The sequence below is a fragment of the Krasilnikoviella flava genome (assembly GCF_900167525.1).
In the GTDB taxonomy this organism is placed as follows: Bacteria; Actinomycetota; Actinomycetes; order Actinomycetales; family Cellulomonadaceae; genus Isoptericola; species Isoptericola flavus.
The window spans coordinates 57,438-114,396 of record NZ_FUZQ01000005.1 but is presented as its reverse complement, the minus strand read 5'-3'; the positions used below and the strand labels follow the sequence as shown (position 1 = coordinate 114,396).

Annotated in this window: 51 protein-coding genes, 1 tRNA gene and 1 riboswitch (2 of these 53 only partly in view); of the genes, 9 read left to right on the top strand and 43 right to left on the bottom strand. The window is 72.4% G+C overall.

From position 1 onward, the window contains the following. The 17 genes from arfB to B5Y66_RS13955 form a co-directional block, all read right to left on the bottom strand. Positions 1 to 181, bottom strand: the 5' end (the start) of a protein-coding gene (gene arfB, locus B5Y66_RS14035) for an alternative ribosome rescue aminoacyl-tRNA hydrolase ArfB (RefSeq protein ID WP_079575135.1). The gene continues 257 nt to the left of window position 1, outside the view; 181 of the gene's 438 nt are visible here — the first part of the coding sequence; the start codon lies at positions 179 to 181; its stop codon lies beyond the left edge, outside the window. A gap of 7 nt (positions 182 to 188) precedes the next feature. Next, the gene (locus B5Y66_RS14030) at positions 189 to 1,751 is read right to left on the bottom strand and encodes an AMP-binding protein (protein ID WP_079575134.1); all 1,563 of its coding nucleotides are present in this window, start codon (positions 1,749 to 1,751) and stop codon (positions 189 to 191) included. Continuing rightward, on the bottom strand, positions 1,748 to 2,527 hold the full coding sequence (locus B5Y66_RS14025) for an enoyl-CoA hydratase/isomerase family protein (RefSeq protein ID WP_079575133.1): 780 nt from the start codon (positions 2,525 to 2,527) through the stop codon (positions 1,748 to 1,750). Before B5Y66_RS14025 ends, B5Y66_RS14030 begins: the two co-directional genes overlap by 4 nt. 87 nt (positions 2,528 to 2,614) lie before the next feature. Beyond that, on the bottom strand, positions 2,615 to 4,075 hold the full coding sequence (locus B5Y66_RS14020) for a sodium/proline symporter (RefSeq protein WP_176168873.1): 1,461 nt from the start codon (positions 4,073 to 4,075) through the stop codon (positions 2,615 to 2,617). A 249-nt stretch (positions 4,076 to 4,324) separates the two neighbouring features. Then, the gene (locus B5Y66_RS14015) at positions 4,325 to 5,239 is read right to left on the bottom strand and encodes a LysR family transcriptional regulator (protein ID WP_079575131.1); all 915 of its coding nucleotides are present in this window, start codon (positions 5,237 to 5,239) and stop codon (positions 4,325 to 4,327) included. 203 nt (positions 5,240 to 5,442) lie between these two features. After that, positions 5,443 to 6,171 (bottom strand): group I intron-associated PD-(D/E)XK endonuclease, encoded by a 729-nt coding sequence (locus B5Y66_RS14010; protein ID WP_079575130.1) that lies wholly within the window; start codon positions 6,169 to 6,171, stop codon positions 5,443 to 5,445. Between the two features lie 106 nt (positions 6,172 to 6,277). Then, positions 6,278 to 6,351, bottom strand: a tRNA-Pro gene (locus tag B5Y66_RS14005). A 51-nt stretch (positions 6,352 to 6,402) separates the two neighbouring features. Then, positions 6,403 to 6,930 carry a 6,7-dimethyl-8-ribityllumazine synthase gene (gene ribH, locus B5Y66_RS14000; protein ID WP_079575129.1) on the bottom strand — a complete coding sequence of 176 codons (528 nt, stop codon included), beginning with the start codon at positions 6,928 to 6,930 and terminating at the stop codon, positions 6,403 to 6,405. Continuing rightward, positions 6,927 to 8,282 carry a bifunctional 3,4-dihydroxy-2-butanone-4-phosphate synthase/GTP cyclohydrolase II gene (locus tag B5Y66_RS13995; RefSeq protein WP_079575128.1) on the bottom strand — a complete coding sequence of 452 codons (1,356 nt, stop codon included), beginning with the start codon at positions 8,280 to 8,282 and terminating at the stop codon, positions 6,927 to 6,929. Before B5Y66_RS13995 ends, ribH begins: the two co-directional genes overlap by 4 nt. Continuing rightward, positions 8,279 to 8,905 carry a riboflavin synthase gene (locus tag B5Y66_RS13990; RefSeq protein WP_079575127.1) on the bottom strand — a complete coding sequence of 209 codons (627 nt, stop codon included), beginning with the start codon at positions 8,903 to 8,905 and terminating at the stop codon, positions 8,279 to 8,281. The genes B5Y66_RS13995 and B5Y66_RS13990 overlap by 4 nt, the downstream gene beginning before the upstream one ends. A 3-nt stretch (positions 8,906 to 8,908) precedes the next feature. Further along, positions 8,909 to 9,976 carry a bifunctional diaminohydroxyphosphoribosylaminopyrimidine deaminase/5-amino-6-(5-phosphoribosylamino)uracil reductase RibD gene (gene ribD / locus B5Y66_RS13985; RefSeq protein WP_079575126.1) on the bottom strand — a complete coding sequence of 356 codons (1,068 nt, stop codon included), beginning with the start codon at positions 9,974 to 9,976 and terminating at the stop codon, positions 8,909 to 8,911. 143 nt (positions 9,977 to 10,119) lie between these two features. Then, positions 10,120 to 10,249: riboswitch (FMN riboswitch) on the bottom strand. A 91-nt stretch (positions 10,250 to 10,340) separates the two neighbouring features. After that, entirely contained in the window at positions 10,341 to 10,781 is a 441-nt protein-coding gene (locus B5Y66_RS22555) for a hypothetical protein (protein ID WP_079575125.1), read from the bottom strand. 42 nt (positions 10,782 to 10,823) lie between these two features. Next, positions 10,824 to 11,867 (bottom strand): hypothetical protein, encoded by a 1,044-nt coding sequence (locus tag B5Y66_RS13975; RefSeq protein ID WP_079575124.1) that lies wholly within the window; start codon positions 11,865 to 11,867, stop codon positions 10,824 to 10,826. Between the two features lie 26 nt (positions 11,868 to 11,893). Then, positions 11,894 to 13,462: a ribosome biogenesis GTPase Der gene (der, locus tag B5Y66_RS13970; RefSeq protein ID WP_079575488.1), complete on the bottom strand. Its 1,569-nt coding sequence runs from the start codon at positions 13,460 to 13,462 to the stop codon at positions 11,894 to 11,896. Between the two features lie 149 nt (positions 13,463 to 13,611). Continuing rightward, positions 13,612 to 14,316, bottom strand: a complete 705-nt coding sequence (cmk, locus tag B5Y66_RS13965; protein ID WP_245807116.1) for a (d)CMP kinase — start codon at positions 14,314 to 14,316, stop codon at positions 13,612 to 13,614. A gap of 73 nt (positions 14,317 to 14,389) precedes the next feature. Further along, positions 14,390 to 15,271 carry a pseudouridine synthase gene (locus B5Y66_RS13960; protein WP_079575122.1) on the bottom strand — a complete coding sequence of 294 codons (882 nt, stop codon included), beginning with the start codon at positions 15,269 to 15,271 and terminating at the stop codon, positions 14,390 to 14,392. A gap of 48 nt (positions 15,272 to 15,319) precedes the next feature. Continuing rightward, complete coding sequence (locus tag B5Y66_RS13955) at positions 15,320 to 15,946, bottom strand: TetR/AcrR family transcriptional regulator (RefSeq protein ID WP_079575121.1); 627 nt, start codon at positions 15,944 to 15,946, stop codon at positions 15,320 to 15,322. Positions 15,947 to 16,052: 106 nt separating this feature from the next. On the opposite strand from B5Y66_RS13955, the gene B5Y66_RS13950 reads away from it, so the two are divergent. Continuing rightward, positions 16,053 to 16,475, top strand: a complete 423-nt coding sequence (locus B5Y66_RS13950; RefSeq protein ID WP_079575120.1) for an organic hydroperoxide resistance protein — start codon at positions 16,053 to 16,055, stop codon at positions 16,473 to 16,475. Between the two features lie 16 nt (positions 16,476 to 16,491). On the opposite strand, the gene scpB is transcribed toward B5Y66_RS13950, so the two are convergent. The 5 genes from scpB to B5Y66_RS13925 form a co-directional block, all read right to left on the bottom strand. Beyond that, positions 16,492 to 17,190 (bottom strand): SMC-Scp complex subunit ScpB, encoded by a 699-nt coding sequence (scpB, locus tag B5Y66_RS13945; protein WP_079575119.1) that lies wholly within the window; start codon positions 17,188 to 17,190, stop codon positions 16,492 to 16,494. Further along, on the bottom strand, positions 17,187 to 18,140 hold the full coding sequence (locus B5Y66_RS13940) for a segregation and condensation protein A (protein WP_079575118.1): 954 nt from the start codon (positions 18,138 to 18,140) through the stop codon (positions 17,187 to 17,189). The genes scpB and B5Y66_RS13940 overlap by 4 nt, the downstream gene beginning before the upstream one ends. Further along, positions 18,124 to 19,092 (bottom strand): ParA family protein, encoded by a 969-nt coding sequence (locus B5Y66_RS13935; RefSeq protein WP_407656391.1) that lies wholly within the window; start codon positions 19,090 to 19,092, stop codon positions 18,124 to 18,126. The genes B5Y66_RS13940 and B5Y66_RS13935 overlap by 17 nt, the downstream gene beginning before the upstream one ends. A 78-nt stretch (positions 19,093 to 19,170) precedes the next feature. Then, positions 19,171 to 20,157, bottom strand: coding sequence for a site-specific tyrosine recombinase XerD (gene xerD, locus B5Y66_RS13930; RefSeq protein WP_079575117.1), 987 nt, complete (start codon positions 20,155 to 20,157; stop codon positions 19,171 to 19,173). 66 nt (positions 20,158 to 20,223) lie between these two features. Further along, positions 20,224 to 21,246 carry a heme o synthase gene (locus tag B5Y66_RS13925; protein ID WP_079575116.1) on the bottom strand — a complete coding sequence of 341 codons (1,023 nt, stop codon included), beginning with the start codon at positions 21,244 to 21,246 and terminating at the stop codon, positions 20,224 to 20,226. Between the two features lie 409 nt (positions 21,247 to 21,655). Here B5Y66_RS13925 and tkt point away from each other — a divergent pair, with 409 nt between their 5' ends. The 5 genes from tkt to pgl all read left to right on the top strand — a co-directional run bounded on the left by tkt (position 21,656) and on the right by pgl (position 28,448). Further along, positions 21,656 to 23,791, top strand: coding sequence for a transketolase (gene tkt / locus B5Y66_RS13920; protein ID WP_079575115.1), 2,136 nt, complete (start codon positions 21,656 to 21,658; stop codon positions 23,789 to 23,791). A 99-nt stretch (positions 23,792 to 23,890) separates the two neighbouring features. After that, positions 23,891 to 25,009: a transaldolase gene (gene tal / locus B5Y66_RS13915; RefSeq protein ID WP_079575114.1), complete on the top strand. Its 1,119-nt coding sequence runs from the start codon at positions 23,891 to 23,893 to the stop codon at positions 25,007 to 25,009. A 76-nt stretch (positions 25,010 to 25,085) separates the two neighbouring features. After that, complete coding sequence (gene zwf / locus B5Y66_RS13910; RefSeq protein ID WP_079575113.1) at positions 25,086 to 26,627, top strand: glucose-6-phosphate dehydrogenase; 1,542 nt, start codon at positions 25,086 to 25,088, stop codon at positions 26,625 to 26,627. An 82-nt stretch (positions 26,628 to 26,709) separates the two neighbouring features. Further along, the gene (locus B5Y66_RS13905) at positions 26,710 to 27,648 is read left to right on the top strand and encodes a glucose-6-phosphate dehydrogenase assembly protein OpcA (protein ID WP_079575112.1); all 939 of its coding nucleotides are present in this window, start codon (positions 26,710 to 26,712) and stop codon (positions 27,646 to 27,648) included. Continuing rightward, complete coding sequence (gene pgl / locus B5Y66_RS13900) at positions 27,645 to 28,448, top strand: 6-phosphogluconolactonase (protein ID WP_079575111.1); 804 nt, start codon at positions 27,645 to 27,647, stop codon at positions 28,446 to 28,448. The genes B5Y66_RS13905 and pgl overlap by 4 nt, the downstream gene beginning before the upstream one ends. A 151-nt stretch (positions 28,449 to 28,599) precedes the next feature. Here pgl and B5Y66_RS13895 read toward each other — a convergent pair whose 3' ends face one another. The 15 genes from B5Y66_RS13895 to uvrA all read right to left on the bottom strand — a co-directional run bounded on the left by B5Y66_RS13895 (position 28,600) and on the right by uvrA (position 46,463). Then, positions 28,600 to 29,496 carry a phenylalanine 4-monooxygenase gene (locus B5Y66_RS13895; RefSeq protein ID WP_079575110.1) on the bottom strand — a complete coding sequence of 299 codons (897 nt, stop codon included), beginning with the start codon at positions 29,494 to 29,496 and terminating at the stop codon, positions 28,600 to 28,602. Between the two features lie 74 nt (positions 29,497 to 29,570). Next, the gene (locus tag B5Y66_RS13890) at positions 29,571 to 29,936 is read right to left on the bottom strand and encodes an RNA polymerase-binding protein RbpA (RefSeq protein ID WP_079575109.1); all 366 of its coding nucleotides are present in this window, start codon (positions 29,934 to 29,936) and stop codon (positions 29,571 to 29,573) included. Between the two features lie 135 nt (positions 29,937 to 30,071). Continuing rightward, entirely contained in the window at positions 30,072 to 30,314 is a 243-nt protein-coding gene (gene secG / locus B5Y66_RS13885; protein WP_079575486.1) for a preprotein translocase subunit SecG, read from the bottom strand. A gap of 194 nt (positions 30,315 to 30,508) precedes the next feature. Next, a complete protein-coding gene (gene tpiA / locus B5Y66_RS13880) occupies positions 30,509 to 31,276 on the bottom strand; it encodes a triose-phosphate isomerase (protein ID WP_217700822.1) in 768 nt (255 codons plus the stop codon). Between the two features lie 90 nt (positions 31,277 to 31,366). Next, positions 31,367 to 32,566, bottom strand: a complete 1,200-nt coding sequence (locus B5Y66_RS13875) for a phosphoglycerate kinase (RefSeq protein WP_079575107.1) — start codon at positions 32,564 to 32,566, stop codon at positions 31,367 to 31,369. 162 nt (positions 32,567 to 32,728) lie between these two features. Then, positions 32,729 to 33,733: a type I glyceraldehyde-3-phosphate dehydrogenase gene (gene gap / locus B5Y66_RS13870; protein ID WP_079575106.1), complete on the bottom strand. Its 1,005-nt coding sequence runs from the start codon at positions 33,731 to 33,733 to the stop codon at positions 32,729 to 32,731. Between the two features lie 295 nt (positions 33,734 to 34,028). After that, on the bottom strand, positions 34,029 to 35,009 hold the full coding sequence (gene whiA, locus B5Y66_RS13865; protein ID WP_079575105.1) for a DNA-binding protein WhiA: 981 nt from the start codon (positions 35,007 to 35,009) through the stop codon (positions 34,029 to 34,031). Positions 35,010 to 35,086: 77 nt separating this feature from the next. Beyond that, positions 35,087 to 36,019, bottom strand: a complete 933-nt coding sequence (locus tag B5Y66_RS13860; protein WP_322788702.1) for a gluconeogenesis factor YvcK family protein — start codon at positions 36,017 to 36,019, stop codon at positions 35,087 to 35,089. 32 nt (positions 36,020 to 36,051) lie between these two features. Further along, positions 36,052 to 36,987 (bottom strand): RNase adapter RapZ, encoded by a 936-nt coding sequence (gene rapZ, locus B5Y66_RS13855; RefSeq protein ID WP_079575103.1) that lies wholly within the window; start codon positions 36,985 to 36,987, stop codon positions 36,052 to 36,054. Continuing rightward, on the bottom strand, positions 36,984 to 39,131 hold the full coding sequence (uvrC, locus tag B5Y66_RS13850) for an excinuclease ABC subunit UvrC (protein WP_079575102.1): 2,148 nt from the start codon (positions 39,129 to 39,131) through the stop codon (positions 36,984 to 36,986). Before uvrC ends, rapZ begins: the two co-directional genes overlap by 4 nt. A gap of 59 nt (positions 39,132 to 39,190) precedes the next feature. Continuing rightward, positions 39,191 to 39,994, bottom strand: coding sequence for a carbohydrate ABC transporter permease (locus tag B5Y66_RS13845; protein WP_245807114.1), 804 nt, complete (start codon positions 39,992 to 39,994; stop codon positions 39,191 to 39,193). 89 nt (positions 39,995 to 40,083) lie between these two features. Continuing rightward, positions 40,084 to 41,100, bottom strand: a complete 1,017-nt coding sequence (locus tag B5Y66_RS13840) for a carbohydrate ABC transporter permease (protein WP_079575100.1) — start codon at positions 41,098 to 41,100, stop codon at positions 40,084 to 40,086. Beyond that, positions 41,097 to 42,545, bottom strand: coding sequence for an N-acetylglucosamine/diacetylchitobiose ABC transporter substrate-binding protein (gene ngcE / locus B5Y66_RS13835; protein ID WP_407656390.1), 1,449 nt, complete (start codon positions 42,543 to 42,545; stop codon positions 41,097 to 41,099). The genes B5Y66_RS13840 and ngcE overlap by 4 nt, the downstream gene beginning before the upstream one ends. 274 nt (positions 42,546 to 42,819) lie before the next feature. Beyond that, on the bottom strand, positions 42,820 to 43,350 hold the full coding sequence (locus B5Y66_RS13830) for an OsmC family protein (RefSeq protein ID WP_079575099.1): 531 nt from the start codon (positions 43,348 to 43,350) through the stop codon (positions 42,820 to 42,822). Positions 43,351 to 43,367: 17 nt separating this feature from the next. Continuing rightward, positions 43,368 to 46,463 (bottom strand): excinuclease ABC subunit UvrA, encoded by a 3,096-nt coding sequence (gene uvrA / locus B5Y66_RS13825; RefSeq protein WP_079575098.1) that lies wholly within the window; start codon positions 46,461 to 46,463, stop codon positions 43,368 to 43,370. A gap of 153 nt (positions 46,464 to 46,616) precedes the next feature. Here uvrA and B5Y66_RS13820 point away from each other — a divergent pair, with 153 nt between their 5' ends. Then, positions 46,617 to 46,928, top strand: a complete 312-nt coding sequence (locus B5Y66_RS13820; RefSeq protein WP_079575097.1) for a YciI family protein — start codon at positions 46,617 to 46,619, stop codon at positions 46,926 to 46,928. A 97-nt stretch (positions 46,929 to 47,025) separates the two neighbouring features. On the opposite strand, the gene B5Y66_RS13815 is transcribed toward B5Y66_RS13820, so the two are convergent. The 4 genes from B5Y66_RS13815 to coaE all read right to left on the bottom strand — a co-directional run bounded on the left by B5Y66_RS13815 (position 47,026) and on the right by coaE (position 52,171). Then, a complete protein-coding gene (locus B5Y66_RS13815) occupies positions 47,026 to 48,138 on the bottom strand; it encodes a TerC family protein (RefSeq protein WP_079575096.1) in 1,113 nt (370 codons plus the stop codon). Further along, positions 48,135 to 49,148: a TerC family protein gene (locus B5Y66_RS13810; protein WP_079575095.1), complete on the bottom strand. Its 1,014-nt coding sequence runs from the start codon at positions 49,146 to 49,148 to the stop codon at positions 48,135 to 48,137. The genes B5Y66_RS13815 and B5Y66_RS13810 overlap by 4 nt, the downstream gene beginning before the upstream one ends. A 226-nt stretch (positions 49,149 to 49,374) precedes the next feature. Continuing rightward, a complete protein-coding gene (uvrB, locus tag B5Y66_RS13805) occupies positions 49,375 to 51,489 on the bottom strand; it encodes an excinuclease ABC subunit UvrB (protein ID WP_079575094.1) in 2,115 nt (704 codons plus the stop codon). A 46-nt stretch (positions 51,490 to 51,535) separates the two neighbouring features. Next, positions 51,536 to 52,171 carry a dephospho-CoA kinase gene (coaE, locus tag B5Y66_RS13800; protein ID WP_079575093.1) on the bottom strand — a complete coding sequence of 212 codons (636 nt, stop codon included), beginning with the start codon at positions 52,169 to 52,171 and terminating at the stop codon, positions 51,536 to 51,538. A 78-nt stretch (positions 52,172 to 52,249) separates the two neighbouring features. Between coaE and B5Y66_RS13795 the strand changes: the two genes are divergently transcribed. Next, positions 52,250 to 54,133, top strand: a complete 1,884-nt coding sequence (locus tag B5Y66_RS13795; RefSeq protein WP_079575092.1) for an ABC transporter ATP-binding protein — start codon at positions 52,250 to 52,252, stop codon at positions 54,131 to 54,133. Positions 54,134 to 54,263: 130 nt separating this feature from the next. Here the strand turns inward: B5Y66_RS13795 and rpsA are convergent, their stop codons facing one another. Next, positions 54,264 to 55,772: a 30S ribosomal protein S1 gene (rpsA, locus tag B5Y66_RS13790; RefSeq protein WP_079575091.1), complete on the bottom strand. Its 1,509-nt coding sequence runs from the start codon at positions 55,770 to 55,772 to the stop codon at positions 54,264 to 54,266. Positions 55,773 to 56,003: 231 nt separating this feature from the next. Between rpsA and B5Y66_RS13785 the strand changes: the two genes are divergently transcribed. Further along, on the top strand, positions 56,004 to 56,825 hold the full coding sequence (locus tag B5Y66_RS13785) for a class I SAM-dependent methyltransferase (protein WP_139820892.1): 822 nt from the start codon (positions 56,004 to 56,006) through the stop codon (positions 56,823 to 56,825). 19 nt (positions 56,826 to 56,844) lie between these two features. Here the strand turns inward: B5Y66_RS13785 and B5Y66_RS13780 are convergent, their stop codons facing one another. Then, positions 56,845 to 56,959, bottom strand: partial view of a hypothetical protein gene (locus B5Y66_RS13780; protein ID WP_079575089.1) — the 3' portion only. It continues 71 nt past the right edge of the window; the window shows 115 of its 186 coding nt (coding positions 72-186); its start codon lies beyond the right edge, outside the window — the gene reads right to left on this strand; it ends in the stop codon at positions 56,845 to 56,847.

The window sequence follows — 56,959 nt, the reverse complement described above, 5'->3', positions numbered from 1 at the left end:
GCTGACCGTCGGTCAGGACGGCGGAAGCGGCGACGTCCCAGGAGAGCTCGACCCGTGAGTCCGCGGTGTTGACGCCCTGGCCGCCGGGCCCCGAGGCGCGGGAGAACCGCCAGGACAGCTCCGGCTCCGGGACGACGAGGGCCGCCGTCACGCGCAGGCCGCTCCGGGCGTCGTCGGGCACGCGACCATCATGCCCGACGCGACGCAGAAGCCCTCGACGCTCCGGCCACGGCGCAGTCCAGCGCGCCGTCGAGGCCTCGGGGCAGCTGGTGCTTCGCCACCCGTTGGCTCGGTGTCAGGGGCATCTCGTCGAGCGTCCGCACGTATCGCGGGACCTGGAACGGCGCCAGGTGGTCGGCGCCCCAGGCCACGACGGACCGCGCGTCGTGCTCCGCCCCGGCGCGGAGGGTGAGCAGAAGGACCATCTCCTGCTCACCCACGTCGGCGGCCGCCCCCACGACGGCGCACCGGTCGACGTCGGGGTGTCGGCCGTAGACGTCCTCGACCTGCCACGCCGAGACGTTCTCGCCGCGGACCCGGATGCTGTCGCTGGCCCGACCGTGGAAGTGGAGGTTCCCGGCGGCATCCAGGGTGCCGTGGTCACCCGTGCGGAACCACTCGCCGGTTCGTGCGGCGGCGGAGGCCTCGGGGTTGCCCAGGTATCCGGGCGTCAGCAGACCGGGGTGCAGGGGGCGGACAAGGATCTCCCCCGGCCCGCCGTTCCCCTCACCCGCACGGACCTCGAACCAGGGCAGCGGCCTCCCGACGCCCTGGTCCGGCCCCTCGGTGTTGACGGTGACGATGCTGGACGTCTCGGTCATGCCGTAGCACTCGTGGACGGCGAACCCGAACCGGCGCCGGCACTCCTCCCAGATCGCAGGGGTCGCGCCTGCGCCCCAGGCCACGCGGACCCGGTGACCACGCTCGAGCGCGGTCACCGGTCGCTGGAGCAGGATCTGCAGGATGCCGCCGAGGTAGTGGACGTGCGTCGCACCCGTGCGGACGACGTCGCCCCAGAACCCGGAGGCGCTGAACCGGCGTGCCAACGCGAGCGAGACGTCCGCGTAGAGCGGCATCAGCAGGGTCTGCGCGCCGCCGACGTGAAAGATCGGCTCCCACACGTACAGCACGTCGCCGGCTCGCGCGTCGGTGACCGCGAGCGCGCCGACCGCGGCCGCGCGCAGCATGGACTGGCTCACCCGGACGCCCTTGGGCGGTCCCGTGGTCCCCGACGTGTACAGGAGCAGGCTCGTGCCCGGCACGACGCCGCCGGGAGCGTCGCCGAGGCGCCACAGCTGCGTCGCGGTGCCGGCCTCGTCGGCGACCGTGATGCCCGCGCCGAGACCTTCCTCGTGCCCCGGGCGGCTCGCCGCGACGGCGGCCACCACGTCGTCACCCCGCTCCGCGACGAGATGCGTCGCTCCGGAGTCGTGGAGCAGGTGCGCGAGCGGAGCCCCCTTCAGCCTCGGGTTCAGCGGCACCCAGAGCACGCCCGCACGCACCAGGGCGAAGACGACCACGACGTGCTCGACGGTGTTGGGCAGCGCGACCGCGACCCGCGCGCCCCGTCCGATCCCGGCGTCGGCGAGGACCTCTCGGACCCGGTCGACCGCGGCGTCGAGCTCCCCCACGGTCACGCGCCGTTCCCCGGCGACCGCGTAGAGGCGGCCCGGCCGGTCGGCCACGAGCGCGGCGAGCTCCGCGGCGATGTCGCGCCCGTCGATGACCTGGGTCGGCGTCGTCGCGCTCATGACGCGGGCGCGGTCGCCGCGTCGCGCCCGCGGGACAGGAACTTCTGGGCCGTGCCCTGCGGCTCGCCCTCGGCGTACGCGGCCCTGTCGATCTCGAGGGCGGCGGCGAACGCCGCCCGGAGACCGGGTCGCAGCGTCTCGAAGAGGTGCTGCTTGGTGAGCTTGAAGGCGTGGGTCGGCTGGGCCGCGAGCTCGGCCGCGCGCTCCCTGGCACGGTCCAGCACCTGCCGTGCGGGGACGATCTCCGTGATGAGGCCCAGGGTGTGCGCCTCCTGGGCGTCCAGGAGCCGTCCCGTCAGCATCAGCTCGGCCGTCTTGGCATGCCCGAGGGACTGCCACGTCAGGTACATCCCCGTGATGCTGGGGATGCCCGACTTCACCTCGGGCTGCCCCATCCGCACCCCGTCGTGGGCGACGCGCAGGTCGCACAGCAGGGAGAGCTGGTAGCCGGATCCTGCCGCCACCCCGTTCAGTGCGGCCACGACCGGCTTCGGGCAGGACAGGATCGTCTCGTAGACGTCGGCGAAGGTGTCGAGCCAGGTCTCGACGTCGTCGACGCCGAACCCGGCCAGCTCCTTGAGATCCTGCCCCGAGCAGAAGGCGCGGTCGCCTGCCCCGGTCAGCACGATCGAGCGGACGGCCGGGTCCTCGGCGAACGTGGCCACCGCCCTCCCGACGGCGCGCTGCATGTCCTGGCTCCAGGCGTTGAGCGCCTGGGGGTTGTCGAGCGTGACGACGCCGCAGCCGTCGACCACGTCGGTACGTACCTGTCCCATGGATCCTCCTGTGCGTGTGCTGCTGCGTGTGCCGCTGCGTGTGCTGGGCGGCGGGTGCCGGCCCTGCGGTGACGTCTTCGCCGGCGCTCAGGCGGCGGGGACGCGCTCGGTGTCCGTGGCGGGAACCCGGACGGCGTCGTACTGCTCGCGCACCTGCGCCGAGGGCCCCGGCCCGAGGCGGTTGCCGGCCCAGACGCCGAGCAGCCCCGCGGCGAAGCCGGGCACGAGCTCGTACAGGCCGATCGTGTCGACGAGCGGGTAGACGACGACGGTGAGCCCCCCGGCGAGCATCCCCACCAGGGCTCCGCGCCAGGTGGTGCGCCGCGAGTAGAGCGCCGCCAGGACCACCGGACCGAAGACGGCGCCGAACCCGGCCCACGCGTAGGACACGAGCCCGAGGACGGTTCCTCCGCGCAGGGCGATGGCGACGGCGACGACCGACACCAGGATCACCGTGACCCGGCTGATCCGGACGAGGGTCCTGTCGGTCGCCGCGCGGTTGACGAACGCGCGGTAGAAGTCCTCCGAGAGCGTGGTGGCGGCGACCACGAGCTGCGAGTCGGCGGTGCTCATGATGGCGGCGAGGATGCCCGCGAGGAAGATGCCGACCATCCACGACGGCAGCAGCGCGTCCACGAGCGCCGCGTAGGCGTTCTCCGGGTTGGCGAGGTCGGGCCCGAAGTACGCGATGGCGAGCATGCCGATGACGCCCGCGAACCCGAGCAGCGTGACGGACAGGAACACCCCGAGGCGCCGGGCGCCCTTGGTCGACTCCGCGGTCCGCAGCCCCATGAACCGCGCCAGGATGTGCGGCTGCCCGAAGTAGCCGAGGCCCCAGGCCAGTGCGGAGACGATCGCGACGACGGCGACGGGGCTGCCCGAGACCCACTCGCCGCCGTCGAGCGCGACCTCGACGAACGGCGACGCCAGGTCGGGGTTCTCCCCCGCGATGTCCTGTGCCAGGGCCACCGGCCCGCCCACGCTGACGAGCGCCACGACCGTCACGACGGCCAGGCTCACGAACATCAGGATCCCCTGCACGACGTCCGTGTAGCTGGAGGCGAGGAATCCCCCGAGGCACGAGTAGAGCATCACGACACCCGCACCGATGAGGATCCCCGTCGTGTTCGAGACGCCGAAGACCTGGCTGAACATCAGGCCTGTCGCGACGAGCCCGGAGCCGAGGTAGACGACGTAGAACAGCATGATGAAGACCGCGGACACGAGCCGCAGGGAGTCGCTGTGGAACCGGTTGGCGAGGTAGGCAGGCAGGGTCACGGACTCCGAGCGCTGCCCGCTGCGCCAGTCGAACCCGAGCTCCGAGTGCTCGCGCAACCTGCCGGCGACGACACGCCAGCTCACGTAGAACCCGACGGTCAGGCCGACGATCATCCACACGTTCTGCATCCCGCTGACGTAGAAGGCGCCGGGCAGCCCGAGGAAGACCCAGGAGCTCGAGTCCGTCGCCTTCGCGCTGAGCGTCGCCGTGAAGGTGCCGAGGCGGCGGCCGCCGATGGCGAAGTCGGCGACGCTGTCGTTCTGCCTCATGAACCACACACCGATGACCAGCATCGCGACCAGATAGAGAACGAACGCGACGACCGAAGCTGTAGTGCTGCTGTCCATCCGAGCATCCCCGTCCTGCAGCACCTCGGCTGCTCGTACCGCATCGCCATTGACGTCATCGAGTCTGCTGACCTGCAGCGGGCGACGACAGGGGCCTTCACCCAGACCTCGGCGCCCTCGACACCAGCGCCGCTTACGGATGGGGCGGCGCGACCGGCCCGGCCGGCGTCGTCACAGGTCGCGGACCGGCAGGCCCGCCGTGACGTGGCGGACGGCCGCCAGGAACGCGCTCGTCAGCGGGTTGTCGTGCACCCGTCGGGTGGCCGCGACGATCTGGCGACGCGGGAGCTGCCGCGAGACCGGGAGCGTGACGATCTCGTCGTCCGGCTCGTGCGCCAGCCCGGGGATCAGGGCGACGCCGAGCCCCGCGGACACGAACCCGCGAACCGTCCCGAAGCTGTTGCTGCGGAACGCGATGCGGGGGCTGAAACCCTCCTGCTCGGCCAGGGCGACGAGGCAGCGGCTCGCGGCGGTGTCCTCGCGGTTCGCGATCCAGCGCTCCGCCGCCAGGTCGCCGACGTCGACGGCGTCCGCGTGGGCCAACCGATGGCGGCGCGGCGCGATGACGTACAGGTCCTCGACCATGAGCTCGGTGAGCACGACCTCCTGGGGCCACCGGGTCGGCACGAGGTCGTAGCGGAAGCCGAGAGCGACGTCGAGGTCGCCCTCGAGCACCCGGGGGAAGAGCTCGTGCGGTTCGCCCTCGTCGAGCGAGATCTCGACGTCGCGCCGACGGACCAGGAAGCGTGCGATCACCTGTGCCACGATCGGCCCTCCCGCCGACGCGAAGCTTCCGATCCGCAACCGGCCGGCCTGCCCGGCGGCCAGGCGCGCCACATCGGCCTCGAGCTGGTCGACCAGCCCCAACAGCTCCGCGGACCGTTCGAACAGGTACTGCGCGGCCTCGGTCGGGGCCACGCTCCGGGCGTGGCGCTCGAACAGCTGCAGGCCCAGCGACCGCTCCAGGCCGGCCATCTGCTGGGACACCGCCGAGGCCGTGTACCCGAGCTCCCGTCCGGCGGCCGCGAACGAGCCGAGCCGGATCGCGGCACCCAGGGTGCGCAGCGTGGTGGGTTCAAGCGCCATCCGAGGAGGATAGGACCCCGGCCGGCCGAGCGGGCCGGGCCGCACGCTCACCCAGCGCGTCCGGGTACTCCTGTCTGTCCCGTCTCGGGTTCAGCAGAGGCTCTGGGTCTGACGCGCCGACCGTGGTCATGAGCGCGGGTACCGGCGGTGACGGGCTCAGCCGCCTTGCTCTGAAACGGATGGAGGCTCTACCCCTCCCCGCTTCACCAGGCCTGCTGGAGGCGGTACCGGGCATAGGCGCTGAGGTGCAGAGCGTGGAGCCCACCGACAGCGGCTATCGGGATCAGGTAGTAGGTGAGATCACCGTCGATGACGAAGAAGTCATCGATCTCCGCCAGGTCATAGGTGCGCCGCGCCTTCCCTGTCGTCGAGAGGTAAACCTTCCAGCTTTCACTTGCACGGACTGTGGTCGTCTTGACCTGGACCCGGCGGATCCCGCCTTCGCCCCCGACCAACAAGTCGTAGCGGCTAGGTTCGAGCGGCCACGAAACATCCTGACCGCACAAGGTGAACCAGGCCGCCGCGAGAAGCGGACCGGCTCGACCGAGGCGCTTGATGTCGGGTGCGACCTCGGACCTGTCCGCAGGGGGCTGGACCTGCGGACTCAGGTGGCCGGTATCAAGCGCCAGGCGTGCCGCATGCCCCTTCAACGCGGCAATGCTCGAACTTCCGTCGACGCCGAGCCTCCGGGCGAGCTCCTGCCAGCTGCCCGAGCCCGCCACGGCGTCGCGCAACTGTTCGTCTGTCCAGCGGCGTTGCCCGCGGAAATGGCTGTAACTGATCCCAAGGCGGTCAGCCCGCGCGCGCACCGACCGCATCGCCCCGGCTGACGTGGCCAGCAGCCCCAGCGCGCGCAACGCTTCGCGCCAGGAGTACGAACTACTGATCGCGACATCAAGCTGCTCGTCGGTGTACGACCGTTCACGCGCCATGCGTCAGACCGTAGAGCTCGGCACCGACGACAACGTCAGCGACGAAAAGACCCGGACCTACCGCCGTAGGCCCGGGTCTCCCCATTGTCTTGAACGATCACATCTGTCGGGCTGACAGGATTTGAACCTGCGACCCCCTGACCCCCAGTCAGGTGCGCTACCAAGCTGCGCCACAGCCCGTCGGCCCCACACGTGATGCCGGAGCACCACCCCGCAGGGCCGACCGAAATACTACCCCAGGTCGGACGCTGCTCCTGCATCGACGCGAGGGTCGGCCGGCCGCGTCTCGCGGACCTCGCCGAGGACGCGCGCGGTGGCGAGCGCTGCGGCCGCGGCCTCGTAGCCCTTGTCCTCGCGCGAGCCGTCCAGCCCGGCACGGTCGAGGGCCTGCTGCTCGTCGTCGCACGTCAGCAGCCCGAAGCCCACCGGCACGGTGTGGTCGAGCGCCACCCGGTTCAGGCCGTCGGCGGCGGCGGCGCACACGTAGTCGAAGTGCGGCGTGCCGCCGCGGATCACGACGCCCAGCGCGACGACCGCGTCGTAGCCGGCCGCCGCGAGCGCCTGCGCGGCGACGGGCAGCTCGAACGACCCGGGCACGCGCACGACACGCGGGGAGACGACACCGTGGTCGGTGCAGGCCCGCAGCGCGCCGTCGAGCAGGCCGTCCATCACGGTCTCGTGCCAGCTCGCGGCGACGACGGCGACCTTCAGGTCGGAACAGTCGACGGGGGCGGCGACGGGGGCGCCGGCGCCGCTCATCGGGTGGCTCCGGCGGAGATCGAGGCGGTGGTCAGCGGGTCGGGCATCGTCGTTCCTCCGGTGTCGGGATCGGTCGGGCGGTCGCCCCGCGACATGGCGTCGCTCAGGTGCGGCAGGTCGTGGCCCATGCGGTCGCGCTTGGTACGCAGGTAGCCGAGCGTGCGCGGGTGGGTCGGCAGCACGAGCGGCAGCCGCTCGACGATGTCCGCTCCCCCGGCGGTCAGGCCGTCCACCTTGGCGGGGTTGTTGGTGAGGAGCCGCACGCCGGGGACGCCGAGGTCGCGCAGCACGTGCGCGGCGGCGGTGTAGTCGCGGGCGTCGGCGGGCAGCCCCTGGTCGAGGTTGGCGTCGACGGTGTCGCGGCCGTCGTCCTGCAGCGCGTACGCGGCGAGCTTGGCGGCCAGGCCGACGCCCCGGCCCTCGTGCCCGCGCAGGTAGACGACGACCCCTCGGCCTTCCTCGACGACCCGGCGCAGCGACTCGTCGAGCTGGGGCCCGCAGTCGCACCGCAGGCTGCCGAACGCGTCGCCGGTGAGGCACTCGGAGTGCACTCGCGTCAGGACGGGGCCGCGCCCTGGGTCAGCCAGGGCGTCGAGGCCCCCGGCCACCAGGGCGACGTGCTCGTCGCCGGTGCGGATGTCCCGGTAGGCGACGGCGGTGAGCTCGCCCTGCCGGGTGGGCAGGGTCGTGACCGCCACCCGCTCGACGAGCACCTCGGTGGTGCGCCGGTAGGCGGCGAGGTCGGCCACGCTGATCAGCGTGAGGCCGTGCTCGGCGGCGAACTCCCGCAGCGCGGGCAGCCGCATCATGGTGCCGTCGTCGTGCACGAGCTCGGCGAGGACGCCGGCCGCGCCGCGGCCGGCGAGGCGGGCCAGGTCGACGGCGGCCTCCGTGTGACCCCGGCGCTCCAGCACGCCGCCGGGGCGGGCGCGCAGCGGCAGCACGTGCCCGGGCCGGGTGAGATCGCCGGGCGCGGTCGCCGGGGCGGCGAGCAGCCGCGCGGTGCGCGCCCGGTCCGCGCCGGAGATGCCGGTCGTCACGCCGGCGGCGGCGTCGACCGTCACGGTGTACGCGGTGCGGTAGGCGTCCTGGTTGGCCTCGACCATGAGCGGCAGGCCGAGCCGGTCCAGCTGGTCGCCCGCCACCCCCACGCACACCAGGCCGCTCGTGTGCCGCACCAGGAAGCCCATGAGCTCGGGCGTCGCGGCGTCGGCGGCGAGGATGAGGTCCCCCTCGTTCTCCCGGTCGGCGTCGTCCGCGACGACGACGGGTCGCCCTGCCGCGACGTCGGCGATCGCCCGGGCGACACGCTCCGGCGCCCCCCGCGTCGCCGCGCCCGCGGCCGCGCTCATCGTGCGCCCTCCGCGCCGACCGGCCCGTGGGCGAGGTGACGCTCCACGTACTTGCTCAGCACGTCGACCTCGAGGTTGACGTGCTGACCCACGGCGCGGGCGCCGAGCGTCGTGCGGGCGCGCGTCTCCGGGATGAGGCTCACGGTGAACGACTCCTCGCCGGCGCTCACCACGGTGAGGCTCACGCCGTCGACGGCGATCGAGCCCTGCGCCACGACGTACCGCGCGAGCTCCGCCGGCAGCGCGACCTCGACGACCTCCCACTGCGTGCCCGGCGTGCGGGCGAGCACCGTGCCGACCCCGTCGACGTGCCCCTGCACGACGTGCCCGCCGAACCGCCCGTCCGCCGCGAGCGCCCGCTCGAGGTTGACCGGGTCGCCGGGCCGCCGGGCGCCGAGGCCGGTGCGTGCCAGGGTCTCGGCCATGAGGTCGGCGGTCCAGGTCGGCCGGCCGTCGTGCTCGCCGGTCTCCGCGACGGTGAGGCAGCAGCCGTCGACGGCGATCGAGTCGCCGAGCCGGACGCCGTCCAGCACGGTCTCGGCCGCGACGGTGAGGCGCGCGCCGTCGGCGTGCTCGCGCACCGCGACGACGGTGCCGAGCTCCTCCACGATTCCGGTGAACATGGCTCAGCGCTCCTTCCGCGGCCGCAGGGTGAGCCGCACGGTGGGGGTGTCGGTGGGGTCCTCCGGGTCGCGCGGCAGGACGGCGACGTCGAGCAGGTCGAGCCGGGCGGCGTCGGCGATCGTGCCGATGCCGAGGTCCGCGACGGCGGACGCGCCGTTCCCGAGCAGCACGGGCGCGACGTACGCGACGACGTCGTCGACCAGGCCCGCACGCCAGAAGGCGGCCGCGAGCGCCGGGCCGCCCTCCAGCAGCACGTGGCGATGCTCGCGGTACCAGAGCAGGTCCAGCACCTCGTGCGGGTCGTGGGTGCGCAGCTGCATCACGGCCTCGCCCGCGGCCGCAGCCCGCGCGAGACGGGAGGAGGCGGGCAGGTCGCGCAGCCCCACGACGACCCGTTCGGGCTGCTGCCCGGTGAGGGGCGCGTGCCGCACGGTGAGGTCGGGGTCGTCGGCGAGGACGGTGCCCGTGCCGACCACGACGGCGTCCACCCCGGCGCGCAGGCGGTGGACGCCGTGCCGGGCCGCGCGCCCCGTGATCCAGCGCGACGTGCCGTCCGCGGCGGCGGCCCGGCCGTCGAGCGTGCTCGCGACCTTCCAGGTGACGACAGGGCGGCCCAGCTCCAGCGCGCGCGACCACGTCGCGTTCAGGGCGCGCGCCTCGTCGGCCAGCACGCTGCCGAGGACATCCACGCCCGCGGCGCGCAGCCGGGCGGCGCCGCCCGACGCGGCGGGGTTCGGGTCCTGCTGGGCGTGCACGACGCGCGCGACACCGGCCCCGAGGAGGGCGTCGACGCACGGCCCGGTGCGGCCGTGATGGTTGCAGGGTTCGAGGGTGACGACGGCGGTCGCGCCGCGGGCGGCACCCGGGCCGCGGGACTCGGACGCGCGCCGTAGCGCCTCGACCTCGGCGTGGGGCGTGCCCGCACCCCGGTGGAAGCCCTCCGAGATCGTCGAGTCGTCCGCGTCGAGGAGCACGCACCCGACACGAGGGTTCGGGCCGCGTGCCGGCACCTGTGCGGCCAGCTCGAGCGCACGCCGCATCGCTGCGCGCTCTGCCGTGGTGGCACCCATCCGTCCTGCCCCTGTCGTCCGGTCGCGGACCCCGGGGTGCAGGAAAGGCAGGGTCGGACGTGCTCGCACCGGCCGGCCGCGACCACCACCACGACGGGTGGGCCGGCCCACGAGGGGCCGGGAACGGACCGGACGGGGAGCCGCCGCGTGCGCTTCCCATCCGGACTTTGACCGTCGGTCCAGGAGTTCCACCTGGTCAACCGGTCACAGGATGTGACCGGGTCGCGGACTATCACCGCCGGCTCGGATTTTCACCGACCCCAGAGCACGCGAGCTTTTCGCTCGTCACCGCCGACCGTGCCACGCCGGGAGCGGCACTGGCAAGCCCGAGTGGCGTACGTCTCACCGCGAGCCGGGCGCCGCGTCAGTCCCAGACGAGGGAGAGCACCCGGTACCCCTCGGGCACCTCGGGGATCTCGCTGAACCAGTCCTCGGGGTAGACGTACCCCTCGACCACGCCGTCGGCCTGCAGCTCGTCCGCGCCGACCAGGTCCTCGACCTCCTCGGGCACGAGCGTCGTGCACACGGCGACCGCCTCCGCGGCGATCCAGCCGGCGTCGTCCTCGACGGACTCCTCGTGCAGCTCGACCCGCACCCAGGCGACGCCGTCGCGCGCGGCGAGGTGCTCCAGGCGCTGCCGGACGTCCGCGAGCGGCGGACGCCCGTCGCCCCACTGGTTCGGGGCGAGCGACTCTTCGTCGTCGTTGCCGTCGAAGAACTCCGCCAGGGTGAGCAGCGGAAGGGTCCGTTCGTCGCCTCCGTCAGCGGCACCCGAACGGCGGTCCAGCTCCTCGCGGGTGATCACGCCATCGACCCTAGGCCCGCAGACCGGCGGGCGCGACGCCGGTCAGCGGCCCCGCGGCCGCGTGGTGCGGCGCTCGTCGTCGCGCCCGAGCGCTACCCCGAGCGCGACGAGCACCAGCAGGTCCACGACCAGCCCGGCGACCGCGACCCACTGCACGGCCCGGAACGCGAGGAGCTGCGTCACGAGCAGGCTGACCAGCACCCCGCGCCGCACCCAGACGGCCCCGGCCCGGTGATCACCCCGCCCGACGACCAGCGCTCGCACCACGCAACCGACCGTCGTGGCTACGGCCGCGAGGATGCCCGCACCGACCCACGTCGGCACGTCCACTTCCCCGGTCAGCACGCGCAGCCCGACCACGAGCGACCCGGCCGCGGTACCCAGCACGGCGACCGTCACCACGGCGGCCGCCCACCGGTGCTCCATGGCGTCCGCGAACCACGCCGAGGCACGACGCACGAGCGCGCGCACCGGGTCGGGCACGGTCACGTCGTCCCGCGGGACCGCCTCGACCAGCGCGGCCACCTCCGCGGCACCGGGCTCGCCCTGCCCGCGCTCCACGAGCGCGCGCGCCTCGGCGCGGTCCGCGTCGGTGAAGCCGCCCGCGACGCCCGCGACGGCCCGGTCTGTCGCCACCGCGAGATACTCCGCCGGGTGGTGCGCCCGCCGTCCGTGCAGGGCCTCGACGAGCAGCACGAGCACCACCACGACGGCGTAGATGAGCGCCGCGGTCGGCGCATAGAAGTAGTCGTTGTCGGACGTGACGAACTTGCCGATCTCGTCGACGAACAGCCCGAACCCGATCCCGCCGAGCACCGCACCCAACGACCGCGGCGCCGGGCCGACCCACGACAGCAGCACCACCACCGCGAGCGCCATGCCGAGGCCGCCCCACAGGACGTGCGCCACGTGCAGCCCGCCGCCGCCCACCTGCGGGTACCCGGAGGCGGCGAGCAGGAAGCGCGTCACCAGCACCGTCGCCACGGACACCACGAGGAACGTCACGAGGTGGCGCACGGCAGAGGTGTCGCGCGCCGCGCCCAGGCGCAGCAGGCGACCCCTGCGGCCCAGCGGGGCGGTGCTCATCGGCAGCTCATCGCGAGCTCATCGGGTCACCGGCGGCGCTTCTCCCGCACGCGGACGCTGATCTCGATGGGCGAGCCCTCGAAGCCGAAGGTCTCGCGCAGGCGGCGCTCGATGAAGCGGCGGTAGCCGGCCTCGAGGAACCCCGTGGCGAAGATGACGAACCGGGGCGGCCGCGTCGCGGCCTGCGTGCCGAACAGGATGCGCGGCTGCTTCCCGCCGCGCAGCGGGTGCGGGTGCGCGGCGACGAGCTCGCCGAGGAACGCGTTGAGACGGCCGGTGGGGATGCGGGTGTCCCAGGACTCCAGGGAGGTCTCGAGCGCGCGCGTCAGCTTGTCGGTGTGCCAGCCGGTGCGCGCGGAGACGTTGACGCGCGGCGCCCACTGCACCTGCACCAGGTCCTTCTCGATCTCGCGCTCGAGGTACGGGCGACGGTCGTCGTCCATGAGGTCCCACTTGTTGTACGCGATGACGAGCGCGCGCCCCGCGTCCACAGCCTGCGAGATGACGCGCGTGTCCTGCTCCGTCATCGGCTGCGAGGCGTCGACGAGGACCACCGCCACCTCGGCCTTCTCGATGGCGGCCTGCGTGCGCAGGGACGCGTAGAAGTCCGCGCCGCGCGTCTGGTGCACGCGGCGGCGGATGCCCGCGGTGTCGACGAACCAGTAGGGCACGCCCTTGATCAGGACGAGCTCGTCGACCGGGTCCCGCGTGGTGCCCGCGACCTCGTCGACGACGACACGCTGAGCGCCGGCGATCTTGTTCAGCAGCGACGACTTGCCGACGTTCGGGCGCCCGACGAGCGCGACGCGGCGCGGGCCGGCGGGCCGCAGCTCCCCGTGCTCGGAGACCGCGGGCAGCACCTTCATGGCCGCGTCGAGCAGGTCGCCCGTGCCACGCCCGTGCAGCGCGGAGACGGGGTGGGGCTCGCCCAGGCCGAGCGCCCACAGGTAGGCCGCGTCGGCCTCGCCGGACGGGCCGTCCACCTTGTTGGCGCACAGCACGACGGGCTTGCCCGAACGGCGCAGCAGCTCCACCACGCGCTCGTCGGTCGACGTCGCGCCCACGGTGGCGTCGACGACGAAGATCACGGCGTCGGCCAGCTCGACGGCGACCTCCGCCTGCTCCGCGACCTTGGACTCGATGCCCGCGACGTCGACCTCCCAACCGCCCGTGTCCACGAGGGTGAACTCGCGGCCGGCCCACTCGCCGGGGTAGCTCACCCGGTCGCGGGTGACACCCGGGGTGTCCTCGGTGACGGCCTCGCGGCGTCCGAGGATGCGGTTGACGAGGGTCGACTTGCCGACGTTGGGGCGTCCCACGACGGCGAGCACGGGCAGCGGTGCCTCGCCCGGTCCGAAGCCCTCCTCGTCCCACTCGGCGTCCAGCAGGGCGCGGTCGGCCTCATCGAGCTCGAAGTCCTCCAGCCCGGCGCGCAGGGCGCGCTCGCGCGCCTCGTCGTCGTCGGACTCGAGGACCTCCGCCACGGCGTCGCGGCCCGGCTCCTGACCGGGAGCCTCGGCCGGGGGCGCGAGCTCGGCGGTGGGGTCGTCGGTGGGCTCGGCAGCAGGCACGGAGCCGTCGGCGGGAGTGGTCATGCGCACCATTCTCCCAGGCCGAGCGGCCTGTCACGAACGAGACCCCCGTCACCGAGCCCTCGGGCCCCGCGACGAAGCGTGGGCGACCCGTGGAGCCAGGGCCGGGCGGCGGGGGCATGTCGGGTCGGGCGAACGCCGGACCCGTCGGGTCAGGCCGTGACCTGGGCGACCACCGCGAGGACGGCGTCGACCGTCTGATCGAAGTCCAGGTCGGAGGAGTCGACGGTGGCGACGCCGTCGGCCGCGACCTGGAACTGGCTCACGGTCGAGTCGTCGCGGTCGCGGCGCAGCACCTGGTCGCGCGTGGCCTCGACGGCCGACGCGTCCGCGGCACCGTGCACCTCGAGGGAACGTCGGCGCAGCCGGGCCTCCTCGCTCGCGGTGAGCAGCACGCGGGCATCGGCGTCCGGGGCGACGACGGTGGTGATGTCGCGCCCCTCGGCGACGATGCCCTGCCCCCCGGAGAAGCCGCCCGGAGCGTTCTCGGCCTCGATGACGGCGCGCTGGCGACGGCGCAGCTCCGCGCGGACCTCGAGGTTGGTGGCGACCTGCGAGACCGCGGTGGACACCTCGGTGGCGCGGATGGCCGCGGCGACGTCGCGGCCGCCCAGGTGCACGGTCGGCGCGGCCGGGTCGACGCCCATCTCCAGAGGCATGCCACGCACCGCGTACGCCACGGCGGCCTGGTCGGCGAGGTCCGTCCCCCCGTCGACGCACCACAGCGTCGCGGCCCGGTACATGGCGCCCGTGTCGAGGTAGGCGAGCCCCAGCCGGGCCGCCACCGCCTTCGAGACGCTGGACTTGCCGGACCCGGAGGGACCGTCGACGGCGATGACGACCACGTGTGTGCTCACCTTCTGTTGTCGCGCGGGGCTGCCGCGCGGGACTTCTGGGGACTGCGAGGGACGGGTACGGAAGGGCGCCGCGTCACATGTCGACGTCGCGCATGAGCGTGCCGAGCTCGGTGCGCCCGAGCACCCGCGAGCGCCCGACGCGCAGGTCACCGAGGGCGATGGGGCCGATCCGCGTACGCACCAGGCGTGTCACGGGGAACCCGACGGCGTCGAGCATGCGGCGCACGATGCGGTTGCGCCCCTCGTGCAGCACCACCTCGAGCATCGTGGCACCGGGGACCGCGTCGACCACGCGCACCTTGTCGGCGCGGGCGAGGCCGTCCTCGAGCTCGACACCGTCGGTCAGCTGCTTGCCGTGGCGGGGGTAGAACTCGCCGCCCGCGACCGTCACCAGGTAGGTCTTGCGGATCTCGTACCGGGGGTGCGCGAGCCGGTTCGCCAGCTCGCCGTCGTTGGTGAGCAGCAGCAGGCCCTCGCTGTCGACGTCGAGCCGACCGACGTGGAACAGCCGCTCCGACCGGTCCTTGACGAGGTCGGCGAGCGTCGGGCGGCCCTCCGGGTCGCTCATCGTGGACACCACGCCGAGAGGCTTGTTGAGCGCGATCGTGATCTTCGATGCGTCGAGCTGCACGCGCATCCCGTCCACGTGGACGACGGCCTTCGCCGGGTCCACGCGCACGCCGAGCTCCGTCACGAGGACGCCGTCCACCTCCACGTGCCCCGCCGCGATGAGCTCCTCGCACTTGCGGCGCGAGCCGAGGCCGGCCTGGGCGAGCACCTTCTGCAGCCGCACGCCGTCGGCGACGTGGACGTCGTGCTCCGGCTCGGATCCGCGCGAAGGGGCGGGACGACGGGTGGCGGCGGCGCCGCGCGGGCGCTGCGGCCGCTGCTGGCGCTGTGCGGGGCCCTGGGGGCGGTTGGTGCGGCGGCTCCCGCCGCGGCGTTCGGTGCTCATGGTGACCGATTCTCTCAGGTCGGCCGGGGCGCGCTCGACGACGGGCGGTCAGGCCCGGGACGTGGCCCGACGGTGCGCGGCGAGCACGGCCCCGAACGCCGAGGAGAGCCGCGGCTCCACGGCGTCCGCGTCGTCGACGTCCCCGCACACCATCGCGCCGTCGCGCAGCATCATCAGCTCGGCGGCCGCGGCGCGGGGGTCGTCGGCGCCTGCGTCCCGCGCGACGTCGGTGAAGAAACCCGCGTACCAGGCACGATGGGCGGCCACCGCGCGGCGCACGGGGTGCGACGGGTCGGCGAACTCGGCCCCGGCGTTGACGAACGCGCAGCCGCGGAACCGTTCGCCCCGCGCCACGTCGCCGAGGGCCGCGGCGAGCGCCCCCAGCGTGGCCGGGGCGTCTCCGACGTGCTCGGCGCGGAGCCGCTCGAGCTGCTCTCGCTCCGCGGCCGCGAGCTCCTGCAGGTACGCCACGACCAGGTCGTCCTTGCTCGGGAAGTGCCGGTAGAACGTGACCTTCGACACGCCGGCCGCCGCGATCACCCGGTCCGCGCTCACGGCACGGATGCCCTCGGCATAGAGGAGCCGGCTCCCCGCCTCGAGGATCCGCCCGCGCACCTGCCCGCGCACCGCCGGGGCGCGCCCGGACCCCGCACCCGCTGCCGCACTCGTTCCCATCGGCCCAACCTCTCACGTCCGCCCGGCGCCGCGGATCGGCTGCTTGCGGCGACGGTCTCCGCATGGTCTAGTAGACGAACTAGTAACTCTACCGAGAGGGAGCATCATGAGCGCGATCTACACGGCAGTCGCGACCGCCACCGGCGAGGGTCGGGACGGCCGCTCGCGGACCGACGACGGCCTGCTCGACGTCGACCTCGCGATCCCCAAGGAGATGGGCGGTGCCGGCGGGGCCACCAACCCCGAGCAGCTCTTCGCCGCTGGGTACGCCGCCTGCTTCCACTCCGCGCTCAAGCTCGTCGCCCGCCGTCAGAAGGCGCCGCTGACCGACTCCGCGGTCGTCGCGGAGGTGTCTCTCCTGCCCACGGACGAGGGCGGCTTCCGGCTCGCCGTGGCGCTGCACGCCGAGCTGGGCGGCGTCGACCAGGCCACGGCCGACGCCCTCGTGGCCGCCGCGCACCAGGTGTGCCCGTACTCGAACGCCACGCGTGGCAACGTCGACGTCAGCGTCGACGCCACCGTCGCCTGACGGTCCGCGCGCGCCGTCAGGCCTCGGGCCCGTCCTCCGCCAGCACCCGTCGGAGGGCCGAGGACGGGTCCAGGCCGATCGCCTCCCCCACGTCGGGCAGGTGCGGAGCCAGCGGCGGCAACGCGTCCAAGGACGTCCAGCCCATGCGGTCGAGGAACTCCCCCGTGGTGCCGAACAGCACCGCGCCGGTCATGGGGTCCTGCCCGGTCTCGGCGATCAGCCCTCGGGCGAGCAGCGTCCGCACCACCCCGTCGACGCTCACCCCGCGCACCGCGGACACCTGACCACGCGTGACCGGCTGGCGGTACGCGATGACGGCAAGGGTCTCCAGGGCGGCCTGGCTCAGCCGGGAGGACTGCCCCTCCAGCACGAACGCCCCCACGACATCGGCCTGCGCCCGCGCCGAGTAGACGCGCCAGCCGTCGACGCCCTCCCGCAGCTCGAACCCCCGCGGCCGCCCGCCCGTCGCCCCCCGGTACTCGGCGGCCAGCTCCTCGAGCACCGCTGCCACCTCCGGCACCGGCCGGGAGACGCCCACCGCCAGCCGCTCCACCGGAACAGGCGACTCGGTGACCATGAGCACGGCCTCCAGCGCGGCCGCGAGGCCGCCGGGCAGGTCGTCGACGTCGAACTCGAGGTCGATCCTGGGTTCCGGGGCGTCGGGTCCGTCCCCCACCTCCACCGCAGCCTCGCCCGCGTCCGTCCCCTGCGTCATGCCACGACCTCCGTCACGTCCTGTCCGCCCGTGGCGGGCCGGACCGGCCCCGCCTCCTGCGGCGTCCCGTCGAACTCCTCGAAACCGGCCGCGAGCACGCCGTCCTCGTCCGGGTCGCCGTCGTCGTCCGCCGTCCACCGCACGGTGAGCTCCCCCAGCGCCGTCGCCTGCTCGAAGGCGACCCGGCCCGAGCGGAAGAGCTCCAGCAGGGCCAGGAAGCGCGCCACCGCCACCAGCCGCTCCTCCCCCGCCACGAGCGCGCGGAACGTCGCGACGTGCTCGCGCCGCAGCCGCCGCGCCACCACGCCCGCCTGCTCGCGCACGCTCACGGCAGAGGCATGCAGGTGCTCGAGCCCGACGACGGGCGGCGGCTTGGGCTCCAGCGCCTTGGCCGCCAGCTCCGCGAGGCGTGCCCCGTCGAGCGTCCACACCAGCTCGGGCAGCAGCGCCGTGAGGTACGGCTCGAGGGGCACCGCGCGCGGCACGCGGCGCCCCTCGGTCTCGAGGAGCTCGGCGAGGATGCCGGAGACCTCCTTGTACGCCCGGTACTGCAGCAGCCGGGCGAAGAGGAGGTCCCGCGCCTCGAGCAGCTCCAGGTCCTCGGCGTCCTCCTCGACGACGCCCGGGAGCAGTCGCGCGGCCTTGAGGTCCAACAGGGTGGCCGCCACCACGAGGAACTCGCTCGCCGTGCCGAGGTCCCACGACGGGTGCTCCTCGCCGCGGGCCGTCGCCGCGCGCGCGGTGGCCTCGGCCTCCCGGATGTGCGCGACGAACTCGTCCGTCACCTCCGCGAGCGCCACCTCGGTGACGTCGAGCTCGCGCTTCGCGATCAGCGAGAGCAGCAGGTCGAACGGGCCGGTGAAGTTGTCGAGGTGCACCTCGAACCCCGGCCGGGCGTCGGGGCCGTCGGCCGTCCCCGCCTCCGGGGCGACGTCAGGCAGCGTCACCACGGGCGACGAGCTCCCGCGCGAGCTGCCGGTACGCGGCGGCGCCGGCGTGGGTCGGGGCGTAGTTGGTGATGGGCTCCGCGGCGACGGACGCGTCGGGGAACTTCACCGTGCGCCCGATGACCGTGTGCAGCAGCGTGTCGCCGAACGCCTCGTGCACCCGCGCGACGACCTCGCGCGAGTGCAGGGTGCGGGAGTCGTACATGGTCGGCAGGATGCCGTCGATCTCCAGCGCCGGGTTGAGCCGGTCGCGCACCTTCTCGATCGTCTCCACGAGCAGGGCGACGCCGCGCAGGGCGAAGAACTCGCACTCGAGCGGGATGAGCACGCCGTGCGCCGCCGTGAGGGCGTTGACCGTCAGCAGGCCGAGCGACGGCTGGCAGTCCACGAGGATGACGTCGTAGTCGTCCAGCGCCGGGCGCAGCGCGCGGGCGAGCACCGACTCTCGGGCCACCTCCCCGACGAGCTGGACCTCCGCGGCCGACAGGTCGATGTTGGCCGGCAGCACGTCCAGGCCCTCGATGTTCGTGGGCTGCAGCACGTCGGCGAAGCCGACGTCACGCTCCATGAGCAGGTTGTAGACGCTGAGGTCGAGGTCGTGGGGGCTGACGCCCACACCTACCGACGCGGCGCCCTGCGGGTCGAAGTCGACGAGCAGCACGCGGCGTCCGTACTCGGCCAGCGCCGCACCCAGGTTGATCGTCGTGGTGGTCTTGCCGACGCCACCCTTCTGGTTGCACATCGCGACGATGCGCGCGGGCCCGTGGGACGCCAGCGGCGCCGGGTCGCGGAAGTCGGGCAGCGGCCGCCCGACGACGTCGGTGCGCGGCTCCTCGGCCTGGCCCGCCGGACTGCCCGGGGTGGGACTGGTCGCGGGGACCGCGGCCGGTGAGGCGTCGCTCGTGGTCGTCTGCGTCATGGTGTCGCTCCCGAGTCCCTCGCTCACCTGCGCCACGCTACCCCAGCACCTCGACGGGCCCGGGCGGCACGCCGGGCGCGCCGCCCTTCGTCCCCGGAAGCGTCCCGGGGCGGTTCAGCCGAGCGCCCGCGGGTGCGCCGCGGCGTATACCTCGCGCAGCGCGTCGCGCGTCACCATCGTGTAGATCTGCGTGGTCGTCACCGACGCGTGCCCGAGCAGCTCCTGCACCACGCGCACGTCCGCGCCGCCCGCGAGCAGATGGGTCGCGAACGAGTGCCGCAGCGTGTGCGGCGACACGTGCTGCGTCAGCCCGGCGCGCTCCGCCGCCGCCTGCAGCACCGACCACGCGCTCTGGCGCGACAGGCGCGCACCGCGGGTGTTGAGGAACAGGGCAGGTGTGCCCCGGCCGGCGGACGCGAGCAGCGCCCGGGCACGGACCAGGTACGCCTCCAGCGCGGTCCTGGCGTACGAGCCCACCGGCACCACGCGCTCCTTGTCGCCCTTGCCCCGCAGCCGCACGGACCCCGCACGGGGGCCCTCGTCGCCGTCGCCGTCACCGAGCAGGCCGTCGACGTCGTCGATGTCGAGCCCCACGACCTCGCTGATGCGGCCGCCGGTCGAGTAGAGGAGCTCCAGGAGCGCACGGTCGCGCAGCGGCACCGCACCGTCGCCGGCGGCCGCGGCGTCCAGCAGACGGGCGATCTCGTCGATCGACAGCGCGTGCGGCAGGCGCCGCAGGGCGCTCGGCGCGTGCACCTGGGACGCCGGGTCGGCGCGGGTCACGCCCTCGGCGTGCGCGAACCGGTGCCAGCCGCGCACCGCGGCCAGCGCACGGGCGGTGGACGACGGCGACAGCGGGGCGCCGTCGTCCGACCCCTGGCGCAGCACCAGAACGTAGTCCTCGACGTCGCGCTCCCCCACGTCGTCGAGACCCGACCGACCGGTCGCCTCGAGGTGGCGGGCGTAGCGACCGAGGTCGCGGCGGTACGCCGCCACCGTGTTGGTCGACAGCCCGCGCTCGACGCCGAGGTGCGCGAGGTAGTCCTGCAGCGCGGCCGCCAGCGCGGGCGGGAGGGGCGGGACGGGCGAGGAGTCGGGCACCGGAACATCATGCCCCGCGGCGCCGACGGAGCGGGTCGATCCGAGCCCGGGTGCCGTCGAGCCCGCTCAGAAGGGGAGGAAGACGTCCACCGCGACGGCGATGAACAGCACCGTGAGGTACGTGATCGACCCGTGGAAGACCTTCATCGCGCCGAGCTTGCCCCGCTCGGGGTGGCCGGCCCGGCGCAGCATCGCGATGACGAGGTAGAGGAACCAGCCGCCCGAGGCGATCGCGACGACGGTGTAGAACCACGACATCCCGGCGAGCGGCACGAGCGCCAGCGAGCAGGCGATCATCGCGACCGTGTGCGCGACCATCTCGATCGCGACGCGGCGGTCGGACGCGACCACCGGGAGCATCGGCACGCCGGCGTTGGCGTAGTCCTTCTTGAACTTCACCGACAGCGGCCAGTAGTGCGGCGGCGTCCAGAAGAAGATCACGCCGAACAGCGCGACCGCCGCCCAGCTGAGCGAGCCGGTGACGGCGGCCCAGCCGATGAAGACCGGCATGCAGCCCGCGATGCCGCCCCACACGATGTTCTGCGGCGTGCGCCGCTTGAGGATCATCGTGTAGCCGACCACGTAGATCGCGATCGCTCCGAAGGTCAGCCAGGCCGAGGCCACGTTGACCAGGAGGGCGAACCACAGCAGCGACACGACGCCCAGGACGGTGGCGAACACCAGCGCGGCGCGCGGGGTGATCTCCCCGGTGGCGAGCGGCCGCCGCTTCGTCCGGTTCATCACCTGGTCGATGTCGCGGTCCAGATAGCAGTTGAAGACGTTCGCGGACGCCGCGGCCAGGGTGCCGCCCACCAGGGTGAGCAGCACGAGCCACAGGTCCGGGAGCCCGCCCTGCGCGAGGATCATCGTGGGCAGGGTCGTGACGAGCAGCAGCTCGATGATGCGCGGCTTCGTCAGCGCGACGTACGCGCCGACGCGGTCGCGCCACCCCTTGCCCGACGCGTCGTCCGGTCCCGGTGCCGCAGCGCGGCGCTCCGCCCGGTCGGCATCGGCACGCTCCCGCTCGGCCCGCACCTTCGCGCGGGTCGGCGTCGACGGGTGGGACGTCGTGGTGCTCGTGGTGCTCACGCGCGTGCTGGTCCGTTCTCGGCTGGGGATCCGGGGAGCTCGGGCGACGTGGGAGGGTCGCCGCCTCATCGTACGCCGAGGTCAGCGGCGGGGCGGCCCGGACGGCTGCACCGCGGCTGTGAGAAATGCCCGCGACGGCGTCATCTCCCCGGACATTGTCCGGCCCCCGTGGCGCGCCGCTCAACTGGTGGGACGAACGGAGCCGGGACGGGCGCCGTGGGAATGCGCGGCGCTAGGGTGGTGCTGCACAACGGTGAAGAGCGGGCCGCCCATCTCCGGTCGGCCGCTCGCCGCCGTGCCCCGCCGTCGCATCGAGGACCCCGTGCGGCGTCCGACGTGCCGGCGCCCCGTACCGGCAGAGCAGCAGCAATCACCCGGGGCCCGCTCCGGGCAGGAAAGAGGCACATCTGTGAACGCGTTCGACCCCGTCGTCGCCCCGCTCGAGTGGAGCGCGCTCGACGACCGCGCGGTGAAGACCATCAAGGCGCTGGCGGCCGACGCCGTCGAGAAGGTCGGCAACGGCCACCCCGGCACGGCCATCTCGCTGGCCCCCGCGGCGTACCTGCTGTTCCAGAAGACGCTGCGGCACGACCCGGCCGACCCGCACTGGGTCGGCCGCGACCGGTTCGTGCTCTCCGCGGGCCACTCCTCGCTCACGCTGTACCTGCAGCTGTTCCTCGCCGGCTACGGCATGGAGATCGAGGACCTCGAGGCGCTGCGCACCTGGGGCTCGCAGACCCCGGGCCACCCCGAGTACCGCCACACCCCGGGCGTCGAGATCACCACCGGCCCGCTGGGCCAGGGCCTCGCCTCGGCCGTCGGCATGGCGTTCGCCTCCCGCCGCGAGCGCGGCCTGCTCGACCCCGACGCCGCCCCCGGCGAGTCGCCGTTCGACCACCACGTCTACGTCATCGCCTCCGACGGCGACCTGCAGGAGGGCGTCACCTCCGAGGCCTCGTCGCTCGCCGGCACGCAGAAGCTCGGCAACCTCGTGGTGATCTGGGACGACAACAAGATCTCCATCGAGGACGACACGGACATCTCCTTCACGGAGGACGTGCTCGGGCGGTACGCCGCGTACGGCTGGCACACCCAGCGCGTGGACTGGACGCAGGGCGGCACCGGCTACGCCGAGGACGTCGACGCGCTCGCCGCGGCGATCGAGGCCGCGAAGGCCGAGACCGACCGCCCGTCCTTCATCGCGCTGCGCACCATCATCGGCTGGCCCTCGCCCACGAAGCAGAACACGGGCGGCATCCACGGCTCGGCCATGGGCGCCGACGAGGTCGCCGGCCTCAAGGTCGCCCTCGGTCTCGACCCCGAGGCCACGTTCGCCGCCGATGACGAGGTGCTCTCCTACACCCGTTCCGTCGCCGGGCGTCAGGCCGACCAGCGCGCCGCTTGGGACCGCTCGTACGCCGCCTGGCGCACGGCCGCCCCGGAGCGCGCCGCGCTGCTCGACCGCCTCGTCGCCCACGAGCTGCCCGCCGGCTGGACCGACGAGCTGCCCGTCTTCGAGGCGTCCGAGAAGGGCGTCGCCACCCGCGCCGCGTCCGGCAAGGTCCTCACCGCGCTCAAGGACGTGCTGCCCGAGCTGTGGGGCGGCTCCGCCGACCTCGCGGGCTCGAACAACACGACGATGGACGGCGAGCCGTCGTTCATCCCCGTCGAGCACGCGACGAAGAAGTTCCCGGGCAACCCGTTCGGGCGCACCCTGCACTTCGGTATCCGCGAGCACGGTATGGGCGCGATCCTCAACGGGATCGTGCTGCACGGCCTCACCCGCCCCTACGGCGGCACGTTCCTCCAGTTCGCCGACTACATGCGCGCCTCGGTGCGCCTCGCGGCGCTCATGGAGATCCCGACGACGTTCGTCTGGACGCACGACTCCATCGGCCTCGGCGAGGACGGCCCGACGCACCAGCCCGTCGAGCACCTCGCCGCGCTGCGCGCCATCCCCGGCCTCGACGTCGTGCGGCCCGCCGACGCGAACGAGACCGCGTGGGCCTGGCGCGGGATCCTGGAGAACACCGCCAACCCGGCCGGCATCGTGCTCACCCGCCAGAACGTGCCGACGTTCCCGCGCGGCACCGAGGGCTACGCGGGCGCCGAGGGCACCCTCAAGGGCGCCTACACGCTGGTCGACGCGACCAACGACGCGACCGGCACGCCGGACGTGATCCTGGTCGGCACCGGCTCCGAGGTGCAGCTCGCCGTGCAGGCCCGCGAGCAGCTCGCCGCCGAGGGCGTCGCCGCCCGCGTCGTGTCCATGCCGAGCCGCGAGTGGTTCGACAAGCAGGACGCGGCCTACCGCGAGTCGGTGCTGCCGTCCGCGGTGAAGGCGCGCGTGTCCGTCGAGGCAGGGATCGCGCAGGGCTGGCGCGACGTGGTCGGCGACGCCGGCCGCAGCGTCTCGCTCGAGCACTACGGCGCGTCGGCGGACTACCAGACGCTGTACCGCGAGTTCGGCATCACGGCCGAGGCCGTCGCTGCCGCGGCCCGCGAGTCGCTCGCCGCGGTCCGCGGCGCTGGCGACGCCGCCTGAGCGCTCGTAGATTCCAGGTGGGGCGCCGCCCGTCGGCGCCCCACCCGGCCCCCGTCGAGACACCACCTGCGGGGGGCCTCCGACTTGGAAGGACGTCCGATGACGCAGAGCACCGTCCCCGTACCGATCACCGACCTGACCGGCGCCGGGGTGTCCATCTGGCTCGACGACCTGTCTCGGGAGCGCCTGCGCAGCGGCAATCTCGCGGCGCTCGTCGCCGAGCGTGGGGTCGTCGGCGTCACGACCAACCCGACGATCTTCGCCAAGGCCCTGTCGAGCGGTGACGCCTACGACGCGCAGCTGGCCGAGCTGGCCGGCTCCGACGTGGACGCGGCCGTCGAGACCATCACCACCGACGACGTGCGCGCCGCGGCCGACCTCCTGCGCCCGGTGTACGACGCGACCGACGGCGTCGACGGCCGCGTGTCCATCGAGGTGGACCCGCGCCTGGCGTACGACGCCGACAAGACCGTCGTCGTGGCGGAGCGCCTGTGGCGCACCGTGGACCGCCCGAACGTGTTCATCAAGATCCCGGCCACGGTGCCGGGGCTCGACGCGATCTCCCGGACCCTCGCCCAGGGCATCAGCGTCAACGTCACCCTGATCTTCTCGATCGAACGCTACCGCTCGGTCATGGAGGCCTTCGCGATCGGCCTCGAGCAGGCACGGGCGGACGGCATCGACCTCGGTCCGATCGGGTCGGTCGCGTCGTTCTTCGTCTCCCGCGTCGACTCCTCGGTGGACGCCGCCCTGGAGAAGATCGGCACGCCCGAGGCGCTCGACCTGCGCGGGCAGGCGGCCGTCGCCAACGCCCGCCTCGCGTTCGAGGCCTTCGAGCAGTTCGTGAGCACCGACGAGTGGCGCTCGCTCGTCGCCTCCGGCGCGCACCCGCAGCGGCCGCTGTGGGCCTCGACCGGCGTGAAGAACCCGGAGTACCCCGACACGCTGTACGTCTCCGAGCTGGTCACCGACGGCGTCGTCAACACCATGCCGGAGCCCACCCTCCAGGCGTTCGCCGACCACGGCGTCGTCACGGGCGACACGGTACGTGGCACCGCGGTCGCGGCGCGGCGCACGGTCGAGACCATCGAGTCCCTCGGCGTCTCGCTCGCCGAGGTCACCGACCACCTCGAGACGGACGGGGTCCGCAAGTTCGAGGACTCGTGGACCGAGCTCCTGGAGACCGCGTCCGCCGGGCTGAAGGCCCAGGGCGCCTGACCCACCCGCCCCGGGCGCCGCGGCGCCCCGGGCCGCACCTCCTCCCGCCCGCACGACGAAGAACGGTGCCCACCTCGTGAGACCGGCCAAGATCACCGCCGAGCACAACCCGCTGCGCGACCCCCTCGACCTGCGGCTCCCCCGCATCGCCGGCCCCAGTGGCCTCGTGATCTTCGGGGTCACGGGCGACCTGTCGCGCAAGAAGCTCATGCCCGCCGTGTACGACCTGGCGAACCGCGGCCTCCTGCCGCCGGGGTTCGCCCTGACCGGGTTCGCCCGCCGCGACTGGGCGGACCAGGACTTCGCGGAAGTCGTGCACGACGCCGTCAAGGAGCACGCCCGCACCCCGTTCCGCGAGGCCACCTGGCGCCAGCTCGCCGAGGGCATCCGCTTCGTGCAGGGCTCGTTCGACGACGAGGCAGCCTTCGAGCGGCTGCGCCAGACCGTCGAGCAGCTCGACGCCGAGCGCGGCACGGGCGGCAACCACGCCTTCTACCTGTCCGTGCCGCCGAGCGCGTTCCCGCTGGTGTGCCGCCAGCTGTCGGAGTCGGGGCTCTCCAAGTCGTCCCCCGACGCCTGGCGCCGCGTCGTCATCGAGAAGCCGTTCGGGCACGACCTCGAGAGCGCCCGCGAGCTGGACGCGGTGGTCTCCCAGGTCTTCGACCCGGAGTCGGTGTTCCGCATCGACCACTACCTCGGCAAGGAGACGGTCCAGAACCTTCTCGCGCTGCGGTTCGCGAACCAGATGTTCGAGCCGCTGTGGAACAACAACTACGTCGACCACGTGCAGATCACGATGGCCGAGGACATCGGCATCGGCGGCCGTGCGAGCTACTACGACGGCATCGGCGCCGCTCGCGACGTCATCCAGAACCACCTGCTCCAGCTCCTGGCGCTCGTCGCCATGGAGGAGCCGGTGAACTTCGACGCCGACGCCCTGCGCGCCGAGAAGATCAAGGCGCTGTCCTCGGTGCGCCTGCCGCGCGACCTCGGGCGCCACACGGCCCGCGGCCAGTACGCCTCCGGCTGGCAGGGCGGCGAGAAGGTCGTCGGCTTCCTCGACGAGGAGGGCTTCAACCCGAACTCCACCACCGAGACCTTCGCGGCCGTCAAGCTCGACATCGACAACCGGCGCTGGGCGGGCGTGCCGTTCTACCTGCGCACCGGCAAGCGGCTGGGCCGGCGCGTCACCGAGGTCGCCGTCGTCTTCAAGAAGGCGCCGCACCTGCCGTTCGAGTCGTCGCTCACGTCCGACCTGGGCAACAATGCGCTGGTCATCCGCGTGCAGCCCGACGAGGGCGTCACCCTCCGGTTCGGCGCCAAGGTGCCGGGCACCGCGATGGAGGTCCGCGACGTCACGATGGACTTCGGGTACGGCCACTCCTTCACGGAGTCCTCCCCCGAGGCCTACGAGCGCCTCATCCTCGACGTCCTGCTCGGCGACCCGCCGCTGTTCCCCACGCGTGAGGAGGTCGAGCTCTCCTGGAAGATCCTCGACCCGATCACCTCGTACTGGGCGGGCAAGGGCAAGCCCGAGCAGTACGCCTCCGGCACCTGGGGCCCGGAGTCGGCAGACAAGATGATGGCCCGCGACGGCCGGTCGTGGCGGCGCCCGTGAGGCCCGCCCCCGCCCCGGACGACGCCCCACGCGCCGCGGCGAGCCGCCCCCACCTGTGCCGGATCCACCGAGGAGAACCCCGATGATCATCGACATGCCGGACACGACTGCGAACGCGGTCGGCAAGCGGCTCGCCCACCTGCGCGACGAGGGCGGCGCGGTGGCGCTCGGACGGGTGCTCACGCTCGTCGTCGTCGCGGAGGAGGCCGACATCGAGGACTCGGTCCGCACCGCGAACCAGGCCAGCCACGAACACCCGTGCCGTGTGGTCGTGGTCGCGCCCCTGGCCCAGCGCGACGACTCCACCCCGCGGCTCGACGCCGAGATCCGTGTGGGCGGCGACGCCGGCGCGTCGGAGGTCGTCGTCCTGCGCGCGGGGCGGCCGATGCTCGCGAACACCGACACGCTCGTCATGCCGCTGCTGCTCCCCGACGCGCCGATCGTCGTCTGGTGGCCCACCGGCGGCCCCGACGACCCGTCGGCCGACCCGATGGGCACGATGGCCCAGCGCCGCATCACGGACACGACGACGGCCGCCGACCCGGTCGCGATGCTGCACCGCCTGGCGGGCACGTTCCGCCCGGGCGACACCGACCTGGCGTGGGCGCGCGTCACGCTGTGGCGCGGCCTCATCGCCGCTGCCGTGGAGCAGCCGCCGTTCGAGCCCGTCACCGCCGTGCGCGTCGAGGGCCAGGAGCAGCACACGTCCCTCGACCTGCTCGCAGCCTGGCTCGGCCAGCGCCTGCGCTGCCCCGCCACCGTGGTGCGCACCGACAGCGACGACGCCATCACGCGCGTCACGCTGGAGCGCAAGAGCGGGCCGATCGTCCTCGACCGGCCCGACGGCCGCGTCGTGGCGATCACGCAGCCCGAGAAGCCGGAGCGCCGCATGGCGCTCCCGATCCGCGCGCTGAGCGAGGCGCTCATCGAGGAGCTGCGGCGCCTCGACCCCGACGAGCTGTACGGCGAGGTCCTCACCAAGGGGCTGACGCGCGTCGAGACCGTCAAGGCGGGTCGATGACCGCCGCCGAGACCGGTGCCGCGCCGCTCGTCGTCGTGCACCCGGACCCGGCGGTCCTCTCCGAGGCCGCGGCGGCCCGGCTGCTGACCCGGCTGCTCGACGCGCAGTCGGTGCGCACCCCCGTGCACGCCGTGCTCACCGGCGGCACCGTGGGCATCAAGACCCTCGCGGCCGTGGCCGCGAGCCCGCTGCGCGCGGCCGTGGACTGGTCCGGGGTGCACCTGTGGTGGGGCGACGAGCGGTTCCTGCCCGACGGCGACCCGGACCGCAACGAGACGCAGGCCCGGGCCGCCCTCGTCGACGCGCTCGTGGCGGACGCAGGGCTGCCCGCCGACCACGTGCACGGGATGCCCGCGCCCGGCGCCGTCGTCGACGGCACGACGGTGCAGACCCCCGAGCAGGCCGCCGCGGCCTACGCCGCGGACCTGGCGCGGTTCGCCCCGGCGTCCGTCGAGGAGGGTGTCCCGGCCGTGCCGGAGTTCGACGTCCTGCTGCTCGGCATGGGGCCGGACGGGCACGTCGCCTCGCTGTTCCCCGGGCATGCGGGCCTCGCGGCGCGCGGCGCCACCATCGGGGTGCACGGCTCCCCCAAGCCGCCGCCGGAGCGCGTCTCGCTCACGTTCGACGCGCTGCACCGCGCGCGCGAGGTGTGGGTCGTGGCGGCCGGCGCCGAGAAGGCGGCCCAGGCCGCCGCGGCCCTGGCCGGCGGCCCGGTGACCGAGGTCCCCGCCGCCGGTGCGCGCGGCACCGAGCGCACCCTGTGGCTGCTCGACGCCGCGGCCGCGGCCCTCGCCGCCTGACGTCGCCCGCAGGGCACGACGGCCCCCTCTCGTCAGAGCGTGAGGGGGCCGTCGTGCCGCCGACTGGTACCAGTGGCAAGGGCGGTCCCGCCTCTGGGGTCCGCGGCATGCGCAGGTCTCGAGCACCCCTGGCCTTCACACCGCGGCCGGGTCAGCTGGCCGAGCGGTGCCGCTCGGCCAGCAGCCGACCCGGGGTGTCGTCGTCGAACTCGGCGAAGAACTGCCCCACCCGCTCGGTCAGCTCGTTCATCCCGTCGCAGGCGAACAGCGTGGGCTGGTAGTGCGAGATGTCGTACTCCACGGTGCCCATGGAGTAGAAGTCGAGCGGCAGGATCGTGGCCCCCCGGAACTCCTCGATCTCCCCGTAGGAGGACAGCAGCCCCGCGCCGTAGGCGCGCAGCTCCCCGTCCTCGTACATCACGCCGAACTCGATGGTGAACCAGAAGACGTCCGCCACGAACTGGAGCCCCTCGGGGGTCTCGCACCGCCGGGCCGCCTCCCCCGCGCGGCGCTTCACGGCCGCGATCGCGGGGTTGGCGAGCAGGTTCCCGTGGCCAACCACCTCGTGGATGATGTCCGGCTCCGGGGTGTACAGCGGCTGCGACCCGTGCCGTAGGTACTGCGTGGAGTGGAAGACGCCGTCGGCGAGCGACCCGTAGAACTGGTCCAGCGGCACCAGCCCGGCGGCCGGGTGCAGACGGAAACCGCTCAGCGGCTCCAGCCCTGCGCTGACCTCGTCGAGCTGGGGCACCCGGTCGGTGGGCAGGCCCAGGGCTTCCTTGCCCTCGAGGTAGCCGCGGATCGCGAGCCGCTCGTGCTTGGGCGCGAGTTCCGCGCACACCGTGCGCCAGATCTCGTTCTCCGCGTCGGTGTAGTCGACCCGGGGCACGGTGTCACCCGGTGCCCAGCGCAGCGCGGGGCCGGCGATGACCTCGCGCCGGCGCCGGTACTCCGGGTCGTTCGCGCCCGGGTGGTCCTCCGTGAGGTGCACCGTGACGCCGTTCTCGTCCTCGGTGACGGGGGCGTAGAGCTGTCCTTCCTCGAACATGCGGCCAGACTACGCCCGGCGACATCGTCTCGACAGATGGACGCCCGAGCCCTCCGGGACGCGTCCCCGCCGGGTCAGCTCGCCCGGCGCAGCCCGGTCCGGCGTGCCCGCAGCGTCGCGAGCGCCTCCTCGAGAAGGGCGGCGCCGTCCTCCTCGGACCGTCGTTCCTTCACGTACGCAAGGTGCGTCTTGTACGGCTCGTTCCGCATCGGCTCCGGCGGGTGGGCCGCGTCCAGCCCGGCGGGGAAGCCGCAGCGCGGACAGTCCCAGAACTCCGGAGCCTCGACGTCCTCGTTCGCCGAGAAGCTCGGCGTCGTCTCGTGCCCGTTCGCGCACCAGTACGACACCCGCACCCGGGGTGCTGCATCGCCGCGCTCGGACTCTCCCAGCGGACCCGCGCCCACGCGCGAGCCCCGGATCGCATGACCGGCATTAGCCACGTCTTGTCGTCCTCACCTTCGACTCAGTGGGCGTACGCCCACGGACGATCTTCGTGAACCGTCGGGCCAGGCTCTCGCCCGGCCCTCGTGTCCCCCTCACCGGCCTCGGACCGGCGACGGTCGTGCCGTGCCGGCTCAGCTCACCTTCGTGATGAGGCCCAGCAGCACGATCACGACGAACCAGACGAGCGCAAAGCTCACCGTGATCCGGTTGAGGTTGCGCTCCGCGACGCCGGAGCTGCCGGCGGCGCTCGAGATCCCCCCGCCGAACATGTCGGACAGCCCGCCGCCCTTGCCCTTGTGCATCAGGATGAGCAGGATCAGGAAGGCGCTGGTGATCACCAGGAAGACCTGAAGGATGATCTGCAAAACGTCCACGGTGTCCTCGGCTGTCCTCGTTCGTCGTCCGTCCCGCAGGACGGACATCTGTTCGTCATCCGGCCAGGACGTCGTCCCGGCCGGGTCAAGAGTAAGTGACGGACGCCTCCCGAGGCGAACACCGATGTTTCCATCGGATGACGATCCCGGGAGGCGTCCGTCGGGTGGGCCCAGGGCCCGCGTGCGGTGTCGCGTCAGGCGACGTGCGCCTGGTAGCGCGCGATCTTCGCGAACTCGACCGGGTCGAGGCTCGCGCCACCGACCAGTGCACCGTCGACGTCGGGCTGCGCCATGATCTGCGCGACGTTGCCCGACTTCACGGAGCCGCCGTAGAGAACGCGCACGGCGTCGGCGACCTCCTGGTCGTACAGCTCGGTCAGGACGCGGCGGATCGCCCCGCAGACCTCCTGCGCGTCCTCCGGCGTCGCGACCTCGCCGGTGCCGATCGCCCAGACCGGCTCGTACGCGATGACGACCTGCAGGGCCTGCTCGCGCGAGACGTCCACGAGCGCCGCCTCGACCTGCGCGAGGGTGTGGGACACCTGCTCGCCCGCCTTGCGGATCTCGAGGCCCTCGCCCACGCACAGGATCGGCACGAGGCCGTGCGCGAACGCGGCGCGCACCTTGGCGTTGACCAGGTCGTCGCCCTCCGCGTGGTACTCGCGGCGCTCGGAGTGGCCGACGGCGACGTAGGTGCAGCCAAGGCGGGCGAGCATCGCGCCCGAGACCTCGCCGGTGAACGCGCCGGACTCGTGCCGCGACAGGTCCTGCGCGCCGTAGCGCAGGTCGAGCTTGTCGGCGTCCACGAGGGTCTGCACCGACCGCAGGTCGGTGAAGGGGACCAGGACGGCCACCTCCACGGCCTCGTAGTCGTGCTTCGCGTCCTTGAGCGTCCACGCGAGCTTCTGCACCGTGGCGATCGCCTCGGTGTGGTCCAGGTTCATCTTCCAGTTGCCCGCCATCAGGGGCGTGCGGGTGGTGGCCACGATGGGCTCCTCGTTCTCTCGTGCTTCAGTGTGGTGGTCGACTGCGGTGGTCGAGCGGACCGGCGATCAGTCCGCGAGGACGGCGAGGCCCGGGAGCTCCTTGCCCTCGAGCAGCTCGAGGCTGGCGCCGCCACCGGTGGAGATGTGGCTGAAGCCCGCCTCGTCGAAGCCGAGGACGCGCACGGCCGCGGCCGAGTCGCCGCCGCCGACGATGGAGAAGGCGCCCGCTGCGGTCGCGTCGACGATGCCCTGGGCCACGGCGCGCGTGCCCGCGGCGAACGCGTCGAACTCGAACACGCCCATGGGGCCGTTCCACACGATGGTCTTCGCGTCCGCGAGCCGGGCGGCGAACAGCGCGCCGGACGCCGGGCCGATGTCGAGGCCCATGGTGCCGTCCGGGATCTGGTCCGCGGGCACGGTGCGGTGCGGGGCGTCCGCGGCGAACGAGTCCGCCGCCACGATGTCGGTGGGCAGCACGATCTCGACGCCCGATTCCGCCGCCCGTGCCAGGTAGCCCTTCACGGTGTCCACCTGGTCGGCCTCGAGCAGCGAGGTGCCCACCGGGTGACCCTGCGCGGCGAGGAACGTGAAGACCATGCCGCCGCCGATGAGCAGGCGGTCGGCCTTGGTGAGGAGGTTCTCGATGACCCCGAGCTTGTCGGAGACCTTCGAGCCGCCCAGCACCACCGCGTAGGGGCGCTGCGGGTCGGTCGTGGCGCGCGAGAGCGACTCGACCTCCTTGAGCACCAGGTCGCCGGCCGCGGCCGGGAGCACCTTCGCCACGTCGTAGACCGACGCCTGCTTGCGGTGCACGACGCCGAACCCGTCCGAGACGAACGCGTCCGCCAGTGCGGCCAGCTCGCCGGCCAGCTCCTCCCGCTCGGCGTCGACCTTGGAGGTCTCGCGGGCGTCGAAGCGCACGTTCTCCAGCAGGGCCACCTGGCCATCGGCCAGGGCCGCGACCTTCTCCTGCGCGGACGGGCCGGTCACGTCGGCGGCGAGGGCGACGTCCTGGCCGAGCAGCTCACCGAGCCGCGCCGCCACGGGTGCGAGCGAGAAGTCGGGGTTCGGCTCGCCCTTGGGGCGGCCGAGGTGGGCCGTGACGACCACACGGGCACCGGCGTCGACGAGACGGCGCAGCGTGGGGAGCGCCGCCTGGATGCGGCCGTCGTCCGTGATGGTGGTGCCGTCGAGCGGCACGTTGAAGTCCGAGCGGACGAGGACGCGCTTGCCGCGCAGCTCGCCCAGGGAATCGATGGTCTTCATGGGGCACACCTGTCCGTCAAGGCCCGGTGCGCGTCGCGTGGTCGCACGTCCCGGGCGAGGGGGATCTGTTCCGTACATGACGACGTCCGCGTGCGCTGCCGGCAGGCGGCGCGCACGCGGACGTCGTGACTCACGCTCGAGCGGTGTCGGGCGCCGGAGCCGTCAGAGCTTCTCGCCGACGAAGACCGTCAGCGAGACGAGCGAGTTGGAGTAGCCCCACTCGTTGTCGTACCAGGAGACGACCTTGACCTGGTTGCCGATGACCTTGGTCAGCTTCGAGTCGAAGATGCTCTGGTGCGGGTCGGTCACGATGTCCGAGGAGACGATCTCGTCCTCGACGTACTCCAGCACACCCTTGAGCGGGCCCTCGGCGGCGGCCTTGACCGCGGCGTTGACCTCCTCGACCGTCACCTCGCGCGGCGCCTCGAACGTGAGGTCCGTGGCCGAGCCGGTGATGACGGGCACGCGCAGGGCGTAGCCGTCCAGCTTGCCCTTGAGCTCGGGGAGCACCAGGGCGACCGCCTTGGCGGCACCGGTCGTGGTCGGCACGATGTTCTGCGCGGCGGCACGGGCGCGGCGGAGGTCCTTGTGCGGGCCGTCCTGCAGGTTCTGGTCACCCGTGTAGGCGTGGATCGTGGTCATGAGGCCACGCTCGATGCCGATCGAGTCGTTCAGCGCCTTGGCCAGCGGGGCCAGGCAGTTCGTGGTGCACGACGCGTTCGAGATGATGTGGTGCGCGGCGGCGTCGTACTGGTCGTTGTTCACGCCCATCACGAAGGTCGCGTCCTCGTTCTTCGCCGGGGCGGAGATGATGACCTTCTTGGCGCCGGCGTCGATGTGCGCCTTCGCCTTGGTGGCGTCGGTGAAGAAACCGGTGGACTCGATGACGATGTCCGCGCCCAGCTCGCCCCAGGGCAGGTTGGCGGGGTCACGCTCCGCGAGCGCACGGATCTTCACGCCGTCGACGATGATGTTGTCGTCGTCGTGGTCGACGGACTTGGGGAAGCGGCCGAGCACCGTGTCGTACTTGAGCAGGTGGGCCAGAGTCTTGTTGTCGGTCAGGTCGTTGACGCCGACAACCTCGATGTCCGCACCCGACTCCACAAGAGCGCGGTAAAAGTTCCGTCCGATCCGACCGAAGCCGTTGATCCCGACGCGGATGGTCACGATTGCCCTCCTCAGGGCGCGCCGGTGGGATCCCGGCGCACACGGTTGATGCCGACTTCCGCGCGCCACGCAGGGCGCGCTGATGATTCACGCCGCGACCCCGGGACCACCCGACGTCTTCCTCCGGGCGGTCAGCCTTGGGTCACGTCGTCGTCACCTGACGGAAGGAGCCTATACCCGAAACGGCGGTACCGCTGACCCCCGCCGACCCCGTGAGACGTATGGTCTGACCATACGGACTGCAGGCCCGGAGGGCCCCGACGGACGGGCTCGGCCCGAGCCGCGGCCCCTGCCGTCAGAGGTCGAGGAGCTCGGGGCTCAGGCCGGACTCGGTGTCGGGGATGCCGATCTCGAGCGCCCGCTTGTCCGCCGTCGACAGGAGCCGCCGGATCCGGCCGGCCACCGCGTCCTTGGACAGTGGCGGGTCGGCCAGCTGGCCCAGCTCCTCCAGAGAGGCCTCCTTGTGCGCCAGGCGCAGCTCCCCCGCCTGCCGCAGGTGCTCGGGCACGTCCTCCCCCAGGATCTCGAACGCCCGCTGCACCCGGGCGCCGGCCGCGACCGCGGCCCGCGCCGACCGCCGCAGGTTCGCGTCGTCGAAGTTCGCGAGGCGGTTCGCCGTGCCGCGCACCTCTCGCCGGGCGCGCCGCTCCTCCCAGATCTCCCTGGTGCGGACCGCGCCCATCCGCCGCAGGACCTCGCCGATCGCCTCCCCGTCGCGGACCACCACGCGGTCGACGCCGCGCACCTCTCGCGACTTCGCCTGCACGCCCAGGCGTCGAGCCGCGCCAACCAGCGCGAGCGCCGCCTCGGGGCCGGGGCAGGTCACCTCGAGCGCCATCGAGCGGCCCGGCTCCGTGAGCGAGCCGTGCGCGAGGAACGCCCCGCGCCACACCGCCTCCGCCTCAGCGACACCCGCCGACACGACCTCCGGGGCGAGGCCCCGCACCGGACGCCCGCGGGAGTCGAGCAGGCCGGTCTGACGGGCCAGCGACTCGCCGTCGCGCACCACGCGCACCACGTAACGGTTGTTCTTCCGCAGGCCGCCGGCCTGCACCACGATGAGGTCGCTCGTGTGCCCGTAGAGCTCCGTGATCGACTGCCGCAGCCGCGCCGCGGCCGCCTCGTCGTCCAGCTCCGCCTCGATCACCACGCGCCCCGAGATGATGTGCAGGCCGCCGGAGAACCGCAGCGTCGCCGAGACCTCGGCCTTGCGGCACGACGTCCGGGTCACCTTGATCCGCGCGAGCTCGTGCTTCACCTCTGCCGTCAGCGCCATGGCGTCATCCTGCCACGCGCGGCAAGCACCCTCTGCGTCGTCGACGCCTGCCCGCAGGGTCGCCGCCCGGCATGGCGTCAGACGTCGCCGTAGACGCCCTCGAACACGTCGCGGTAGGCCGCGGCCAGGCGCAGCGCGTCGTGCCTCGCGGTGCCGTCACCCCGCCGGACCTGGCGCATCAGCAGTCGCGCGCCCATGGTCTGTGCGGCGTCGGCGAGCTCGTCCACGTCCTCGACCGCCGAGGGGTCGGCCAGCACCGCGTCCACCCGCAGGCCGGGCGCGTGCCGGTGCAGCGCCTCGAGGTGGTCGGTCGCCGTGAGACCCTGCGTCTCGCCGCGCTCGGCGGCGAGGTTGAGCGTGACGCACACCCGTGCGTCCGTCTCGTGCAGGGCCCGCGCGAGCTCCGGCACGAGCAGGTGCACCAGCACCGAGGAGTACCAGGAGCCGGGCCCGAGGACGACCCAGTCAGCGGCGCGCACCGCCTCCACGGCCTCGGCGCACGCCGGCGGGTCCGCCGGCACCAGCCTTAGCTGCTCGATCCGGCCGTCGGTGACCGCGACCCGGCTCTGCCCGACAACGGTCTCGAGGGCCGCACCGTCGTCGTGCCGGACGTCCGCCTCGACGACGAGAGGAACCGACGCCATCGGCAGCACGCGTCCGCGCGCACCGAGCAGCCGCCCCACCCAGTCCAGGCCGGTCACCGTGTCGCCGAGCAGCTCCCACAGCGCGACGATCATGAGGTTGCCCATGGCGTGCTTGTCCAGGCTGCCGCCCGAGACGAACCGGTGCTGCAGCAGGTCGCTCCACGTGCGCCCCCAGTCCGAGTCGTCGCACAGGGCCGCGAGCGCCATGCGCAGGTCCCCGGGCGGCAGGACGTCGAGCTCGTCGCGCAGGCGCCCCGACGACCCGCCGTCGTCTGCCACCGTCACGACGGCGGTGAGCGGGTCGGACATCAGCCGCAGGGCGGACAGGCTCGCGAACAGGCCGTGACCTCCGCCGAGCGCCGTCACCGCCGGCGTTCGCGGGCTCGGGGCCGGGGCCGTCACTCCTTCCCCAGGTCGCGCGCCGTGAGGGTCACCCGCTGTCCCGCGTCGCGCAGCCGCTGGGCGATCTCGCCGGCGATGGCGACCGAGCGGTGCTTGCCCCCGGTGCACCCGACGGCGATCGTCACGTACCGCTTCTCCTCCGCCAGGTAACCGGCGAGCACGGGCTCCAGCGCCGCGACGTACCGGTCCACGAACTCCTGCGCCCCGGGCCGGGCCAGGACGTACTCGCGCACCGGCGCGTCCCGGCCGGTGAGGTGCCGCAGTTCCGTGATCCAATACGGGTTCGCCAGGAACCGCACGTCCACCACGTGGTCGGCGTCCAACGGGATGCCGTACTTGAAGCCGAAGGCGAGCACGTTCACCCGCAGCGCGTCGGGGGCGCCGTCCGCGACGGCCGCGCGCACCTCCCGTGCGAGGTCGTGCACCGACAGCTCCGAGGTGTCGATGACGACGTCGGCCCGCTCCGCGATCGACGCGAGCGCGCGGCGCTCCTCGCCGATGCCGTCGAGGATGCGTCCCTCGCCCTGCAACGGGTGCGGACGGCGCACGCTCTCGTACCGCCGCACCAGGGTCTCGTCGCGCGCGTCGAGAAACAGGATCCGGTAGTTCGCGCCCGCCTCGCGCAGGTGCTGCAACACACGGGTGAGCTCGGCGAAGTACTCGCGCCCCCGCACGTCCACCACGACCGCGAGCCGCTCGACGGACGAGCCGGCGCGGGTCATGAGGTCCACCAGCGGCACGATCATCATCGGCGGGAGGTTGTCGACCACGAACCAGTCGAGGTCCTCCAGCACGCCCGCGGCGCGCGACCGACCCGCGCCCGACATGCCGGTGATGATGAGCACCTCTGGCTCCGACTGCTCCGGGGCGGGGGTCGTGGCCTCGATCTCGGGGATGCCCTGCGGGACGGTGATGGGGTCCGGCTCGCTCATGCGCCCAGCATGCCAGGGGTCGCCCCGTTCTGGCTGGTCGGCGCGCTGCCCGCGTCCCCTGGCACGGCTGCGACGCCCGCCGCGTCCCCGCCCAGGGCAGAGCCGTCGGCGTCCCCTCCGAGCGCGGCGACGACCGCCTCGGCCGTGCGCCGTCCCATGCCGCGCACCTCGGCGATCTCCTCGACGCTCGCCGCACGGAGCCGCTTGACCGAGCCGAACGTAGCGAGGAGCGCCTTGCGCCGCGCGGGCCCCAGGCCGGGGACGTCGTCCAGGACGGACGACGTCATCCCCTTGCTCCGGCGACGGCGGTGCTGGGTGATGGCGAACCGGTGCGCCTCGTCCCGCACCCGCTGGAGCAGGTACAGACCCTCCGACGACCGCTGCAGGATCACGGGATAGTCCTCGCCCGGCAGCCACACCTCCTCCAGCCGCTTCGCCAGGCCGCACAACGCGACGTCGGTGACGCCCAGCTCGTCGAGGGCGCGCTGGGCCGCCGCCACCTGGGGCGGACCGCCGTCGACCACCACGAGGTTCGGCGGGTATGCGAACCGCTTGCGCTCCCCGGGCTCCTCGGCCGGCACCTCGCCGGACCGGGGCTGTACGGCTCCGACCCCCTCGCCCGGCTCGCGCGAGTCGCTGTCGTCGAGCTCGACGTCGCCGGCCGCGAGCCGGTCCGCGAGATAGCGGCGGAACCGGCGGGTGATCACCTCGTGCATGGCCGCGGTGTCGTCCCGCGCCCCGTCGCCCTCGGGCCCGCGGACCGAGAAGGTGCGGTACTCACCCTTGCGCGCCAGACCGTCCTCGAAGACCACCATCGACGCGGACTGGTAGGTGCCCTGGGTGTGGGAGATGTCGTAGCACTCGATGCGTAGCGGCGCCGACTCCAGCCCCAGGGCCTCCTGGATCTCGCGCAGGGCCTGGCTGCGGGTCGTGAGGTCGCCCGCCCGGCGGGTGCGGTGCAGGGCGAGGGCGTGCTCCGCGTTCGCCTTCACCGTGCCCGCGAGCTCGCGCTTGTCGCCGCGCTGCGGCACCCGCAGCTCCACACGGGCGCCCCGCAGGCCCGACAGCCACGCCGACATCTGCTCCGGGTCGGGCGGCAGCACGGGCACCAGGACCTCGCGCGGCACGGCGTTGCGCGCCTCCTGCCGCGCTGCGGTGCGCGCCTCGGCGTCGAGGCCCGCCCCCTCGGCCGCGGCCCGCGCGTCCTCGGCGGCGCCGTACACCTGCTGCAGCAGGTGCTCCACGAGCTCGGCGTCGGTGACGTCCTCGACCTTCTCCACGATCCACCCGCGCTGGCCGCGGATCCGGCCGCCGCGCACGTGGAACACCTGGACGGCGGCCTCGAGCTCGTCGCCGGCCAGGGCGAAGACGTCGGCGTCGGTCGCGTCCGGCAGGACGACGGCGTTCTTCTCGGTGGCACGGCGCAGCGCCTGGATGTCGTCGCGCAGGCGGGCCGCCTGCTCGTACTCCATCGAGGCCGCAGCCTCGTTCATGCGCGCCGTGAGACGCCGCTCGAAGCGCTGCGTGTCGCCGGCCATGAAGTCGCAGAAGTCCTGCGCCAGCTGCTTGTGGTCGTCGATGCCGATGCGCCCGACGCACGGCGCGGAGCACTTGTCGATGTACCCCAGCAGACAGGGCCGGCCCGTCTGATGAGCGCGGCGGTAGACCCCGGCCGAGCACGTGCGGACGGGGAAGACCCGCAGCAGGAGGTCGAGCGTCTCCCGGATCGCCCACGCATGGCCGTAGGGCCCGAAGTAGCGGGTGCCGGGGCGCTTGGCGCCCCGCATCACCTGGGCGCGCGGCACTTCCTCCGCCATCGTCACCGCGAGGTACGGGTACGACTTGTCGTCGCGGTACTTCACGTTGAAGCGCGGGTCGTACTCCTTGATCCACGAGTACTCCAGCGCCAGCGCCTCGACCTCGGTGCCCACGACCGTCCACTCGACGGAGGCCGCCGTCGTGACCATGCTCTGCGTGCGGTGGTGCAGGTGCGCGACGTCCTGGAAGTAGCTCGACAGCCGCGCCCGCAGGTTCTTCGCCTTGCCCACGTAGATGACGCGGCCGTGCGCGTCGCGGAACCGGTAGACGCCGGGCGACGTCGGGATCTCCCCCGGCTTCGGGCGATAGGTCGCTGGGTCGGCCATGCGGTCAGCCTAGGTCAGGCCACCGACGTCCCCGCCCGCGCGTCTACCGGGCCTCGGCGCTACTTCATCGTCCCCGCGGACACGGAGCCCTGGAGCTGACGCTGGAAGATCAGATAGGCGATCAGCACCGGGACGATCGTGATCACGACGGCCGCGAACATCGCCCCGAAGTCCACCGCGTAACCCGCCGACGAGACGAACGCCGCCAGCCGCTGGGAGAGCACCCAGTTGTCGGAGTTCGGGTTCAGCGCGACCGGCAGGATGAACTGGTTCCACAGGCCCAGGAAGTTGAAGATCGCCACCGAGGCCATGCCCGGCGTCGCCATCGGGAGCATCACCTGGAAGAAGGTGCGCCAGTTGCCGGCACCGTCGATCGCGGCAGCCTCGGCGATGTCGTCGGGCAGACCGCGGAAGAAGGCGTACAGGAAGAACACGGTGAACGGCAGGGCGAAGGCCACGTAGGTGACGATCAGACCGGGGAGCGACCCCAGCAGCCCGACGTTGTCCAGCACGAAGAACAGCGGGACGATCGCCAGGAACACCGGGAACGTCAGCCCGGCGAGCATCAGGTAGTAGATCGCGCGGCGTCCGCGGAACTCGAACCGTGCCAGGACGTATGCGCACATGGCGCCGAGCAGCATGACCAGGACGAGCGCGCTGCCCACCACGATGATCGTGTTGGCGAACGCCCGCCCGATCTCCGCGTCGGTCCACGCCGTGCTGTAGTTCGTCCAGGACCACTCGGCGGGCAGCGAGAAGGGCGAGCCGAAGATCTCCGAGCTCGTCTTGAACGAGCCGATGACCACCCACACCATCGGGGCGATCACCAGGAGGCACCAGATCGCGAGCACCGTGTGGGACATCCCCGCGACCGTGCGGTCCCCGCTCCCCCGCCGCGCCCCGCTGCCGTCGTCCACCGGACCCGTCGGTGCAGCGGTCCTCGTCGCCGTGGTCATCGCCGCCCCCTCTCGCTCGTTCCGCCGGTCAGGCGGTTCACCGTGAAGACCAGCGCCGCGAACACCAGGGTGACGATGGCCATCGCCACGCCCATCGCGCTGGCGTAGCCGAACTTGCCCTCCGTGAACGCGGTCCGGAAGAGCTGCTGGGACATCACCAACGTGCTGTTGTCCGGTCCGCCCTGCGGGTTGAGCGCCTGGACGTAGACGAACAGGTCGAGCGCCGTGATCCCGAGGTAGATGTACGCCGTCTGCACGTTGTCGCGGATCAGCGGCAGCGTGATCGACCACGAGGTGCGCATGCGACCGGCGCCGTCGATCCGGGCGGCCTCGTAGATCTCCGACGGCACCCCCTTGATCGCCGCGATGAACAGGAGCATGTAGAAGCCGACGAACCCCCACACGACCACGAGCATCGTGACCGGCATCGCCGTGCTGACGTTCCCGAGCCATGCGAACGACTCGAAGCGGTCGAGACCCAACGCCGTCAGCACCCCGTTGACCAGGCCGTTGCTCGGGTCGAGGATCAGTCGCCACATGATGCCCACGGCGATCGCCGGGATGACGTAGGGGAAGAGCGAGACGACGCGGTAGAAGCCGGAACCGCGGACCCCGCGGATCTGCCCCCGGGCCGACCCTCCGACGGTGATGAGGATCGCGAAGGTCAGCGCGATCGCGATGGTGACGAGCGGGATGAAGATCCCGAACATCACGCTGTTGCCGACCGCGTTGATGAAGCGCGGGTCGGTCAGCAGGGCCGAGAAGTTGCTGAGACCGACGAAGTTGAACTCGGCCGAGAAGCCGGACCAGTCCGTCATCGCGTAGAACGCGGCCTGGACGAACGGCCAGATCACGAAGATCAGGAAGAGCGCCAGCGGCAGCCCGAGGAACACGACGAAGAAGCTGACGCTGTCGAAGGACGCCTTGCCGATCCGCCGCTTGCGGGGCCCGCTCCCGGGCCCCGCAAGCGCGTCCTCGGAAGCGGGCAGGGCCCGTCCGGGGATGGCGGTCATGACACCTCGATCTTCTCGATGGTGTCGTCGTTGGCGATGCGGTCGGTGATCGCCTGCAGCTCCTTGGTCAGGTCCGCCACCGACTTCTTGCCGTCGAGGAAGGAGTTCCAGATCGGGAGCTGCTCCTGGTTCATGCCGTACGTGTTGACGAAGTTGAACGTGAAGATGTCCGTACCGGCCGCACTGAGCATCTCCGTCTGGGAGACCAGCGCCGTCGAGCCGAACCCGTCGGCGGGGACGATGTCCTTCACGATGGTCGGTGCCAGCTTCGTCTTCGAGAAGTTGGTCGCCGACTCCTTCGAGAGCATGACCCGCAGGAGCTCCTTGCCGCCTGCGACGCTCTTGGCCTGCGAGGGCACGATGAACGGCTCGCCGGCCGTCGAGTGCAGCGCGGTGGCCGGCATCGCCGGGCTCGCCGTCACCGAGAAGCTCGGCACGCCCTTCATCTGGAAGTCCGGCGCCGTCTGGTCCTTCATCTCATTCTCGATCCAGGACCCGGACGGGTAGAGCAGCGCTTCCTCCTTGTTGCTCCACTGCGCCTGCGCCGCGGTGAACTGCGTGCCCGAGCCACCAGGCTTGAAGTACCCGAGGTCGATGATCTCCTTCATGATCGCGAACGTCGCCTGGACGGAGTCGTTCGACCAGCAGTCGGGCTCGAGGTTCTCGAGCGCGAGGCGCACCTCGTCCCCGCCCTGCTTGATCGCGGACTCGATCGCCAGGGTCTGGTAATAGGTCGCGGCTTCGGTGCCCCACAGGAAGAGGTACTTCCCGGCACTCTTCGCCTCGGCGCCGAGGGCCTTGGCCTCCTCCCAGGTGGCAGGGGGCGTCCAGCCGTTCTTCTCGAAGAGGCTGCCGGAGTACCAGACGCCGTAGACCGTGAGGACGTAGTTGAGGGCGGCGAACTTGTCCCCGTACGTCCCCGGCGCGAGCACCCCCTCGTACAGGGTGTCGCGGATGACGGTGCCCTCGACGTTGGGCGCGTCGATGATGTCCGTGAGGTCCTCGAGCTGGTCGAGGATCGTGTTGAACCCGATCGACTGGGCTCCGGAGTTGTCCACGAGGTCGGGCGGGTTCCCGCCCACGAAGCGTGGCTGCAGCTCCGTGGCGATCTGCGTCGAGGGCGAGACCTTGACCGACGAGCCGGCGTGCAGACCGGCAAGGACCTTGCCCGCGAACTCGACGTAGTCGACGCCGTACCCGCCGTCGAAGATCACGGCATCGACCGTCGTGTCCGCCGCCATGCCGAACGGGTTCGTCGCGTCGGCGCTGCCCGTGGGCGAGGCACTCTCCTCGCCCTGGTCGCCGCCGCCCGTCGCGCATGCCGCGAGCGGCAGCCCGAACGGCACCGCGGCGGCGGTGTACATCACGGCCCTGAGCACCGTGCGACGGGAGGGCGCGGGGTTGGGGTTGCTGGGGGTGTTGGTGAAGTTGCTGGTCATCGTCATTGATGTCCTTCATGTCAGGGTGCGCCTGTCGGCGCCCCGTCGACCGGTGGCTGCTCTGCCCCCCATGGGGCCCTGCGCCGACCTCCTCGTCTCACGCGACAGCGAGCAGGTGCGACGACGTGCGCACCGCCCACGGAAAAAACTCCCCTCCACCAGAGGGATGGAGTGGAAAATATTCACGCGAGGGCCGCCACGTCAACAGGCCGCGCGATCCTGTGACCGGACTGGTATAGATCACCCACTCCGGTGCGGGCCGTCCCCGGTGTGGCGAAAGTCAAGGCGCAGGCGTCGCCAGGCGCACCGGCGCGGGCTCCACCAGTACCGAGAAGTTCACCGACCGCGTGATGAAGCACAAGGCGTGCGCACGACGGTGGAGCTCGGCCACGGCGCCGTCCGTCGCCTGCGGACCTGCGTCGACGGTCACCCGGGGCCGCAAGGTCACGTCGGTGAACTGGCCCTCCCCGCGCGACTCGACGCGCATCGTGCCGGTCGTGTCGTCCACGTACTCCCGCACGACGAGCCCGTGCTCCGCAGCCAGGTGCAGGAACCACAGCATGTGGCACTGCGCGAGGCTCGCGACGAACAGCTCCTCCGGGTTGTACCGGGCGGGATCCCCCCGGAACGCCGGGTCGGCACTGCCGGGCAGCGGCGGCTTGCCGGTCAGGCGCACCTGATGGTCGCGGGAGTACGCCGTGTACGACGTCGTCCCCGCGCCCCCGGTCGCGTCCGCTCCGACGCCGCCGCCCGGGCTCGGGCTCGGGTCGGGCCAGGCGACGGTCACGGCGTAGTTGTGGTGCGCACCCATGGGCACACGCTAGGGCGTCAGGCCGCGCTCCGCTTACCGGACCGCTTGCCCGTGGCCGACCCCTTGGCGGGAGTCTTGGCGGGAGTCTTGGCGGGAGTCTTGGCGGGAGTCTTGGCGGGAGTCTTGGCGGGAGTCTTGTCCGTGCCCTTGTCCGTGCCCTTCGACGTGCCCTTCGACGTGCCCTTTGCCGAGCTCCGGGCACGCGGCGCCGACGACGGCGACGTCGCGGCGGCCGAGCGCGCCCGGGCCCGCGTCGCCGTCGGCACGGCCGGATGCTCGTCGAGGATCGGCGCGAGGAACCGGCCGGTATGGCTGGCCTCGACCCGCGAGACCTCCTCGGGTGTGCCCTCGGCGACGACGGTGCCGCCGCCGGAGCCGCCCTCCGGCCCCATGTCGACGACCCAGTCCGCGCTCTTGATGACGTCGAGGTTGTGCTCGATCACCAGCACGGTGTTGCCCTTGTCGACGAGCGACTGCAGCACGCCGAGCAGCTTGCGGATGTCCTCGAAGTGCAGGCCCGTGGTGGGCTCGTCCAGGACGTAGATGGTGCGGCCCGTGGAACGCTTCTGCAGCTCGCTCGCCAGCTTCACCCGCTGCGCCTCACCGCCCGACAGCGTCGGAGCCGGCTGTCCGAGACGGACATAGCCGAGCCCCACCTCAACCAGCGTGGAGAGATAGCGCGAGATCGCCGGGAACGCGGCGAAGAACTCCGCGGCCTCCTCGATCGGCATGTCCAGGACGTCCGCGACGGTCTTGCCCTTGAAGTGCACCTCGAGCGTCTCACGGTTGTACCGCGCCCCGTGGCACACCTCGCACGGCACGTAGACGTCGGGCAGGAAGTTCATCTCGATCTTCAGCGTGCCGTCGCCGGCGCAGGCCTCGCAGCGGCCGCCCTTGACGTTGAAGGAGAACCGGCCGGGCCCGTAGCCGCGGACCTTCGCCTCCTCCGTCTCCGCGAAGATCTTGCGGATCCGGTCCCAGACCCCCGTGTAGGTGGCCGGGTTGGACCGCGGGGTGCGCCCGATCGGCCCCTGATCGACGTGCACCACCTTGTCGAGCTGGTCCATCCCGGTGACGCGGGTGTGGCGGCCGGCCACCTGGCGCGCGCCGTTGAGCTCGTTCGCGAGGACGGTGTGCAGGATCGAGTTGACCAGGGTCGACTTGCCGGACCCCGACACGCCGGTGACGGCGGTGAGCACCCCGAGCGGGAACGACACGTCGATCCCGCGCAGGTTGTTCTCCCGCGCCCCGACGACCGTCACCTTACGGCCGGGGTCGGTCGCGCGACGCTCGGCGGGCAGCGCGACGCTGCGCCGGCCGGAAAGGTACGCACCCGTCATCGACCCCTCTGCCTCGAGCAGGCCGGCGTAGTCGCCCGAGTGCACGACCTGGCCGCCGTGCTCACCCGCGCCGGGGCCGACATCGACGATCCAGTCCGCCGCGCGGATGGTGTCCTCGTCGTGCTCGACGACGATCAGGGTGTTGCCCAGGTCCCGCAGGCGGGTGAGCGTCTCGATGAGGCGCCGGTTGTCGCGCTGGTGCAGTCCGATCGACGGCTCGTCGAGCACGTAGAGCACCCCGACCAGGCCGGAGCCGATCTGCGTCGCGAGCCGGATGCGCTGCGCCTCGCCGCCGGACAGCGTGCCCGCCGGACGCTCGAGCGACAGGTAGTGCAGGCCCACGTCGACAAGGAACCCGAGCCGCGCGTGGATCTCCTTGAGCACCTCGGCCGCGATCGCGCGCTCGCGCTCGCCCAGCTCCAGGCCGTCGAGAAACTCCTTCGCCTCGTCGATCGGCAGCCGGCACACGTCCCAGATCGACCGACCGCCGACGGTGACGGCGAGGACCTCGGGCTTGAGCCGCGCGCCCGAGCACACGGGGCACGGGACCTCGCGCATGTAGGCCTCGTACTTCTCCTTGGACCAGTCGGACTCGGTCTCCCGGTGCCGCCGCTCCAGGAAGGTCACCGCGCCCTCGAAGCCCGTGGAGTACTGCCGCTCGCGGCCCCACCGGTTCTTGTAGCGCACGTGCACCTGGTGGTTGCGGCCGAACAGGATCGCGTCGCGGGCGCGCTGCGGCAGTGCACGCCACGGCACGTCCATGGAGAAGCTCATCTCCTCGGCCAGCGCCGTGAGGACGCGCTCGAAGTACTCCGACGACGTCAGCGCCCACGGCACCACGACGCCCTCGCGCAGCGTCTTCTCCTCGTCCGGCACGACCAGGTCGGGGTCGACCTCGAGCCGGAAGCCGATGCCCGTGCACTCCGGGCACGCGCCGTACGGCGCGTTGAAGGAAAACGTGCGCGGCTCGATCTCGTCGAGCGCGAGCGCGTGATCGTTGGGGCACGCCCGCTTCTCGGAGAACTTGCGCACGCGGTCGAGGTCGTCGGTGTCGGCGTCGACCAGCTCCACCATGACCAGCCCGCCCGCAAGCCGCAGCGCCGTCTCCACCGAGTCGGTGAGCCGCCGCTGCACGCCGTCGCGCGAGACCAGCCGGTCCACGACGACCTCGATGTCGTGCTTGAGCTTCTTCTCCAGGGTGGGCGGGCTGGTCAGCTGCACCACCTCACCGTCGACGCGCGCGCGGGCGAACCCCTGCGTCTGCAGCTCGGCGAACAGGTCGGCGTACTCGCCCTTGCGCCCGCGCACGACCGGCGCGAGCACCTGGTAGCGCGTGCCCTCCGGCAGCTCGAGCAGCTTGTCGACGATCTGCTGGGGCGTCTGCGAGCGCACGGGCTCCCCGCACACCGGACAGTGCTGCGTGCCCGCGCGCGCGAACAGCAGGCGCAGGTAGTCGTAGACCTCGGTGATCGTGCCGACGGTGGACCGAGGGTTGCGGTTGGTGGACTTCTGGTCGATCGAGACCGCGGGCGACAGGCCCTCGATGAAGTCGACGTCGGGCTTGTCCATCTGGCCCAGGAACTGGCGCGCGTACGCGGACAGCGACTCCACATAGCGGCGCTGCCCCTCGGCGAAGATCGTGTCGAACGCCAGGGAGGACTTGCCGGAGCCCGAAAGACCGGTGAAGACGATGAGCTCGTCACGCGGGAGGTCGAGCTCGACGTTGCGCAGGTTGTGCTCGCGGGCGCCGGAGATGACAAGGCGGTTGCTCACCCGGGCATCCTACGTCGGCGCGCCGACATTCGTACAGGCGTTCTATGCGTTCCGGAGTGGCTGACCGGTCACACCCCGACGACCCTCGGGAGCCGCCGGTCCGGCCGCGGACCGCGCACGCCACGGACGTCCCCGGGGTGCTTGGATACCGCCATGTCCGTCTTCGCCGTCACCTATGTCTACGTCTCCGACCCCGGCCGCCTCGCGGAGGTCCGGCCCGAGCACCGCGAGTTCCTCCGCGGTCTGCACGAGGGCGGGGACCTGCGCGTGTCCGGCCCGCTGCCCGCCACGCCGGACGGCGAGCCGGGTGGCGCGCTGCTGCTCGTGGAGGCCGGGGACGCGACCGCCGCGCTCGAGCTCCTCGAACCCGACCCGATGCGCCGCGAAGGCCTGGTCGCGCACCGTGCGGCGCGGGAGTTCGTCCCGGTGATCGGTGGATTCGCCACGCCTGACGCCATCGTCTGACGTCGTCTGACGCCGCTGGCCCCCCGGCGCGCGGCGCCGGACACAAGGTGTGGGGTCCGGACGGTCTCCTGTCCGGACCCCACACCCGCCCGCGTCGTCAGCGGCCCGGCGTCTCCCTGCCGGTCGCCGTCGGCTCCGCGACCTCCGGGGACGTCGCGCCGTCTGCCGTCGGTCCCGTGACCTCCGGTGCCGCCACGTCCGACCCCTCGTCCGAACCGGTGGCCCGCGCTGCCATCGTGGCGGTGCGGCGCGTCTTGGCCAGGCTCGCGACCGTCGCGACCGCGATCGACCCGAGGATCACGGCCAGCGACAGCCAGATCGGGATCTCGGGCGCCCAGGCGACGTGCTCACCCCCGTTGATGAACGGGAGCGTGTTGGTGTGCAACGCCTCGAGGATGAGCTTGACGCCGATGAACCCGAGGATGACCGACAGTGCGATCGGCAGGTACACCAGCCGCTCCAGCAGCCCGCCCAGCAGGAAGTAGAGCTGGCGCAGCCCCATGAGGGCGAAGATGTTCGCGGTGAAGACGATGAACGGGTCCTTCGTGAGGCCGAAGATCGCCGGGATGGAGTCGAGCGCGAACAGCAGGTCGGTCGAGCCGATCGCGACGAACACCACGAGCATCGGGGTGAACAGCTTCTTGCCGTCGACGACGGTACGCACCTTCGCACCGTCGTAGTCCTTGCTCACCGGGAGCACGCGCCGCAGGAGCCGGATCGCGACGTTCTCCTTGAACTCCTCCTCGTCGTCGCCACCCGCCACCAGCTTGATCGCCGTGTAGATGAGGAAGGCGCCGAAGAGGTAGAAGACCCACACGAACTGCTCGAGGATGGCCGCACCCGCGAGGATGAACGCGCCGCGCAGCACCAGCGCGATGATGATGCCGACCATCAGCACCATCTGCTGGTGCTGCTTGGGCACGGCGAAGCGCGACATGATGATGACGAAGACGAACAGGTTGTCGACGCTCAGCGAGTACTCGGTGAGCCAGCCGGCATAGAACTCCCCAGCGGGGGCCGTGCCGCCCACTGCGAGCATGACCAGCCCGAACACGAGCGCCAGAGCGACGTAGAAGCCGACCCACAGGCCGCTCTCCTTCATGCTGGGCACGTGCGGGCGCCGGCCCACGATGGCGAGGTCCGCAGCGAGCAGGATGATCAGCGCCGCGAGCGACGCCCACTCGAACCAGACCGGCAGCTCGTGGATCATGCATCTCCTTCTGAGGACGTGGTTGCCCCTGCGGTGACCCGACGGTCACGGCGGTCCTTCGCCAAGGAGGCGACGGTCGTGATGGCGAGCACCACCACGATGAAGGACAGGGACAGGCTGGTCGAGATCTCGGGGATGGCCTCGACGTGGTTCCCGCCGTTGATGAAGGGCAGCTCGTTGGTGTGCAGCGCGTGGATCACGAGCTTGATACCGATGAAGCCCAGGATCGCCGCCAGCCCGTAGTTGAGGAAGACCAGCCGGTCGAGCAGCCCGTCGACGAGGAAGTACAGCTGACGCAGACCCAGCAACGAGAAGGCGTTCGCCGCGAACACCAGATACGTCTCCTGGGTGAGCCCGAAGATCGCGGGGATCGAGTCGACGGCGAAGAGCAGGTCGGCGCTGCCGATCGCGACCATCACGATGAGCATCGGCGTGATGTAGCGCTTGCCGTCGATCTTGGTGACCATCTTGTCGCCGACGTAGGAGTCGGTCGTGGGGAACACGCGGCGCGTGAGGCGCAGCACGCCGTTCTCGTTCCACTCCTCGTCGTGCCCCGTGCCCGAGCGGGCCTGGGCGATCGCGGTCCAGATGAGGAACGCGCCGAAGACGTAGAACACCCACGCGAAGTTCGCGATGATCGCGGCACCCGCGATGATGAACACCGTGCGCAGCACCAGCGCGATGGTGATGCCGATGAGCAGCACCCGCTGCTGGTACTCCCGGGGCACCCGGAAGCTCGTCATGATCAGGACGAAGACGAACAGGTTGTCCACCGAGAGGCTCTTCTCGGTGATGTAGCCGGCGAAGTACTCGCCGCCGTACGTCCCGCCCCAGACGATCAGGACGATGACGCCGAAGATCACGGCGACGGCCACGTAGGCGGCCGACCAGAGCGCGGATTCCTTGAGCGTCGGGGTGTGCGGAGTGCGCACGTGACCGATGTAGTCGACCGCGAGCATCGCCAGGATGACGGCGACGGTGACGATCCAGACCCAGGGGGCGACATCCATGCAAAGACCTCCGGTACGCAGCACTGTGACCGAAGGTCTCTTCCGTCACGCGCTGCCACGGTGCCCGCGTGGCACGCGGGCTGGTGGTCACGAGACCGGTGGCGCCGGGCCGACTCCTGCGCCGGCCGTGATGACGACGTCACCGCGGAGGGAATACTCCCCTTCAACGAGGAGTCAGCATACGGGACGCACGACCTCCCGGCGTCCCGCGCCCGCACGGCGGTGCTCAGGCCGTGGCGGCCTGCATCTGCCGGAGCTCCTTCTTCAGACCGCCGATCTCGTCGCGCAGCCGCGCGGCGACCTCGAACTGCAGCTCCGCCGCAGCGGCGTGCATCTGGTCGCTCAGCTCCTGGATCAGCTCCGCGAGCTCGCCCGCGGCGACGCCTGCGAGGCGGTTGCCCGTCGCCGCGCCCTCCTTCGGCGTCCCCGGCACGGGCGCCCGGCCCTTGCCCTGCGACGACGACGGGGCCTTGCGGTAGCCGCCGGACAGGAGCTCGGCGGTGTCGATGTCCTCGCGGGCGAGCATGTCGGTGACGTCGGCGATCTTCTTGCGCAGCGGCTGCGGGTCGATCCCCCGCTCGGTGTTGTACGCGACCTGCTTGGCCCGGCGGCGGTCGGTCTCGTCCAGCGCGTACCGCATCGCGGGCGTCACCTTGTCCGCGTACATGTGCACCTGGCCCGTGACGTTGCGGGCCGCACGGCCGATGGTCTGGATGAGCGACCGCTCTGAGCGCAGGAAACCCTCCTTGTCGGCGTCGAGGATCGCCACGAGCGACACCTCGGGCAGGTCCAGGCCCTCGCGCAGCAGGTTGATGCCGACAAGCACGTCGTACTCCCCCAGCCGCAGCTCGCGCAGCAGCTCGACGCGCCGGAGCGTGTCGACCTCCGAGTGCAGGTAGCGGACCCGCACGTCCTTCTCGAGGAAGTAGTCGGTGAGGTCCTCGGCCATCTTCTTCGTCAGCGTGGTGACCAGGACGCGCTCGTCACGGTCGACCCGCTCGCGGATCTCGTGCAGCAGGTCGTCGATCTGCCCCGTGGTCGGCTTGACGATCACCTCCGGGTCCACCAGGCCGGTGGGGCGGATCACCTGCTCCACGACGCCGTCGGACATCGACAGCTCGTAGTCGCCCGGCGTGGCGGACAGGTAGACGGTCTGCCCGATCCGCTCGACGAACTCCTCCCAGCGCAGCGGGCGGTTGTCCATCGCGCTGGGTAGCCGGAAGCCGTGCTCGACGAGCGACCGCTTGCGCGACATGTCGCCCTCGAACATGGCGCCGATCTGCGGCACGGTCTGGTGCGACTCGTCGATGACGAGCAGGAAGTCCTCGGGGAAGTAGTCCAGCAGGGTGTTCGGGGGCGTGCCCTGCTCGCGGCCGTCGATGTGCCGTGAGTAGTTCTCGATGCCGCTGCACGTGCCGATCTGCCGCATCATCTCGATGTCGTACGTGGTGCGCATGCGCAGCCGCTGCGCCTCGAGCAGCTTGTTCTGCTGCTCGAGCTCCGCCAGGCGGTCCGCGAGCTCCGCCTCGATGCCGCCGATCGCCCGCTCCATGCGCTCCGGGCCGGCGACGTAGTGCGTGGCCGGGAACAGGTAGACGCTCTGCTCGTGGCGGATCACCTCGCCCGTGAGCGGGTGGAGCGTCTGGATCGACTCGATCTCGTCGCCGAACATCTCGATGCGCACGGCGAGCTCCTCGTACACGGGGATGATCTCCACCGTGTCACCGCGCACGCGGAACGTGCCGCGCGTGAACGCCAGGTCGTTCCGGGTGTACTGCATCTGCACGAAGCGCCGGAGCATGTCGTCGCGGTCGACGACGTCGCCGACGTCGAGACGCACCATCCGGTCCACGTACTCCTGCGGGGTGCCGAGTCCATAGATGCACGACACCGATGCGACCACGATCGTGTCGCGCCGCGTGAGCAGCGACGATGTCGCCGAGTGCCGCAGGCGCTCCACCTCGTCGTTGATCGACGAGTCCTTCTCGATGTAGGTGTCCGTCTGCGCGATGTACGCCTCAGGCTGGTAGTAGTCGTAGTACGAGACGAAGTACTCGACCGCGTTGTTCGGGAGCAGCTCGCGGAACTCGGTCGCGAGCTGCGCGGCGAGCGTCTTGTTCGGCGCCATGACGAGCGTCGGCCGCTGCAGCTTCTCGATGAGCCACGCCGTCGTCGCGCTCTTTCCGGTACCGGTCGCGCCGAGCAGCACGACGTCCTTCTCCCCCGCCTGCACGCGGGTGGCGAGGTCCGCGATAGCGGTCGGCTGGTCCCCCGAGGGCGAGTACTCGGACACCACCTCGAAGGGGGCCACCGCTCGCTGCAGGTCCGTCACGGGTCGCATGGCACCACGGTACGACGCGCCCCCGACACCCGAGCCCCGGGCGCGATCAGGCCCGCGAGGGCTCGACCTCGGACTCCTGCTCGACCTCGCGCAGCAGCCGCTGCCAGAGGGTGTCGACCTGCTCGCACAGACCGTCCTCGGTCCCCGTGCCGTCCAGGACGACGTCGGCGACGGCGGACCGTTCCTCGTCCGTGGCCTGGGCACCGACGCGCGCCCGTGCCTCCCCCTCGTCGAGCCCGCGGCCGGCGACCAGGCGTGCGACCCGCTGCTCGGCCGGGGCGTGCACGACCACGAGCAGGTGGAAATGGTCCGCCTGCCCCGTCTCGACCAGCAGCGGGATGTCGTGGACCACCACGGCCCGGTCGTCGGCCGCCCCCGCGAGCGCCTCGCGCTCCGCGGCGATCCGCCGGATCTCGGGGTGCAGGATGCCCTCGAGCCGCGCGCGGGCGTCCACGTCCCCGAAGACCACACGACCGAGCGCCGGCCGGTCGAGAGAGCCGTCCGCCGCGAGCACGCCGTCACCGAAGGCGGCGACGACCTCCTCGAGACCGACCGTCCCCGGCGCCACCACCTCCCGGGCGAGGACGTCGTGGTCGACCACGACCGCGCCGAGCTCGGCGAGGCGGCGCGCGACGACTGACTTGCCTGCGGCGATGCCGCCAGTGAGACCGATGCGAAGCATGGGCCCATCCTCCCCCCGGCGTAGGCTTCCCGCCATGAGCGCCCAGCGGCACCGGGCCGGGGCGAGCCGGGAGGTGCCATGGCGGGCGGACCGATGATGCGCTCCTACCTGAACGACGCGACGGTGACCGACCGCCGTCTGGCGCGCACGACGCTGCGGCGGATCCTCGGCTTCGCCCAGCCGTACCGCGCCTCGCTCGCGGCGTTCGTCGCGCTGCTCGTGCTCAGCGCTGCCGCGGGCGCCGTGACGCCCCTGTTGTTCCGGCGCCTCATCGACGACGGCATTGCCACCGGCGACCGCGGCCTCGTGCTGACCCTCGCGGCCGGGGCCGCAGGCATCGCCCTCCTCACCGCCGCCCTCGCGGTCGCGGAGCGCTGGCTGTCGTCACGGGTGGGCGAGGGGCTCATCCTCGACCTGCGCACCGCCGTCTTCGATCATGTCCAACGGATGCCCCTCGCGTTCTTCGCGCGGGCGCGCACCGGCGCGCTGGTCCAGCGCCTCAACGGCGACGTGCTCGGCGCGCAGCAAGCGTTCACCTCCACGCTGCAGACCGTCGTCTCCAACGGGCTGACGATCGCGTTCACCCTCGCCGCCATGTTCGCCATGTCCTGGCGGCTCACCCTGGTGTCGCTCGTCCTCGTGCCCGCGTTCGTCTTCCCGGCACGCTGGTTCGGCCGCCGGCTCGCCGCGCTGGCCCGCACCGGCTACGACCTCAACGCCGACGCGGGCCAGATGATGAACGAGCGCTTCAACGTCGCCGGCGCGCATCTCGTCAAGGTGTTCGGCGACCCCGAGGCGGAGAGCGCCCGGTACGCCGACCAGGTACGGCAGCTGCGCGACCTCGGGGTCCGCACGGCCATCCTCGGCACCTGGTTCCGCGTCGGTCTGACGACGCTCGCCTCGCTGGCGATCGCGCTCGTCTACGGGCTCGGCGGGCTGCAGGCCATCGCCGGCGAGCTCACCGTCGGCACGGTCGTCGCGCTCACCGCCTACCTCGGGCGCCTCTACGGGCCGCTGACGGCGATGTCGAACGTGCAGGTCGACGTGATGACCGCCCTGGTCAGCTTCGAGCGTGTGCTCGAGGTGCTCGACCTCGAGCCGGCCCTCGCCGACAGGCCGGGCGCCGTCGACCTCCGCCCGGCCGTGGCCGCCGACGGCGCGTCGGTCGAGCTCGACCACGTGACGTTCCGGTACCCGCGGGCCGACGAGGTCTCGCTCGCCTCCCTGGAGTCGGTCGCCACCCTGCGCTCGGACCCCACCGAGGACACGTTGCGGGACGTGTCGTTCACGGTGCCCGCCGGCGCCATGGTCGCGCTCGTCGGGCCGTCGGGCGCCGGCAAGACCACCGTCTCGCAGCTGGTCTCGCGCCTGTACGACCCCACGTCGGGCGCCGTCCGGATCGCCGGCCTGGACCTACGCGACGTCACGGCGGCGTCCCTGCGGGGCACCGTCGGGGTGGTCTCCCAGGAGGCGCACCTGTTCCACGACACCGTGGCGGCGAACCTCCGCTTCGCCCGCCCTGACGCGTCGGACGACGACCTCGAGCGGGCGCTGCGTCAGGCCCGGATCTGGGACCTGGTCGCCCGCCTGCCGGAGGGCGTCGAGACCGTGGTCGGCGACCGCGGCTACCGCCTGTCCGGCGGAGAGCGTCAGCGGCTCGCCATCGCGCGGCTGCTGCTCAAGGCGCCCGACGTCGTGGTGCTGGACGAGGCCACGGCCCACCTGGACTCCGAGTCCGAGGCGGCGGTGCAGGCGGCCCTCGACCAGGCGCTGGCGGGCCGCACCTCGCTCGTCATCGCCCACCGGCTCTCCACCGTCCGCGCGGCGGACGCGATCGTCGTCCTCGCCGACGGGCGTGTCGTGGAGGTCGGCACGCACGGCGAGCTGCTCGCCGCGGGCGGCCTGTACGCCGAGCTCTACGCCACGCAGTTCGCCGCGGCGGAGACCAGCGCCGCGGAGTGACGCCCGCCGTGGGCTGCCGGCGGGCCCTGCACGAGGAACGACGACAGCGGTGAACGACGACGGCGGCCCGCCACCCCGAGGGGTGACGGGCCGCCGTGGGCACCGGAGGGTCGCGGACGACCCGGCCGGATCAGTTGCCGGTGAGCTTCTCGCGGAGCGCGGCGAGCGCCTCGTCCGAGGCGAGCGTGCCCGCGGCCTCCTGCGCCGGCGGCGCCGACGAGTAGGAGGACGAGGACGACGACGAGGAGCTGCTGCTGCTGCTGCTGGAGGAACCGCCACCGGGGACCGCATCGTTCACGGCCGCGTCGGCGTCCGCCGCGATGGCCGCACGGACCTGCTCGCGGTGCGACTCCCAGCGGGTGTGCGCCTTGGCGTACTCCGCCTCCCAGGCCTCGCGCTGCGTCTCGAAGCCCTCGAGCCACTCGTTGGTCTCCGGGTCGAAGCCCTCGGGGTACTTGTACTCCCCGTTCTCGTCGTACTCGGCCGCCATGCCGTAGAGGGCGGGGTCGAAGTCCTCGGACTCCGGGTCCATGCCCTCGTTGGCCTGCTTGAGCGAGAGCGAGATGCGGCGACGCTCGAGGTCGATGTCGATGACCTTGACGAACACCTCGGCACCGACGCTGACGACCTGCTCGGGCAGCTCGACGTGGCGGACGGCCAGTTCGGAGATGTGCACCAGGCCCTCGATGCCGTCCTCGACGCGGACGAACGCACCGAACGGCACGAGCTTCGTGACCTTGCCGGGCACGACCTGGCCGATGGCGTGCGTGCGGGCGAAGGTCTGCCACGGGTCCTCCTGCGTCGCCTTCAGCGACAGGGAGACACGCTCGCGGTCGTGGTCGACGTCGAGCACCTCGACGGTGACCTCCTGGCCGACCTCGACGACCTCGGACGGGTGGTCGATGTGCTTCCAGGACAGCTCCGAGACGTGCACCAGACCGTCGACGCCGCCGAGGTCCACGAACGCACCGAAGTTGACGATCGAGGAGACGACACCGGGGCGCACCTGGCCCTTCTGCAGCGTCTGCAGGAAGGTGGAGCGCACCTCGGACTGCGTCTGCTCGAGCCAGGCACGGCGCGACAGGACCACGTTGTTGCGGTTCTTGTCGAGCTCGATGATCTTGGCCTCGATCTCCTTGCCGACGTACGGCGCGAGGTCGCGGACGCGACGCATCTCCACGAGGGAGGCGGGGAGGAAGCCGCGCAGACCGATGTCGAGGATGAGGCCGCCCTTGACGACCTCGATGACGGTGCCGGTGACGACGCCGTCCTCCTCCTTGATCTTCTCGATCGTGCCCCAGGCGCGCTCGTACTGGGCGCGCTTCTTGGACAGGATCAGACGACCCTCCTTGTCCTCCTTCTGGAGGACGAGCGCCTCGACGGCGTCGCCAACGGCGACGACCTCGCCGGGGTCGACGTCGTGCTTGATCGACAGCTCGCGGGAGGGGATCACGCCCTCGGTCTTGTAGCCGATGTCGAGGAGGACCTCGTCGCGGTCGACCTTGACGATCGTGCCTTCGACGATGTCACCATCGTTGAAGTACTTGATGGTGGCGTCGACGGCGGCAAGGAAGTCCTCCTCGGTGCCGATGTCGTTGACGGCAACCTGCGGGGCGGACTTCGTGGTGGAGATGGTCATTGAGTGGATGCTCCGATGCGGACAGGGCGTAGTGCGGACAGGGTCTGTGGCGCGGGCACCCGGCGTCGACGCGGCGATCGATCCGCACTCGGCGATTCGACCTCCAGGACGCCCTCGGGCGCACTGCACCGCCGACAATCCTATCGACGGCGCCCCGAAGGGTCAACGCGCCGGGTCAGCCGACCGCCGGGACTCCCGAAAGGGCCCGCGCGGCCGTGCCACGATGACCCGGTGAGCGACCATCCTCCCCCGCGCCGGCCCGTCACGCACGCGGGCTACGACGACGTCCCTGCCGACGCCGGCGACGCGGCCGCGCGGGGCTGGTGGGACGAGAACGCCGACGAGTACCTGGCGGAGCACGGGGACTTCCTCGGCGACGCCGGCTTCCGGTGGGGACCCGAAGGGCTCACCGAGGCGGAGGCCGGTCTGCTCGGCGACGTCGACGGCGCACGGGTGGTCGAGGTCGGCGCCGGGGCGGCGCACTGCTCGCGGTGGCTGCTCGCCCAGGGGGCCCGGGTCGTGGCGACGGACGTGTCCGCCCGCATGCTGGCGGGTGCGGCCCACCTCGACGCGGTCACCGGCACCCGCGTGCCCCTGGTCCAGGCGGACGCCCGGGCCCTCCCGTTCGCCTCCGCGAGCGCCGACGTCGTGTTCACCTCCTACGGGGCGGTCCCGTTCGTGGCGGACGCCGCACGGGTGCACGCCGAGGCCGCGCGGGTGCTCCGCCCGGGCGGACGGTGGGTGTTCTCCGTGACCCACCCCGTGCGCTGGGCGTTCCCCGACGACCCGACCGTCCGTGGCCTCACGGCGCACCGCTCCTACTTCGACCGCCGCCCCTACGTCGAGACCGACGACCTCGGGGAGGTGCGCTACGCGGAGTACCACCGCACGGTCGGCGACCACGTGCGCGACGTCGCCGCCGCCGGCCTGCGCCTGCGCGACGTCGTCGAGCCCGAGTGGCCCGCGTGGAACACCGCCACCTGGGGTGGCTGGAGCCCCGAGCGCGGCGCCGTGCTCCCGGGTACCGCGGTCTTCGTGACGACCAAGGACTGACGGCCCCTGGCCGGGCGCCTCAGGCGGGCTCGAGCGTCCGGTGCGGCACCCGGCCGCTGCCGCCGTCGTCGGTGGTGACGAAGACGAACGCGGGCCAGGTGTCGTCACGGTCACCCACCCGCACCCGGGTCCCC

Coding starts and splice junctions, on each gene's coding strand:
- B5Y66_RS14030 (WP_079575134.1), bottom strand. CDS start 1,751: ATGAGCGCGACGACGCCGACCCAGGTCATCGACGGGCGCGACATCGCC.
- B5Y66_RS14025 (WP_079575133.1), bottom strand. CDS start 2,527: ATGGGACAGGTACGTACCGACGTGGTCGACGGCTGCGGCGTCGTCACG.
- B5Y66_RS14020 (WP_176168873.1), bottom strand. CDS start 4,075: ATGAGGCAGAACGACAGCGTCGCCGACTTCGCCATCGGCGGCCGCCGC.
- B5Y66_RS14015 (WP_079575131.1), bottom strand. CDS start 5,239: ATGGCGCTTGAACCCACCACGCTGCGCACCCTGGGTGCCGCGATCCGG.
- B5Y66_RS14010 (WP_079575130.1), bottom strand. CDS start 6,171: ATGGCGCGTGAACGGTCGTACACCGACGAGCAGCTTGATGTCGCGATC.
- ribH (WP_079575129.1), bottom strand. CDS start 6,930: ATGAGCGGCGCCGGCGCCCCCGTCGCCGCCCCCGTCGACTGTTCCGAC.
- B5Y66_RS13995 (WP_079575128.1), bottom strand. CDS start 8,282: ATGAGCGCGGCCGCGGGCGCGGCGACGCGGGGGGCGCCGGAGCGTGTC.
- B5Y66_RS13990 (WP_079575127.1), bottom strand. CDS start 8,905: ATGTTCACCGGAATCGTGGAGGAGCTCGGCACCGTCGTCGCGGTGCGC.
- ribD (WP_079575126.1), bottom strand. CDS start 9,976: ATGGGTGCCACCACGGCAGAGCGCGCAGCGATGCGGCGTGCGCTCGAG.
- B5Y66_RS13975 (WP_079575124.1), bottom strand. CDS start 11,867: ATGAGCACCGCCCCGCTGGGCCGCAGGGGTCGCCTGCTGCGCCTGGGC.
- der (WP_079575488.1), bottom strand. CDS start 13,462: ATGACCACTCCCGCCGACGGCTCCGTGCCTGCTGCCGAGCCCACCGAC.
- B5Y66_RS13960 (WP_079575122.1), bottom strand. CDS start 15,271: ATGAGCACCGAACGCCGCGGCGGGAGCCGCCGCACCAACCGCCCCCAG.
- B5Y66_RS13955 (WP_079575121.1), bottom strand. CDS start 15,946: ATGGGAACGAGTGCGGCAGCGGGTGCGGGGTCCGGGCGCGCCCCGGCG.
- B5Y66_RS13950 (WP_079575120.1), top strand. CDS start 16,053: ATGAGCGCGATCTACACGGCAGTCGCGACCGCCACCGGCGAGGGTCGG.
- scpB (WP_079575119.1), bottom strand. CDS start 17,190: ATGACGCAGGGGACGGACGCGGGCGAGGCTGCGGTGGAGGTGGGGGAC.
- tal (WP_079575114.1), top strand. CDS start 23,891: ATGACGCAGAGCACCGTCCCCGTACCGATCACCGACCTGACCGGCGCC.
- B5Y66_RS13905 (WP_079575112.1), top strand. CDS start 26,710: ATGATCATCGACATGCCGGACACGACTGCGAACGCGGTCGGCAAGCGG.
- pgl (WP_079575111.1), top strand. CDS start 27,645: ATGACCGCCGCCGAGACCGGTGCCGCGCCGCTCGTCGTCGTGCACCCG.
- B5Y66_RS13895 (WP_079575110.1), bottom strand. CDS start 29,496: ATGTTCGAGGAAGGACAGCTCTACGCCCCCGTCACCGAGGACGAGAAC.
- tpiA (WP_217700822.1), bottom strand. CDS start 31,276: ATGGCGGGCAACTGGAAGATGAACCTGGACCACACCGAGGCGATCGCC.
- B5Y66_RS13875 (WP_079575107.1), bottom strand. CDS start 32,566: ATGAAGACCATCGATTCCCTGGGCGAGCTGCGCGGCAAGCGCGTCCTC.
- whiA (WP_079575105.1), bottom strand. CDS start 35,009: ATGGCGCTGACGGCAGAGGTGAAGCACGAGCTCGCGCGGATCAAGGTG.
- rapZ (WP_079575103.1), bottom strand. CDS start 36,987: ATGAGCGAGCCGGACCCCATCACCGTCCCGCAGGGCATCCCCGAGATC.
- uvrC (WP_079575102.1), bottom strand. CDS start 39,131: ATGGCCGACCCAGCGACCTATCGCCCGAAGCCGGGGGAGATCCCGACG.
- B5Y66_RS13845 (WP_245807114.1), bottom strand. CDS start 39,994: ATGTCCCACACGGTGCTCGCGATCTGGTGCCTCCTGGTGATCGCCCCG.
- B5Y66_RS13840 (WP_079575100.1), bottom strand. CDS start 41,100: ATGACCGCCATCCCCGGACGGGCCCTGCCCGCTTCCGAGGACGCGCTT.
- ngcE (WP_407656390.1), bottom strand. CDS start 42,545: ATGACGATGACCAGCAACTTCACCAACACCCCCAGCAACCCCAACCCC.
- B5Y66_RS13830 (WP_079575099.1), bottom strand. CDS start 43,350: ATGGGTGCGCACCACAACTACGCCGTGACCGTCGCCTGGCCCGACCCG.
- B5Y66_RS13820 (WP_079575097.1), top strand. CDS start 46,617: ATGTCCGTCTTCGCCGTCACCTATGTCTACGTCTCCGACCCCGGCCGC.
- B5Y66_RS13815 (WP_079575096.1), bottom strand. CDS start 48,138: ATGATCCACGAGCTGCCGGTCTGGTTCGAGTGGGCGTCGCTCGCGGCG.
- B5Y66_RS13810 (WP_079575095.1), bottom strand. CDS start 49,148: ATGGATGTCGCCCCCTGGGTCTGGATCGTCACCGTCGCCGTCATCCTG.
- uvrB (WP_079575094.1), bottom strand. CDS start 51,489: ATGCGACCCGTGACGGACCTGCAGCGAGCGGTGGCCCCCTTCGAGGTG.
- coaE (WP_079575093.1), bottom strand. CDS start 52,171: ATGCTTCGCATCGGTCTCACTGGCGGCATCGCCGCAGGCAAGTCAGTC.
- B5Y66_RS13795 (WP_079575092.1), top strand. CDS start 52,250: ATGGCGGGCGGACCGATGATGCGCTCCTACCTGAACGACGCGACGGTG.
- rpsA (WP_079575091.1), bottom strand. CDS start 55,772: ATGACCATCTCCACCACGAAGTCCGCCCCGCAGGTTGCCGTCAACGAC.